Origin of the sequence: Actinophytocola sp. (assembly GCF_009379765.1) — a bacterium.
GTDB lineage: Bacteria > Actinomycetota > Actinomycetes > Mycobacteriales > Pseudonocardiaceae > Actinophytocola.
Genome location: NZ_WHTD01000025.1, coordinates 1 through 55520, shown reverse-complemented (window position 1 = coordinate 55520; position 55520 = coordinate 1). Strand labels below are relative to the sequence as shown.

The following is a 55520-nucleotide window of genomic DNA, read 5'->3' as shown; positions in this document are numbered from 1 at the left end:
GCGGGCGGGCTGGTCGCGCTGCTGCTCGGCATCGACAACGCGGGCGGTCAGGCCGCGGTGATCGGCGTGGTCGGCGCCATCATGATCATCTATGTGATCATCGGCGGCATGCGGGGCACCACCTGGGTGCAGATCATCAAGGCGACCCTGCTGATCATCGGCGCCGGTGTGATGACCGTGTGGGTGCTGGGCAAGTTCGGGTTCAACCTGTCCAGCGTGCTCGGCGGTGCGGTGGAGCGCGGCGGCGAGGCCGGTTCGAAGCTACTCGACCCGGGCGGCCGCTACGGCGCGGACGGGACGTCGAAGATCGACTTCGTGTCGCTGTCGCTCGCGCTGGTGCTGGGCACGGCGGGCCTGCCGCACGTGCTGATGCGCTTCTACACCGTGCCGAGCGCGCGTGAGGCGCGCCGCTCGGTGGTGTGGGCGATCTGGTTGATCGGCTTGTTCTACCTGTTCAGCCTGGTGCTCGGCTACGGCGCCGGCGCGCTGGTCGGTCCCGACGTCATCGCGGGTGCACCCGGCGGGGAGAACTCGGCGGCACCGCTGCTCGCCTTCGCGCTGGGCGGGACCGTGCTGCTCGGCCTCATCTCCGCGGTCGCGTTCGCGACGATTCTCGCGGTGGTGGCCGGGCTGACGATCACGGCGTCGGCGTCGTTCGCCCATGACGTCTACGCCAACGTGATCAAGAAGGGCACGGTGGACGACAAGGCCCAGGAGGTGCGGGTCGCCAGGATCACCGCGCTGGTCATCGGCGCGCTCGCGATCGTCGGCGGCATCGCCGCGAACGGGCAGAACATCGCGTTCCTGGTGGCGCTGGCGTTCGCGGTGGCCGCGTCGGCGAACCTGCCGACCATCCTGTACTCCCTGTTCTGGAAGCGGTTCAACACCTCCGGCGCGCTGTGGAGCATCTACGGCGGCCTCGCGGTGTGCGTGGTGCTGATCGTCTTCTCACCCGCGGTCTCCGGCGGGGCGAAGCCCATGTTCAGCGGGGTGGACTTCCACTGGTTCCCGCTGTCCAATCCGGGCATCGTGTCGATCCCCGTGTCGTTCCTGCTCGGCTACCTGGGGACGATCTTCTCCAAGGAGCGCAACGACGCGAAGTATGCGGAGATGGAGGTGCGCTCGCTGACCGGGGCGCACGCCGAGAAGGCGGTGACCCACTAGCGGCACCGTCTGAGCGTGGCCCCCGGTCCCGAACAGGGGATCGGGGGCCACGCTCGGCTACCGAGGGGCCAACGTGTTCTGCCGGGCGGCGATCCGCCACCGGCCGTCATCCTTGACCAGCACGTACAGCGCGACCATCGAGTGATCGAGGTCGATCGGCTCGTCCTCGGTGATCGCGGTGGCCCGCTTGTAGGCGAGCGCGACATCCGGTCGCAGGAACCTGATGTCGGTGACGTCGTAGCGGGCGTGCTGGTCGCGCAGGATCCCGGCGAGACCCTCGCGGTTCGCCCTTAGGAGGGCGTCCCGGCCGGTGATCCGCGTGCCCGTGGCCGTGACTACGGTGGCGTCCGTGGCGAAGTGCTTCGTCAGCAGGTCCGCGTCGTTGGTGTTGAAGGCGGTCTGCACATCGGCGACGATCCGCCGGATCGCCGCCTCGTCCTGTTCCGTGCTCACCTCATCAGCGTCATACCTCGAGCAATGTCGAGGTCAATGGCCAGGTCGGTGGCCGAACGAGAACCGCCGCACCAGGGGCAGCCACTCCCGGTACACGCCGAGCGAGTCGGGCATCCCGTCGATCGTGCGCAGCGTCGCGCACAACGTCTCGACGTCGTCGTCCTTCGCGTAGCGGTCGAGCAGCCCACGCCAGGACGCCACGCCCGTGCCCGCGGCGCCGATCCTCGCGAACAACCCGACCGCGGCCTCCGAGTCGCCGGCGTGCACGGCCAGCAAGGTCAACACCGCCCGCGCCCCGGCGCCCTCGACGAAGTCCTCGAGCTCGTGGCCGGCGAGGCGGGACCGCAGCAGCCGGTAGAGGTTGACCAGCCGCTTCGCCGCGCGCGGCGAGGGCACCAGCGGCGCGAGCCGGGTGAGGAACTCCAGCTCGCCGGCCGAGATGTCGAGCTGCCGGGGTCGCACCATGGGCGTCACCATCACCGGGCCGAGCTCCGTCGTGTCCGCCGTCGGGTCCACCGGCGGGCGGAGCACCCGCGGAGATCCCGGGCCGGCCGCCCCGGAGCCGGCGAGCGCGTGCACCAGGTCCCCGAACCCGTCGCCGTCCATGGCGGACAGCTGGAACGGGATCTGGAAGACCTTCTCGACGTAGTCCGCGGGCGTCATGACGTCGTCCGGCAACATCGCGGCATAGTGCTGCCGGACCGCCTGCAGGAGCCAGCGATCGTCCACGCCGACCACCACGACGAACACGGGAAGCGCCACCAGCAGGTGGATCGCCTCGAGCACCTTCACCACGACGTCCGGCGGGCACCGGTCCAGATCGTCGATGTAGAGCACGATCCGCTCGAGCCCGCCGTCGGACTCCCGCTCCTTGTCGAGGATCGCCGCGAACGTCTCGAGGTCCCGCCGCAGCGACGAGACCACGCCGAGGTGTTGGCGGTAGTCGGCGCCCCGGGACCGCGCGAACGCCGTCACGTCCTGCCCCGGCGCCAGCTCGGCGACCGCCCGCTCCAGCCGCGCGGTCTCCGCGTCCAGCTCGGCGAGCCGCTTCCCGGTGGCCGCCTGGTCGGTCTCCGCCGCCCGGTTGATGCGCTTCGCGGCCTCCCGCACCTTGGTGACCACCGGCGTCGCGGCCACCACCGCGGCCACCACCGCGGTGACCACCGGCCAGGCCGGGCTCTGCGCCACGAACGCCAGCACGCCGGCCAGGATCAGCCCGGCGCCGAGCGTCACCCACGCGAACGGGCTGCTCTTGAACAGCGTGCCGGCCCGCTTGGCCTCCGCCTTGACCCCGCTGACCTCCTCGGCGAACCGCCGCACGTCGCCGATCGTCGCGTCGGGAACGCCGAGCTCCTTGGCGACCCAGGCGTAGTCGTCACCGGTCAGGTCGACCGCGACCGGCTGCCGCTGATGCCGCGCGGCGACCATCATCCGCTCCAGCCGCACCGCGCTCAGCCGGGTGAGCAGCGACTGCTCGGTCCTGCGTAGCTCGCCCAGCCGGTCGGCGCGTCTTCGCAGGTCGTCCTCGGAGTCGCCGGTCGCGAGGTTGTCGAAGATGTGCGAAGCGAGGCTCGCCCACAGGTTGGCCTCGACGTAGTGCCAGGCGTTGAAGGTGATCTGCCGGACCGAGGAGCAGTAGGAGGAGACCCCAGGCCCGCGCTGCCGGACGGTGGTCTCCTCGGCGGCGGCCAGGTCGGCGAGCACCCGGATCCGCTCCCGCATCCGCCGCATGAAGAAGCTCTTGCCGGAGCCCCAGTCGCCGAACAGCCCGATCGAGAGCGGCGGCTTGATCAGCCGAGACGCGACCAGGTCGGCCAGCATGTCGACGTCGGCGGATATCCCGAGCCGGTCGGCCCCGGCGTCGGTGTCCGCGTGGTAGCCGGGCACGTGCCGCTGCGCGTCGAGGCGGATCACGTGGTACGGCAGGTTCACCAGGTCGACGAGGAGCTCCCGAACGGTGCCGGCGTCGCCGTAGCTGACCACCGTGTTCGGGAGTCGCTGGAACAGCTGGTCCAGTGGGCTCATCCGTTTCGCGCGGGTCAGCAGCTCCTGGGTCTCCTCAGGATCCAGCAGGAACACCGCGTCGTGGTCATGGCCGGCGAGGTCGTCGGTCGAGATGTCGGTCTCGCCGGTGAACAGCGCGCAGTCCGGGCGCGTTCGGCCCAGCGACTCGCGGACGGCGAGCTCGGCGTCGGCGGCCGTGTCGTGGACCACGACCACGAATCCGGGTGAGCCGAGCGCCTTGTCCATCGGCACCTGCTGATCGACACCGGGCCCCAGGGTGAGAGTCACGCGCACACCTTCTCGCAGAGTGCAACCGCACGGAAGACTTCGGCGTAGATGGGGTGGAGGTGGTCCGGGGTGCGAGGGCGCGACCAGGAGTTTGCCGAATTCTTTTCGGCGCGCTTCGACGGTGCGCGGCGGATCGCCTACGCCATGTGCGGTTCGTGGTCGGACGCGGAGGAGATCGCCCAGCAGTCCTTCGTCCGCATCTATGCCCGCTGGGCGAAGGTCCGCATCGACACCGTCGACGCGTACCTGCGTGCCGCCCGGCCAGCGGGCCGTGCTGGTGCTGCGGTTCGTCGCGGACCTCTCGGTCGAGCAGGTCGCCGAGACCCTGGGCTGCTCCGCGGGCACGGTCAAGAGCCAGACCGCGCGCGGCCTCGCCACCCTTCGCGCGGCCTACCACCGCGACGACCGCCCCAACGACGTGCCGAGCCGGAGGAACGCCTGATGTTCGACGACGACACCCGGACGCGCGACGCGCTACACGTGCTCATCGACGAGCCCGTGCCGCCGACCGTCACGACCGTCGAGCAGGTGATCCGCCAGGGCCGGCGCCGCGCGTTCGTGCAGCGCGCCGCCGCCGTCGCCGGGGTGGGCGCGGTGGTCGCCGCGATCGGCGTCGGCGCGATGCTGATCCGCCCACCGGCCGACGGTGCGGGGGTCGCCGCCACCCCGCCGCCCACCTCCTCGACCACGCCCCTGCTGCCCGGCTGGACCTGGGTGGACGTCCCCGCGCGGAACCTCGACGGCGACGGGAGGTACTGCGCGAGCTCCCCGAGCGACCACCCCGAACCCCAGCTCGACCTGCCGCCGCAAGCCGACGTCGAGGAGACCTTCTACAGCGCGATCGCCAGGCAGACCGGCGCCCCGTCGCAGGTCGTGTACGACTCCTGGGAGGCACACTCCCAGAAGACCAACGCGCCGAACGGCTTCGTCGAGGTGAACGTGCCCATGGACGGCGGTCCGGGCAGCGTCCAGCTCGAGGTCGGCCGGTTCGGCGGCGAACCGGAGCAGGCGGCGGACCTCGACGTCACCGCCTACGGCAACTGCGCGCCGCCGAGCCGCAGGTTGCTCGACAACGGCGCCGTGCTGCAGCTCTACCAGGCCAACGAGGACAGCCCCGAGCTGCCGATGCAGCACCTGCGGGTCTACCGGCCCAACGGCCGGCTCTACGTCGTCACCACCGCCGCGTACGGCGAGTCGGACAAGAAGCCGGCCGGTGAGCTGGGCGGCTATGTGGTCGAGGACGGCCGGGGCCGCCTGCCGCTCGACGCCGCACAGCTCGCCGAGGTCGCGAGGTCGCTGGCCGCGTTGGACGAGTGACGGGAGGGAGCGGGCTCACGGGCGTCTGACGGGGGTGCGTGGCAGCATCGTCGGTGTGATGCCATCCCAGGTGCCCACCGTTACCGTGCCCGAGCTGCCCGCCGAGCTGCCGCAGGACGTCACCCTCCTCGACGTGCGGGAGCAGGACGAGTGGGACGCCGGCCACGCACCGCGGGCCCGGCACATCCCCATGAGCGAGCTCGCCGGCCGGCTGGGAGAGCTGCCGGCCGACCACGAGGTCCTGGTCATCTGCCGCACCGGTGGGCGGTCCGGGCGGGTAACCGCCTACCTCAACGCCAACGGCTGGGACGCACGCAACGTCGACGGCGGCATGCAGTCCTGGCACGCCGCCGGCCGCGACCTCGCGTGCGACCAGGGGGAGCCGCAAGTCATATGACCAGGTGGGTGGCCTCGAGCCCGGGGAGCGTCAGAAGGCAGCCGCGACGCCGGCTGCCCTACCTCGGCCCGCCCGCCTACCGCGACACCCCGCGCTGGGGCTTCCCGGCGCTGGCCTGGCGCTGGCCCACCACCGTCCCCGGCACGCGCACCGGCGAGTTCGAACCCGTCACGGTCGAACGGGTCCGCGCGGTCGGTGGGCACTCCGCCGCCATGATGTGGACCCTCGCCGGCCTCACGCTCATGGCCGCCGCCGGTGAGATCTGGCGCTACGTCCTGCTACTCCAAAGTCGCGGCGGCGCCCTCTCCGACCGCCTCGTCGCCTCCTCCGACGCCGTCGTCACCATCGGCTCCGTCCTGGCGCTCGCGTTCGCCGTGCTGGCCGGCACCGTCACGCTCTGGTGGCTGCACCTCGCCCGGCACGTCGCCGCCGAGTCCGCCGAGCAGGACCTTCCCCGCCGTGACTGGCAGGTCTACGTCTACCTGCTCATCCCGGGCATCAACCTGGCCATGGCCGGCGTCGTCCTCGCCGAGCTCGAGCACCACGTCCTGCGCCGCCCCGCCGACCAGCGCCCCACGCCCGGCCGCGCGGTCACGATCTGGTGGGCCGCGTGGGTCGTCGGCGGTCTGCTCTTCGCCGCCACCGTCGTGTGGCGGCTGCGCGGCGGCGTCCAGGCACAGGCCGACGGCGTCATCCTCAGCGCTCTCACCGACCTGGCCGCCGCCACCGTCGCCGTCCTCACCGCGCTCATGGTTCGCCGCATATCGACCCTGCTGGCGCCGCTGGACCCGCGGAAGGTCCGCTACATGCGGGTCATCCGGGTCGACAACGCCCCGCCGCCCCGGCTCCGCCCGGTACGCCCGGCCACCTCCAGGCGCTAGTGGCTGGCGTTTGGAAACAAGCCTCGCGCCGACCAAACGCAACCTCAGGGGACCGTGACGAAACCCAGCCACCAACCACCAACGATCCGCACTCTCCGCCGGAACGCAACCAACACTTTTAATCCCGGGGAGGCGGACCAGTCACAAGCAGCGTGCGCAGCCCGCGGATCACGAACTCCCCGCGCCGTACGGGCTCCTCGGCCAGCCGCAGCCCCGGAAGCAGCCGGACCAGCGCCGACAACGCGGCCGCGACCTCCACCCGAGCCAGCGGCGCCCCCACGCAGTAGTGGATCCCCGCGCCGAACCCCAGGTGCGGGTTGGGGGAGCGGCCGACATCCAGCACGTCGGGCCGGTCGAACACCAGCGGGTCCCGAGCGGCGGCGCCGAGCAGCGCGGCGATCCGGTCGCCCGGCTCCAGCGAGTACCCCGCGATCGTGGTCGGCGCCGTGGCGGTCCGTTCGAACAGCTGCAGTGGCGCGTCGAACCGGATCAGCTCCTCCACCGCCGTCGGGAGCAGGTCGGGCGAGGCCACCAGCCGGTCCCACTCGGACCGGTGCCGCAGCAGGGCGAGCACCCCGTTGCCGATCACGTTCACCGTCGCCTCGTGGCCGGCCATCAGCAGCAGCACCGCGGTCCCGACCAGCTCGTCGTCGGTGAGCCGGTCCGAGCCGTCGCGCACCGACACCAGGTCGCTGACCAGGTCGTCACCCGGCGCGGTAGCCCGTGCGGCGGCCAGCGAGCGCAGATAGTCGACGAACGACGCCGCGGCGGACTCCGCCGCCTCGGTCGGTGCGGGCGCCAGGTCGTACTCGTACATCTTCACGATCGCGTTCGACCACGGCTGCAGCCGGTGCCGGTCCGCCGCGGGCACGCCGAGCAGCTCCGCGATCACCTCCACCGGCAGCGGCGCGGCCACGTGCGACAGGAGGTCCGCGGACCCGTCGGCGGCGATCGCCGCCGCCAGCGAGGACACCAGCGACGAGGCGACCGACTCCACCCACGGCGACAACCGGGTCGTGTGCCCACGCGCGAACGCGGTGGAGATCAGCCGCCGCAGCCTGGTGTGCCGCGGGGGCTCGCTCTCCAGCAGCGAGTTCCGGTGCAGCAGGTTGAACGCCGCGAACGACTCCACCGGCGTGCGGTCGGTCCACAGTCGACCGGCCGACCGGTCCCGCAGCACCGCCGAGCACGCCGCGTGCGACACCGCGACCGCGAGACCGAGCCCGTCGTGCCGGTGCACCTCACCATCGGCCCGCAACGAGTCGAACACCGGGTACGGATCGGCGAGGAACGCCGCATCCTGAGGATCGAACAGCACACGACGACGGTATCCGGTCTGTGCGATGATCCGCGCCGTGCAGCCCGCCGTCGTCGCGCACCGGGGAGCTTCCGCGCATCGGGCGGAGCACACGGTCGCCGCCTACGCACTCGCCCTCGAACAGGGCGCCGACGGACTTGAGTGCGATGTCCGCCTGACCCGCGACGGTCACCTCGTCTGCGTCCACGACCGCACCGTCGACCGCACCTCCACCGGCCGCGGCGTGGTCAGCACGCTCTCCCTCGCCCGAATGTCCGAACTGGACTACGGCCGGTACGACGCGGCGATGCCGGAGAGCGCCGACGACCTGGTGCGCCAGCGGGTGTGGACGCCCGACCCGAACCACCACGGCGTGCTGACCCTCGAGTCGCTGCTCGACCTCGTCGTCGACGCGCCCGGCACCACGCTCTTCGTCGAGACCAAGCATCCGGTCCGGTACGGCGGGCTCGTCGAGGCCAAGCTGGTCGCCCTGCTCAGCCGCTACGGCCTGGCCAACCCCAAGTCCAAAGAGGACTCGCCGGTCGTGGTGACGTCGTTCTCCGCGATGGCGATCCGCCGCGTCCGCCAGCACTCCGCCCGGCTGCCCACGGTCCTGCTGCTCAGGCAGCTGTCGGCGATCCGGTGGGACGGCACGCTGCCCCGCTCGGCCGACTACACCGGGCCGGGCGTGCACCTGCTGCGCGACGACCCCGACTACGTGGCCCGCGCGGCCGCGTTCGGCCACCCGACCTACACCTGGACCGTCGACGATCCGGCCGACATCGAGCTGTGCCGGCGGCTCGGCGTTCGCTACCTCGCGACGAACTCCCCGGCCACCACCCGGTCCCGGCTCAACCGGTAGCGTCGTCGCCATGGCCAAGCGATCCGCCGTGAAGCAGCGCACCACCGACGGCATCAACCCGCGCCAGCCGTGCCCGTGTGGTTCGGGCAAGCGGTACAAGGCATGTCACGGCAGCTCCGGCGGCCCCGTCGAGCTGCCCGTCGCCCGGCCGCTCGCGGGCCTCGCCGGTGAGTGCGAGCTCGTCGCGCTGCGCGAGTTCGTCCCGTCGGCCACCGTGCCGCTGACGCTCGCCAAGCCCGCGGAGCGCGAGGTCACGCTCGCCACCGTGCTGTCGATGGCGTCCGCCGCGCTGGTCCGCGCGGACGGCACCGCGCTGATCGGCCTGCAGGTGCAGACCCGCTCCAGTGACGTCAGCCGGGACATGGCCCGCGCGCTGCGCTGGGTGTTGGAGGCCGAGGACGGCGCCGCCCTGCCGGTCGTCGGCCCGGAGACCGACGAGTCGCCCGACCGCGAGCGCTTCCAGGACATGGTCGACGTCGAGCAGGTCCTGGAACCGACCGTGCACACCGACTTCTCGTGGTGGATGCCCGAGGGCGAGGAGCCGACCGGTGAGGTCGCGCTGTCCCTCGAGCGGGCCAACGCCGCGATCATGCCGACCGAGCGCATCGGTCCGGCCGCCTACTGGGTCGACGCCGGCGACCGCTGCCACCTTCGCTGGGTGCGGCCGGAGTCGGAGGAGCAGCTGATGCTGGCGCTGGCCCGGCTGTCCGCCCGCGGCGTGCTCGACCTCGGTGAGGGCTCCCGCTACGCCGGCTCGTTCCGCGCGCACGGTCTGCTCGTGCCGGTGTGGGACCTCGACAGCGAGAAGCACGCCCGCGAGTGGACCGAGCCCGCCGAGCAGCTCGGCGAGCGGCTCACCACCGCGCTCGCGTCGCTGGAGAACGAGCCGCTCACCAGCGAGGAGCGCCGCGCCCGCGACGGTCTCATCGGCCGCCAGATCACCATCCGCTGACGTGATCCTGCACATCACCACCCGCGAGGCCTGGCGCTCCGACGCGCCCTACCGCGCCGAGTCGCTGGACACCGAGGGCTTCATCCACTGCTCGGACCTCGGCACCGTGCACCTGCCGGCCAACCGGCTCTACGCGGGCCGCACCGACCTGGTGCTGCTGGTGGTCGACCCGGCCGGGCTCGACGTCCCGCTGCGCTGGGAGCCCGGCGCACCGCCCGACCCGAACGGCGCCTGGTTCCCGCACGTCTACGGCCCGATAACGGCGGCCGCCGTGGTCGCCGTGCACGACTTCCCCCCGTCGGCCGACGGCCGTTTCCAGCTGCCGGACGCCCTGGCCGGATAGGTCACGACCCACCACCCAGCCCGGTGGCGGGCAACCCGGATCGGCCCCCGCTTCTGGGAACGTGCGACGACGCCCCGGACCAAGCTGGTCCGGGGCGTCGTCGCACGGGTGGTCCTACAGCGTGCCGCCGGCCGCGCGCGGGGCGAGCGGGTCGTCGTCGCCGTCGTCGCCGACCGACTCCCGGGCGAGGTAGTTCTCCACGTCGAACAGGTTGCCGCCGGCTCGTCGAACCACGTTGAGCAACGTGGTCATCTGCGCCACCTCCTCGACCTGCTCCTTGAGGAACCACTGCATGAACTGCTCGCCCTTGTAGTCGTCCTCGTCGCGGGCGATCTTGGCCAGGTTGATGATCTCCTCGGTGACGTTCTTCTCCTGCTGGAGCGCCAGGGAGACGAGGTCGGCCGCCTCGGAGAAATCGTTCTTCACGTTGTCGACGCCTGGAATCGCGGGCGCGATGTCATTGTCGAGCAGGTACTGCACGATCATCATCGCGTGGTTTCGCTCTTCCAGCGCCTGCCGGTAGAAGTGCTTCGCGAGCTGCGGCAGGTCCTGGCCGTCGAACCAGACAGCCAGGGCTAGGTACTGCTGCGACGCGGTGAACTCGTGCCGCACCTGCTCCTGCAGCATGGAATGGAACTTCGAGAGGTTGCCTGTCTTCGACATGAATTCCATAATACGCACGGCGCCATTCCCGCGCCAATGTGGGCAGCCTTGCCTGACAATTTCCGATTGATTAGGCAAGCCTACCGAAACGCAATTCAGGTAAGGCATTCCTAATCGCGTCCTCGTACCGTACGCTCGTGATGTTGCTCTCCCACTCATGTTCGGACATGTTCGAACACCAAGGTGCGCGGGTACGTCGACTTCGACGAGGTCGACAACCTCGACGAGTACCGGCTGTGCTACGCCCAGACCAAGCTCGACCCCGGGCTGAAGGCCGCACACGCGGTGGCGCCGTGGCTCGCGGTGTTCGACGACCACGAGCTCGCGAACAACTGGTACGGCAACGGCTCTGGCTGGCCGGCGGCCCGCAAGCAGGCCTCGTTCCAGGCCTACTGGGAGAACATGCCGCTGCCGCGCTCGTTGAAGCCGACCGGGCCGGCGATCCCGCTGTACCGGCGGGTGCAGTGGGGGACGCTGGCACGCTTCCACATGATGGACACCCGGCAGTACCGCTGGCAGCAGGCGCCGAACAACAACTGCACCGAGATTCGCCGAACCGACCGCACGCTCACCGGCGCGGCGCAGGAGCAGTGGCTGCTGGACGGGCTCGCGGCCGGCGGGTCCACGTGGGACCTGCTGGGCCAGCAGGTGTTCTTCGCGAGCCGGGACGTCGACGGCGCGACGGGTACCTGTGACGTCGGCGAGGACGCGTGGGACGGCTACGAGGCCTCGCGGCGGCGGATCACCCAGGGCTGGATCGACCGGCAGGTGCGCAACCCGGTCGTGCTGACCGGCGACGTGCACCGGCACTGGGCCAACGACCTGCGGCTGAACTACTTCGACCACGCCTCGCCCCTGGTCGGGGCGGAGCTCGTGACGTCGTCGATCACGTCCGGCGGCAACCCGGGCAGCACCGACCCCGCGCCGCCCGAGGTGGCGAAGAACCCGCACGTGAACTACGTGGGAAACCAGCGCGGGTACGTCCGCGCGACGATCACCGGGACGGGGCTGACCGCGGAGTTCACGAAGGTGTCGTCGATAACCGAGCCGGACCCGGCCAAGGTCACCCTCGCAGTGACCCGCCGGTTCGTCGTGCAGGACGGCGTGCCAGGCCTGCAGGACGCGTAAACGGCGTTGCACGCGGGGTGCCGGCCGTCGACCATGGTGCGATGGCCGGCACCTTCGTTTTCCCGGACGACGTCCCGACACTCACCGACGCGGACGTCACGCTGCGGGCCCATGCACTGTCCGATGTGGACGCCGCCGTCGAGCAGTGCACCGACCCGCTCTCGATCGAGTGGACGACCGTGCCGGTGCCGTTCGCCCGCGAGGACGCGGTGCACTTCGTCACCGAGATCATGCCCGGCGGCTGGCGCTCCGGCAGGGAGCTCGGCTTCGCGGTCGAGGCCACCCACCCCTCGGGCGAGCGGCGGTTCTCCGGCTCGGTGAGCCTGCGCGTCCACGGCGACGGCGTCGCCGAGATCGCCTACGGGCTGCACCCCGCGGTACGTGGCCGGGGCGTCGCCCTGTCCGCGGTGAAGCTGTTGCTGGACTGGGGCTTCGAGGTCCAGGGCTTCGACGTCGTGCTCTGGTTCGCGCAGGTCGGCAACTGGGCGTCCCGCCGGGTGGCGTGGGCCAGCGGTTTCGCCTTCGACGGCACCGTGGCCAAGCTCCTGCTCCAGCGCGGCGTCCGGCACGACGCGTGGGGAGGCTCGCTGCGCGCGGAGGACACCCGCGAGCCGAAGTCGACGTGGAACGAGGTGCCGGTGCTGGAGTCGCCCCGGCTGCGCCTGCGCCCGCACCGCGAGTCCGACGCGACGCGCTTCGGCGAGACCGTGTTCGACCCGCGCAGCCGCCACTTCAACGGCCGCATGAAGGCGATCCGGGACATCGCCGACGGGTCGGCGCTGATCCTGCGCAACGTCGACGGCGTCGCGCGCGGCGACCGGTACAACTGGACCATCGCCCACCCGGAGTCGGACCTGATGATCGGCCACATCCAACTGTTCGACCTCGATGGCCTGGACGACACCGCGGCGAAGCTCGGCTACTCGGTCCACCCGGACTCCCGGGGCCGCGGCGTGCTCACCGAGGCCCTCCGGATGGTGGTCGAGTGGTCCTTCCGCCCGGTCGAGGACGGTGGCCTGGGCAAGCGTCGGCTGAGCCTGACCACCGCGGCGAGCAACAAGGCCTCCCGGCACGCGGTGGAGCAGGTCGGCTTCGTCCACGTCGCCACCGAACCGCTGGCCTTCACGACGGGCGAGGAGGGCTTCGAGGACACCGCGACCTACCACCGGCTGAACCCGAACTGGGCCCCGTGATCGGTTGTCAGCGCCATGTTAGGGACCTCCTCGATGCTGCTGTGGTCCCTGCGGACTCTTCGAGGAGACTCATGAAGAAGCAACTAGTGTCGCGTGACCCTGAAACCTTTACGCCGCCGCGGCCAACGCGGCCCCTGGCCGCGTTGGAGAAAAGCCCAAGTACAACCCGGTACGAGCGACTTTCCTCCGCCTTGCCAGAAGCCACGTGGATCCACAGCGGACGCAAAGGAACAGGATCACGCGACACTAGCGATCGCGGCGGCCTTCGCCGCGCTCGCGCTTCCGGCCCCGCCGCCGCGGCTCCTGAAGCCGCCCCGGCCCCTGCGACGGTGCTGACCCAGTGCGGCCTGCACTGGTCCCTGTATTCGGCCTGGTACAACCACTGCGGCTCGACGAACGTGCTGGTGAGGGTCGACAAGCCGGGCGACGACTACATCTACTGCCTGCCGCCCGGCGACACCTGGCTCGGTGCCGAGACAGAGGTCGAGAACGCCTACTACATCGGCGGCGCCGGCTGCTCCCCGGTGACGAAGCCATAGCGCCGCGGTGAGGACGGGGCCCAGGTGCCGGGGCCGACCGACGCCTGGGCCACCCCGCCCTTGCCGAACCCTTGTCCGCGAACCGCCTCGCGGTGGCAAACCCCCACCCTCTCCGGGGGCACCCCGATACGTCCATTCTATCGGTCGGGGGCGTCGGACCCGGCGGTGTCGATCTTGGTTGTGGATAACTCCTGGGTTGTGGACAACTCGCGTCAGGCCAGGTCAGGGGGGAAGCCGCCGGTGGCGATCGGGCCCCAGCGGGTGATCGTCACGCGGATCAGGCACTTGCCCTGGCGCCGCATCGCCTCGCGGTACTCGTCCCAGTCCGGGTGCTCGCCGGAGATCACCCGGAAGTACTCCACCAACGGCTCCACCGCGTCGGGCAGCTCGAGCACCTCCGCGGTGCCGTCTACCTGCACCCAGGCGTCGTCCCAGGTGTCGGACAGGACGCAGACCGACACGGCCGGGTTGCGGCGCGCGTTGACGGCCTTCGCGCGGGACGGGTAGGTCGAGATCACGATCCGGCCCGCGGTGTCCAGGCCGCACGTGACCGGGGAAAGCTGCGGGCCACCGTCCGCCCTGGTCGTGACCAGGATGGCGTGGTGGCGGGGACGGATGAAGTCGGACAGGGCGGCAACGTCGACCTTGTCCGCGGTAGCGATCCTTGGCACGTGCCTAACGGTAGCGTTTCCGCGTGTCGTTGAGAGCCTGGCTCGCGCCCGAGCGCCGGACGGACCCGGTCACGGACCCCGGCGAGCGTCGCATGATCGTCGTCGAGCTAGTCATCGTGTTCACGGTGACGCTCGGCCTCTCCGGGCTGCGCAGCCTCGTCTCCCTGCTCGACTCGCTGCTGCGCCCGGAGCCGCTCGCGGACCAGCAGGTCGCGCTCAACGTCCCGCAGGCCGACGTCCAGCTCCTCGACCTCGTCCGCCAGCTGCTGAGTGCCGCGCAGCTGTTCGCCTGGGGCGCGCTCGGCCTCTACCTGCTGTGGCGGGCCGGCATCCGGCTGCGGGCCATCGGTCTGGACAGAAGCCGGCCCGGCAAGGACCTGCTCGGCGGCGCCGGTCTCGCGGCCCTCATCGGCATCCCGGGCCTGGCGTTCTACTTCCTCGCCCGCGCGGTCGGCGCCAACCTCACCGTCCTGCCGTCCACATTGGACGACACGTGGTGGCGGCCGATCGTGCTGACGGTCGCCGCGGCGGCCAACGCCTGGGCCGAGGAGGTGCTGGTGGTCGGCTACCTGATCACCCGGCTGCGCCAGCTCGGCCGGCACGAGAACGCCTCGCTGGTGATCGCCGCCGTGCTCCGCGGCTCCTACCACCTCTACCAGGGCTTCGGCGGGTTCCTCGGCAACGTCGTCATGGGGCTGGTGTTCGGCCGGGTCTGGCAGCGCACCAACCGGCTCTGGCCGCTGGTCATCGCGCACACGCTGCTCGACGTCGTCGCGTTCGTCGGCTACGCGCTGCTTCGCGGCGCGGTGTCCTGGCTGCCCTAGTCACGGGACACCGGCAGGCACAATGGACCGCGATGGGCGACCTCGGCGAGTACCGCAAGAAGCGCGACCCGGCCCGCACCCCGGAGCCGGTGCCGGCCGACGACGCCCTGCCCACCGGCAACAACGACACCTTCGTCATCCAGGAGCACCACGCCAGCCGGCTGCACTGGGACGTGCGGCTCGAGCGCGACGGCGTGCTCGTGTCCTGGGCGGTGCCGAAGGGCCTGCCGGACGTGCCGGGCGACATCCGGCTCGCGGTGCACACCGAGGACCACCCGATGGAGTACGCCACGTTCTCCGGCGAGATCCCCAAGGGTGAGTACGGCGGCGGGCGGATGGTCATCTGGGACCGCGGCCGCTACGAGACGATCAAGTGGTCCGACCGCGAGGTCGCGGTCGTGTTCGCCGGCGAGCGCGCCAAGGGCCGGTACACGTTCTTCCGCAGCGGCAAGGACTCGAAGGACTGGATGGTCCGCCGCTCGGAGCCGCCGCGCGAGCCCGGCTTCACCCGGCTGCCCGAGCTGATCGAGCCGATGCTGGCCTCGCCGGGCACGCTGCCGCCGGCCGACCACGACGACGACTGGGCGTACGAGTTCAAGTGGGACGGCGTGCGCGCGCTCGCCCGGGTCGAGGGCGGCCGGCTGCGGCTGCACTCGCGCAAGGGCAACGACATCACGGTGACCTACCCGGAGCTGCGCCAGCTCGGCGAGGAGCTCGGCGCGACCCAGGTGTGGCTCGACGGCGAGATCGTCGCGATGGAGAACGGCCGGCCGAGCTTTCCCGCGCTGCAGCAGCGCATGCACGTCCAGAACGACCGGCAGGCCCGCAACCTCGCCAACGCCGTGCCGGTCACGTACCTGATCTTCGACGTCCTCCACCTCGACGGTAAGTCCTGTGTAGACCTCCCGTACCGCGAGCGGCGCGTGCTGCTGGAGGGCCTCGAGCTGCGCGGTCCGCACTGGAACACGTCGCCGAGCTACACCGCGGACGGGGCCGCGATGGTCGAGACCGCGAGCGAGCAGGAGCTCGAGGGCGTGATCGCCAAGCGGCTGACGTCGCGCTACTTCCCCGGCCGGCGCACCGCGGACTGGATCAAGATCAAGGAAGTGCTCACCATCGAGGTGCTGATCGGCGGCTGGCGTCCGGGTGAGGGCCGGCGGTCGGGCATGATCGGCTCGCTGATGCTCGGCGTGCCGACCGACGCGGGGCTGCGCTACGTCGGCCAGGTCGGCACGGGTTTCACCGACAAGGCACTCGAGGCGATGGGCGAGCGGCTGACGCCGTTGGAGCGCACCACCTCGCCGTTCGCCGACGAGCTGCCGGCGGACCGGGCGAAGGGCGCGCACTGGACGTCGCCGACGCTGGTCGGTGAGGTCGAGTTCCGGAACTGGACGCCGGACGGGCGGCTGCGGGCGCCGTCGTGGCGCGGGCTGCGCTCGGACAAGGACCCGGCGGACCTCGAGCCGGAGACGGTGCCGGTCGCCGAGCCCGGGGATCCCGGTGAGCCGTTCGCCGAGCCCGAGGCCGATGCGGAGCCGCAGCCGCAGAACGTGCTGGTCGAGGTCGGTGGCCGGCGGCTGCGACTGTCCAACCTGGACAAGGTGCTGTATCCCGATGCCGGCTTCACCAAGGGCCAGGTGATCAACTACTACAGCCGGGTGGCGCCGGTGCTGCTGCCACACCTCGCCGACCGGCCGGTGACGCTGCGCCGCTGGCCCGACGGGGTGACCGGGCAGCCGTTCTACGAGAAGAACGCGGCGCGGAGCGCGCCGGAGTGGATCCGGAAGGTCCGGGTGGAGACGCCCGGCAGCACCCGGGGCTACGAGACGCTCCACTTCGTGGTGCTCGACGACCTGCCGTCGCTGGTGTGGTCGGCGAACATGGCCGCGCTGGAGCTGCACCTTCCCCAGTGGACGGTCGACGACGCGGGCGAGCGCCGCACTCCGGACCTGCTGGTGTTCGACTTGGACCCGGGCCCGCCGGCCACCGTCGTGGAGTGCTGCCGGGTGGCGTTGCGGCTGCGGGAGGTCCTCGAGTCGCACGGCCTGCCGGCGTACGCGAAGACCAGCGGCTCCAAGGGGATGCAGCTGTACGCCCCGGTCACGACGACGGCCGCCGAGCGGACCTCGGAGTACGCGAAGGCGGTGGCCGAGGAGCTGGCGCGGGAGCAGCCGGGCCTCGTCGTCGCGCGGATGGCCAAGAACCTGCGGCCGCGCAAGGTGTTCATCGACTGGAGCCAGAACAACCGGTACAAGACGACGATCGCGCCGTACTCGCTGCGCGGGCGGCCCGCACCGACCGTGTCGACGCCGCTCACGTGGGACGAGGTCGCGCGCTGCCGCCACCCCAACGACCTGGTCTTCACCGCCGACGACGTGCTCGACCGCATCGAGGACCACGGCGACCTGCTGGCGCCGCTGCTCACCGAGGACCGCCCGGCCCTGCCGGAGGTCTAGAGCGCCAGCGGGGCCGAGCCGAACGCCACGTTGAAGCGGTCGCACCAGATGACGGCGCTGTTCAGGCCGGCCAGGTCCGCGTCGGCGGGGATGGCGTAGTTGTGGTTGCCTTCGGTCGCCTTGATCTCGCCCAGCGGGACGAGGCGGCCGTCGTCGTAGGCGTGCCAGTCGCCGCCCGCCGTCGCCTCGGAGATCCACACGTGGACGTCCGGGCCGTCGGAGGTGGCGAAACCTTCCAGGCGCAGGACGCGGGACCCGTCGGGCAGTTCGAGGACACGGGCCGTGCCGGCGGTGTCGTGCTCCTGGCTCACGAACTCGCCCTGGGCGAGCACCTGGGATTGCGCGGGCGGCGACGTGGTCGGTGCGCCGGTCGGCTCGTCGGCGGCGGCCACCGGGAGTGGCTCGTCCAGCCGGCTGCTCGTGAACGCACGCCACGGCTCGAACAGGGCCAGGCCCATGACGAGACCGGCCACCACGACACCGAGCAGCACCCACGTCAACGGCTTTCGGCGCAAAAGTCCCATCTGACCATCGTGGCGGGACTGGCCGCGACAACCTACTTACCGACTTATTACGCTCGGTGGGTGACCGCTCAACCAGCATCCGACCTGGCCGTGCACGACCTGCCGGTGCCGAAGGTCGACAGTGAGGTCGGGCCGCTGCGCGCGGTCCTGCTGCACCGGCCGGGCGCCGAGCTCAAGCGGCTGACCCCGCGCAACAACGACCAGCTGCTGTTCGACAGCATCCCGTGGGTCGACCGGGCCCAGGAGGAGCACGACGCGTTCGCCGAGACGCTCGTCTCGCGTGACGTCGAGGTGTTGCTGCTCGCCGACGCGCTGGTGACGGCGCTGTCCGACGAGCGGGCCCACGCCGCCGCCGCGGACACGGCCGTCGACCGGCGCCGGGTGGGCCACGAGCTCGCCGACGCGCTGAGCTCGCACCTGTCGACTTTGGACAACACGGTGCTCGCGGACGTGCTGATGGCCGGCATGACCTTCGAGGAGCTGCCGGCCGCGGAGGGCGCGTCGCTGGTGCGCAAGATGCACCACCCGCACGACTTCGTGGTCGATCCGCTGCCGAACCTGCTGTTCACCCGCGACTCGTCGGTGTGGATCGGCAACCGGGTGGCGATCGCGTCGCTGGCGCTGCCGGCGCGCAACCGGGAGACCGCGCTGCTGGACCTGATCTACGCCTACCACCCGCGGTTCCGTACCGCCGGCCGCGCGTACGGCGCGCACTCGGCACCGGTCGAGGGCGGTGACGTGCTGCTGCTCGCGCCCGGCGTGCTCGCGATCGGCGTCGGCGAGCGGACGACGCCCGCCGGGGCCGAGTCGCTGGCCCGCTCCGCGTTCGCCGACGGGCTCGCGCACACCGTGCTGGCGGTGCCGATCGCGCAGGACAGGGCGACCATGCACCTGGACACCGTGTGCACGATGGTCGACCAGGACGCCGTGGTGATGTACCCGGCGGTGCGCGACACGCTGGTCGCCTACCCGCTGCAGCCCGACGGGGACAACGGGGCCGGGAAGGGCGTGGTCGTCTCAGGGCCGGTGCCGTTCCTGGAGGCCGCGGCGTCGGCGATGGGGATCGACCGGCTGCGGGTGATCGACACAGGCCTGGACCCGGTCACCGCGGAACGCGAGCAGTGGGACGACGGGAACAACACGCTCGCCGTCGGGCCGGGCGTGGTCGTCGCGTACGAGCGGAACGTGGAGACCAACGAACGCCTGGAGGCGGCGGGCATCGAGGTGCTGCGGATCCGCGGCTCGGAGCTGGGCAGCGGCCGGGGCGGCCCGCGATGCATGTCGTGCCCGATCAGCAGGGCCAGCCTCTGAGCCGCGCCGGGGTCAGAGGCGCAGGCCCAGGTAGGTGACCGGGCCCGGGTTCGGGACGTCGATCTCGTGGAAGCCGAGCCGATCGTAGAAGGCGCGGGCGTTCGTGTTGGTCGTGACCATCCCCAGGTGCACGGCCGGCACGCCCGCGGCCCGCAGCGCGGTGAGCAGCCGCTCCATGAGGGCGCGACCGTGGCCCCGCCGCTGGTAGGCCGGCAGCAGGTCGATGTGCAGGTGCGCCGGGTAGTCGGCGATCAGCGGCAGGAGCATCATCCGCTCGGGGTCGTGCATCAGTGTGATCATGTGGTCCGACGGCGTCGTCACCTCGGCCGGCAGCGGAAAGCGCGACACCAGGTTCGGCAGCCACCGCGAGCGGTATGCGGCCACGAACGCCGCGGTGTCCGCCGCGCCCAGGACGTAGCCGACCGCCTGACCGCCGTCGTCCAGGACGAACGCCAGGGACGGCGCCAGCTCCAGGTACGGCCCGGCGAAGATGCTCGGCAGCAGCTCGACGTCCGGGTACACCGCCCGCGAGTCGCCGCCGTCCTGCGCGGTTCGCACGCAGATGTCGTACACCGCGGCGCGGTCGGTGGGCCGGTACGGGCGGATCACAAGGCGGTGAGGATAACCGGGCCGTCCTCGGTCACCGCGATCGTGTGCTCGATGTGCGCGGCCCGGCTGCCGTCGGCCGTGCGCAGGGCCCAGCCGTCCGGGTCCGTCACGTAGCGGTCCCGGCCGCCGGCCATGAACATCGGCTCGATGGCGATGGCCAGTCCGGGGCGCAGCGGCAGGCCCCGGCCGGGGCGGCCCTCGTTCGGCACCGACGGGTCCTCGTGCATGGCCCGGCCGACGCCGTGGCCGCCGAAGTCCTGCGGGATGCCGTAGCCGCCGCCGCGCCCGATCCGGCCGACCGCGTGCCCGATGTCGCCCAGCCGGGCACCGACGACTGCCGCCGCGATGCCGGCGTCCAGCGCCGCCTGGGTGTCCGCGATGAGCGTCAGGTCCTCCGGCCGGGCCGGGCCGACCACGAAGCTGGTCGCCGCGTCACCGTGGAAGCCGTCCACGCACGCGCCGAAGTCGATGCTCACCAGGTCGCCGTCGCGCAGCCGGTAGCCCGACGGGATGCCGTGCACGATCACGTCGTTGACCGACGCGCAGCTCACCGCCGGGAACGGTGTCGGCGCGAAATGCGGGCGGTAGTGCTGGAACGAGGACTTCGCACCGGCGTCGGCCAGCACGCCGGCCGCCACCTCGTCCAGGTCCCACAGCGACATCCCGACCGCCGCCTCCGCGCGCATCGCCGCGAGGGCGCGCGCGACCACCCGGCCCGCCTCGCGCATCACGGCCAGCTCGGCATCCGTCTTCAGCTCGACCACCTGAACCTCCAATAACTATCCCGGTATTCATATCATGGTATTAGTATCGTGGTCATGGTGCGACCCCCACTGAGCCAGGAAGACCGCGAGCGCGGCATCCGCCTCGGCGAGATCCTGCGAGCCGCCCGCGGCGGGCGCACCAGCGTCGAGGTCGCGGCCGAGGCCGGCGTCTCCGTCGAGACGCTGCGCAAGATCGAGCACGGCCGGGTGCCGACCCCGGCGTTCTTCACCGTCGTCGCGATCGCGCGCGCGGTGGGCCTGCCCGTCGAGTCCCTCTGCGGGGACGTCGAGCCGCTACCGGCCTGACTGCAGCGCCAGGAACGGGCAGCCGACCATCCGCCGCAGCTCCGCGGACAGCTCGTCCGGCGTGCTGATCGGCGCCTCGAACGCCAGCCGCACGTCGTGGTCCCCCTCGATCGTCTCGACCCGCAGCCGCAGGCCGAACCGGTCGAGCCCCAGGGGCCGCACGTGGCCGCCCTGGAGTTGGTCGGGCAGGAGTCGGCGCAGCGTGTGGATCACATCGGTGTGCGACAGCTCCAGGTGCCGCAGCCAGCCGGCCTCCTGGTGGCAGAACGGGTCCTCGCCGGCGCGGGCGAACTGCTCCGCGGTGATCGGGTGCGTCCCGTCGGCGTCCGCGACCACCATCGAGACCGGCTCCAGGCGCAGCATCGACGCGCCGTGGCCGAGGTCGAGCAGGCGCGGGTCCGGGCGCCGCTCGGTGAGCTCGACGGCGATCTTCCGCGCCTCGGACAGCCGGAGCGGGTACAGCCGGCCGGTGATCCACAGCAGCCCGCGCACGGGTTCCCGCAGCGGGACCGGCGCGAGGTCGACGACCTCCACCATGGTCGTGACCGGCGCGGACGCGAGCATCTCGTGGTCGTCGGGCAGCAGCACGGCCACCGAGGCGTCGTCGTGCACGTGGTGCAGCAGCGGCGCGACCCGGTCCGAATGGCGCTCGGCGGCGACCGGCGGCAGGGTGGGCAGCGGCGGCAGCAGGGTCGCCGGGCCACGCGCGGCGATGGTCCTGGCGCGCTCGCCCGGTCCGGGAGTCGGTGGTCGGTCGGTCACCTGGTTAGGTTAGCCTAAGTTCGGGGAAAAGCGATAGTCCGAGGTCGGTAGCCTGACCGGGTGACCGTGACCCAACTGCTGGCCCTCGGGGGCGTGATCCTGCTCGCCGCGATGTCGCCGGGGCCGGACTTCGTGATCGTCACCCGCTACGCCATGCTCTCCGGCCGCCGCGCCGGGATGGCCTGCGCACTGGGGATCAGCGCGGGTGTGTTCGTCTGGGCGACGGTCACCGCGCTCGGCATCGCGGGTCTGCTCGCCGCCTCGGCGGTCGCGTTCACCGTGGTCAAGCTCGCCGGCGCGGGCTACCTGGTGCTGCTGGGCATCCGCGCGCTGATCGCCGCCCGCCGCGGCGGCTACGACGCCCCGGAGATCACCGAGGGTCGCGTCGCCGGCGCGCTCGCCGCGTTTCGCCAGGGCCTGGTGACCAACCTGCTCAACCCGAAGGTGGCGGTGTTCTTCACCGCGCTGCTGCCGCAGTTCCTGCCGACGTCGGCGACCCCGCTGGACCACCTGCTGCTGGCCGGCGTCGCCGCGGCGGTGTCGCTGGTGTGGTTCGTCCTGCTGACCAACGTGGTGAGCGCGCTGCGCCGCTTCCTCACCGCCGACCGGGTCCGCCGCGCCATCGACGCGGTGATGGGCACGTTGCTGGTGAGCCTGGGCATCCGCATCGCGATCCAGTGACCCGAGGGATCGCTGCCAGTTGCCGGCCGGGCGCACGCGACACGCTCGACGAGGAAATTGTGACGCGCTTCACGTCTGGCTCGGTCGGGTGCTCGGGTCGCCCGCTCTTCTCCCGGCTGAGCAGCGGAAATGCCGCTCGTCGGCCTGAGGGCAGACTTCGGGGGACCACATATGTGACGCTCCGAGTGTGCGGCTATGACGAAGAAATCCGCGAATGGCGCCGCGACCTTCTAGTCCACTGTGGACGTACGCGGCCGCTGCCGCCGGGACGGGCCAAGATGTGGTTCCGCGACGCGCCGTCTTCCTGAGGTGTCGTGGAGGGGCGGCCTTCCAGGCACGGAAGGCCGCCCCGTGCAGTTGTCCCATTCGTCAACGGTTAGGAGTCACTGCATGGCCAGCGTAAGGGATCCTCGGGGGTTCCTCGCCTTTCTCGAAGGCGTGCTCGGTAGTCGCAAGATGTTCTGGCGGCTGATGTTGTTGCTCGCCCTCGTCCTGCTCGGTGTGGTGGCCGTACTCGGGCCGGCCTTGCGTCGTTCCTGAAGGCGGCACGGGAAGGTCCGGCGTGGAGCCGCACACCTCCACGCCGGGCCCCGGCGGTCAGCAGGTGAACAGGCAGAGCGAGTAGTTCGCCCGGTACGTCGTCGGTGCCGCCGGCGCCACGACGTTGTGGCTCTGCGCCCCGCCGTCCGACCAGCTCGAGTACCGGAACCGCAGGCCCAGCGTCAGCCGTTGCGGGCTCGGCGCGCTGACCGAGTTGTTCGACCCGACGATCACCGTCCGGGTGAACGGGGCCGGCTGCGTCACCGTGCCCACGGTCAGCTGGGCGCCGCTCGGGTTGGACTGGAACGTCAACACCACGGTCTTCGGGTTCAGCCGCACCGTCGTCGTGCCCGTGTTGCCGGCCGAGTCCGTCGCCGTGAGGGTCAGGTCCAGGAACGACGGGTACTCGTGGTCCGGCGCGACGAAGCTGCCCGATGCCACCCCGGGGTACGCCTGCAGGTTGTGCGCGTGGCAGCTCGTCGGGGTGGTGCAGTGCTGCAGCGTCAGCTGCCACGACAGCGCCGACGCCGGCAGCGGGCCGTCCTGCGCGTCGGCCGCCCGGCCCGCGAACGGGACGCTCTGCCCGACGCTCCACGACAGCGCCGCGGTCGGGTCGTCGATCGTGACGACCGGATCCTCGCTCGGCGGGTCACCGACCGAGATCTCCACCGAGTCCGTGTCGGACAGCCCGCCCGGGTCGGTCACCCGCAGCCACGCGGTCACCGCCTCCTGCGCGAGGTAGGTCCACTGTGGGTTCGCCGCGGTCGAGTCGTCGTACCCGCCGTCGCCGTCGAGGTCCCAGGCATAGCCGAGGGTCGTGCCGGCGTCCGGGTCCGACGAGCCCGAGCCGGTGAACTGCACGGTCAGCGGTGCCGCGCCGGAGGTCGGGTTCGCCGTCGCCACCGCGGTCGGCGGGTGGTTCGTCGCGGTCGGGTAGCTCACCCGGCGGAGCTGGCCCGCGCCGAGCGCCACGTAGAACAGGTCGCCGCCCGGGCCCGTCGTGAGGTACACCGGGATGTTCGCCCCGGTCACGAACGGCTCGATCCGCGTCGGGTCCGGCCGGCCGTCCGCGCCTTGGCGCATGGCCCAGATGCAGCCGCGCGAGCTGTCGGCGAAGAACAGCGCGCCGTCGTAGGCCGCGGGGTAGGTGCTGGCCGACTCGAACGCGATGCCGCTGACCGACGACCCGCCGGTCGGGCACCCGTCGCCCGGCGCGACGTTCGCGCCGTGGTTGTACGCGTGGTACGGCGCGGTCTGCCCGGCGCCGCTGTAGAGCGACTCGCACACGGTCAGGTTCGCGCCGTCGTAGCCGGACTGCCGCGCCGCGCCCTCGTAGCAGGGCCAGCCGAAGTTCTCGGCCACCGCGTCGGTCGCATCGGGGATCCGGTTGATCTCCTCCCACGTGTTCCAGCCGACGTCGCCCGCCCACAGCTCGGTGGTGCCCGGCCGGAAGCCGAACCGGAACTCGTTGCGCATGCCGTACGCGATCACCCGCCGCGCGTTCGCGTCCGTGCTCGACGCGAACGGGTTGCCCGGCATGCCGGCGCCGGTGTCCGGGTCGACCCGCAGGATCGTGCCGTCGAGGGTGACCGGCTCACCGGCCGGCCGGCGCACCGACTGCGACCGCAGCGCGCCACCCTTCGCGTCCGGCGGGGACAGGTTCACCCCGGCCGGGCTCGGCGGGTCCGCGCACGGGTTGCCGCGCTGGCCCCAGTCGGCGAAGTTGAAGCTCGCGCCGTCGCCGCCACCGACGTACAGGGCGCCGTCCGGGCCGAAGGTCACCGTGCCGACCGAGTGCGACGGGTACTGCTGGCACCAGTCGGTGAGCAGCACCTGCTCGGCGCCGGTCGCCACGCCGCCCGCGGTCAGCGTCAGCCTGGACAGCCGGCCGGTGATCACGCAGCCGTCCTCGGTCGCGCCGGGCGGGGTCGGGCAGGCGTCACCCCAGCGGGGCGCGGTGCCGCCGGGCGACGCGTCGTGGCTGTAGAGCACGTACAGGTAGGGCCGGGCGGGGAACTGCGGGTCGACGGTCATGCCCAGCAGGCCGCGGTCCCAGAAGTCGTGGACCGCCGTGCGCAGGTCGACGGTCACCGTCGCGGAGGTGTCGGCGAGCGAGTCGAACGTCTTGACGACGCCACTCTTCTCGCCGACGAACACCCGCCCGTCCGGCGCGAACGCCGCCACCGTCGGGTTGGTCAGCCCGCCGATCGCCACCGTGTCGGTGAACCCCGTGGGCACCGCGGCGGCCGCGGTGCCCGTCGTGGTCAGCGCGGTGACGGTGCCCGCTACAAGGCAGGCGGCGGCGAGCAGAGCTGTTCTCGGACGCGCGGAAGCAGGGCGGGTGCGCACGGGAGTCCCCCAATCCTGGCGGTTGCCTGCCAGGTGAGTCGGCCGCTACGGCCAACCCGTTTCACCCGGCTCAGCTACCCGGTCCGCGTCCGGACCAAGACCATGCGTAGGCAGGGTCTTCGCAGTCGCCCGCGGCCTCGCCGAGCTCCAGCGGGCGGAAGGTGTCGACCATGACCGCGGTCTCGTCGAAGTAGTCCACGCCGATCGACGCCTCGGCGGCGCCGGGCTGCGGGCCGTGGGTGAAGCCGGACGGGTGCAGCGACAGCGAGCCGAGCCCGATGCCGGAGCCCTTGCGCGCCTCGTAGTTGCCGCCGACGTAGAACATCAGCTCGTCGGAGTCCACGTTGGCGTGGTTGTACGGCACCGGGATCGACTCCGGGTGGTAGTCGACCTTGCGTGGGCAGAACGAGCAGACCACGAAGTTCGGCCCCTCGAACGTCTGGTGCACGGGCGGCGGCTGGTGCACCCGGCCGGTGATCGGCTCGAAGTCGCGGATGTTGAACACCCACGGGTACAGGCAGCCGTCCCAGCCGACGACGTCGAACGGGTGGTTGGCGTAGGTGAACCGGGTCAGCCCGGCGCGGTGCCGCACGAGCACGGGCACGTCGGTGCCGTCCACCTGCAATGGTGTCGCCGGCCCGCGCAGGTCCCGCTCGCAGTACGGGGCGTGCTCGAGGAACTGGCCCTTGGCCGACAGGTAGCGCTTCGGCGGCCCGACGTGACCGGTCGCTTCGAGGATGTAGAGCCGGGTCTCGCCGTGCGGCAGCACCCGGTAGGTCGTCGACGTCGGCAGGACCACGTAGTCGCCGTCGGCCACGTCCAGCGCGCCGTAGGTCGTCTCCACGGTCGCCGAGCCGGCCTGCACGTAGATCAGCTCGTCGCCGGCGGCGTTGCGGTAGAGCGGGCTCGGCGCGGTGGCGACGGCGAACGCGATCGCCACGTCGTTGTTGCCGAACAGGGTGCGCCGGCCGGTGACCGCGTCGACCTCGTGCTGGCTCTGCGACTTGAGGTCCTGGGTGCGGAAGTGTCGCGGCATCAGCGGGTGGTTCGGCGTCAGCGCGCCCCGGTGGTCGGCCACGACCTCGGCGTTCACGATCGCCGTCGGCAGGTGCCGGTGGTAGAGCAGGGCCGAGTCGGAGGAGAATCCCTCGACGCCCATCAGCTCCTCGGCGTACAGCCCGCCCTGCGGCGAACGGAACAGCGTGTGCCTCTTTCGGGGGATCTCCCCGACGCTGCGGTAGTAAGGCATTACCCCCTCCGGAGTGTCCGCATGTCGAACGTCTTTGTTCATTTGCCGGTACGCTACTAGCGTGTCAGCCGTGTCAAGCGCCGCACCCGTGCCCCCGCCAGGTCAACGCGATGTCCCGCCACTGCTTGCTCGCCTCGTCGACGACGCCGCCCTGTTCCCACCGGGCAACGCCGCCATGCCCGACGCGGTCCGCTTGCACCTGGACGGTAGAACCAACGATCGGGCCGATCTGGTCGGGCTGTTCCTGTGCCCGGCCTCCCGACTGCCCGAGCTGATCACCGACCTGATCAAGGTCAAGCCACCGAGACCGGTGGAGTTGTCCCTGGTCATCGACACCGGGTTGGGCGGAGTGCCCAAGGCGCTGTCGATCGTGGAGTCGCGGGCCGAGCTGCTCGCGCTGCGCATGGTCGAGATGCCCGCGCCGTCCGATGTGGACGAGGTGTGGCTGGAGCGCGTCTCGGAGTTCGTGCCGGAGGACGTGATCCGGGTGATCGAGCCGCGGCGCGGCGGTGCGGGCTGGCTGGACGGCATCCAGCGGGTGATCGAGCACGGCAGCTGGCCCAAGATCCGCTGCGGCGGGGTCTCCGAGCAGAACTTCCCGAGCATCGAGGAGGTCGCCGAGTTCCTGTCGGTGATCAACGCCGGGAACTCGTCGTTCAAGGCCACCGCCGGCCTGCACAACGCCGTCCGGCACACGGACCAGGAGACCGGGTTCACCCACCACGGGTTCCTCAACCTGCTGATCGCCACCGCCCGGCTCATCGCGGGCGGCAGGGCCGACGAGTCGGTGCACGAGGCACTCGCGTCGACCGACGGCAAGGCACTGGCCGCGGAGGCGCTGGCACTCGGCGAGCACGAGGCGCTGGCGGTGCGTGGCGTGTTCGCCTCCTACGGCTCCTGCTCGCTGACCGACCCGGTCACGGACCTCGAGGAACTCGGGCTCCTATGAGCTGGGTCCGCGATCCGGAGTTCGACCGGAAGAAGCCGTTCGGGCCGCAAACGCTTCCGTACGGCGTCGTGGACGGTGTGGCCGGCAGCGCGAACGGCGGCGTGGCCGGCGCCGGCGACGGGCCGCAGGTCGCGGTGCGCGTCGGCGACCACGCGCTGCCGCTGCGGTCGGTCGCCGGTGAGCTCGGCCGGCTCGCGGACCTGGTGACCGGCACCTCGCTCGACCCGCTGCTGGCCGCCACCCGCGCCGAGTGGAGCGCGCTGCGGGCGCGGCTGACCGACCTGGTGACCGGCTCCGGGAAGCCGGCCGGCGCGCGGTTGCTGCCGCTCGCCGACCTGCGCATGCTGCTGCCGTTCACGGTCGGCGACTACGTGGACTTCTACAGCTCGCGTCACCACGCGGAGAACGTCGGCCGGATCATGCGGCCCGACACCGAGCCGCTGCTGCCGAACTGGACCCATCTGCCGGTCGGCTACCACGGCCGGTCCGGCACGGTCGTCGTCTCCGGCACCGACGTCGTCCGCCCGCACGGCCAGCGCAAGGGCTCGCCGTTGCCGCGGTTCGGCCCGAGCGGCCGGCTGGACGTCGAGGCCGAGGTCGGCTTCGTGTGCGGCGGCCCGGTGGCGCGCAGGGTGGCGACGTCCAACGCGCCGGACCACATCTTCGGCGTCGTGCTCGTCAACGACTGGTCCGCGCGGGACATCCAGGGCTGGGAGTACCAGCCGCTCGGCCCGTTCCTCGGCAAGTCGTTCGCCACCTCGATCTCGGCGTGGGTCACCCCGCTGGACGCGCTCGCGGTGGCCCGGATCCCGCTGCCCGACCCCGGCCACCCGCGGCTGCCCTACCTCGTCGAGGACTCGCCGTGGGGGCTGGACCTGCGGCTGGCCGTGGAGTGGAACGGCACGGTCGTGTCCCGACCGCAGTTCTCCGACCTGTCCTACTCGTGTGCCCAGCAGCTCGCGCACATGACCGTCAACGGCGCGACCGTGCGGCCGGGTGACCTGTTCGCCTCCGGCACGGTGTCCGGTCCGGAGGTCGAGCAACGCGGCTCCTTCCTGGAGCTGTCCTGGGGCGGCCGGGAGAAGATCAAGCTGGCCGACGGATCGGTCCGGACCTTCCTCGAGGACGGCGACACCGTGGTGATCACCGCGACGGCGCCCGGCGAGGACGGCTCCGTCGTGGGGCTCGCCGAGGTGGCGGCACCGTCCTCCCGGCGGCCGGGGGCTGACATGGCCCGCCCGATCCGCCCGATCTCGGGATCGATGTCGCAGCCGGCACGCACGCCCGGCGCGGCGGCCGGTCGGGAGAGCTCGCTGACCCTGGACCGGGGCCTGGCGTTGCTGCAGGCGGTGGCCGACGCGGAGTCCGAGGCGCCGACGATCAGCGAGCTGGCCACGGTGATCGGCGCCAGCCGCGCGGCGATCTACCGGCTGCTCGTCCCGCTGCAGGAGCGCGGCCTGGTCCGCCGCGACGGCTCGAAGGTCCGCCTGGGTCTCGGCCTGCTGCGGCTGGCGGCGAAGGTCACCCCGCAGCTGCGGCTGGCCGCGCTTCCGGCGCTGCGCGAGCTCGCCGAGGGTGTCGGTGCGACCGCGCACCTGACGGTCGCGGACGGCGAGGAGGCCCAGGCGGTCGCGGTGATCGAGCCGTCCTGGACGACCTACCACGTGGCCTACCGGGTGGGGACGCGTCACTCGCTGGGCCGCGGCGCGGCGGGCAAGGCGATCGGTCTGCGGGACGAGACCCCCGGCTGGATCGCCACGGCCGGCGAGCTGCAGCAGGGCGCGTCCGGCATCGCGGCGCCGGTCCGCGGCGTGCCTGGCCTGCGCGCGAGCGTCGGTGTGATCACCTTCCACGAGCTGGACGGCGACGTGGTCGGCCCGCAGGTGCTGGCCGCCGCGACGGCCGTCGCCAACGCGCTGCGCTGACCGGAAGCTGTCAACGGCCGCCCGCCGCGGCGTGCGCCCGGCACACTTCCCCGGGAGACCGGACGGGGGAGTGGTCATGGTGGCGACGGGACTGCCGGCCGAGTTCGAGTTCCGGCCGCCGGCCGGCTGGGAGCCTGCCGGTCTACCACGCGGGCGGGTGGGGAACAGACGGTGGTGCGCGCGGCGCTCACCTGCACGGTCGCGCGGTTCGCCGAGGTGATCCCGGAGCCGTCGAGTCCACTGTGGAGCACGGTCAAGGCGGTGTACGACCCGTGGCCGCAGGACCTGGAGGAAGTGGCCCGCCAGCTCGGTGACGGCTGGCGCGGGCGGCAACGCGCTCCGCTGGCCGAGGTGGGCAACCAGTGCGTGGCGACCTGCGCGTGACCACCGACGAGAGAACACCCGCGCGTCGATGCTCTAGCGGGGGCGCCGCGCCAGCGTGCGCCGGAGCGCTCGCTGCGCCCGGTCGACCCGCCGCGCCTCGTACGCGATGGGGAGGTAACGCAGCCGCTCGGGCAGCACGGTCATCACCAGGCCGACCACCCGGCCGAGTGCCCGCAGCCGCCGCTCGTCGCGCTCGGTCCAGGTCAGGTCCAGGATCTCGCGGGCCTTCGGCGGCAGCGTGCCGATCGTGACGAAGTGCTGCACCCGGCCCGGCAGGTACGCCGCCGCCCGCCACAGCGGCCACAGCACCGGCGGCAGCGCGGGTGGTGGCGGGATCCGCCGGGTGGCCGCCAGGAACTCGTAGGTCGTCGGGTGCGCGACCAGGGTGTGCTCGAGGATGTCGTCGAACTTGGCCAGGTAGTCGGCGTAGGTCGGCGGGATCTCCTTCTCCGCCACGTGCAGGTTGCGCATCAGCTGCTGGATCTCGGCGTAGAACTGCTCGGCCTCGTCGCGCCGCAGTGGCCGCCGGGAGAAGTAGCGCGCCGCGACCGTGTACGCGTACGGCGCGGTCAGGATGATCCACGCCCACGGACCGGACGCCAGCGCCTTGTGCGTCACGCCGGCGGCGTCCGTGGCGCGCAGCGGGGCGTGCAGCGCGCGCAGCCGGTCGGCCTCCACGAGCGCCTCCGGACCGCCGTAGACCCAGGTCAGCACCGACGCGATGCTGCGCTCGGCCCGGCCGATCGCGTCGGTGCGGAACACCGAGTGCTCGCCGACCACCGCGCCCACCGACGGGTGCATCACCTGCAGTGCGAACGCGGCCCCGGTGGTCAGCGAGAACGTGACCAGGCCGGTGTCCTCCCACAGCCGGGTGCCCGGCTCGATCGGCTGCCGCATCGCCCACCTCCCCGGACAAAGTGGTGGCGGCTATCACCAGATTCCGAACTGAGGACAGTGTCCACCAGATAAGGTGAGCGGGTCAACGGAGAGGACGAGCGCGTGGCGCAGCGCACCTACGGCGGCGCGACCGGCGAGGAGCGCCGGGCCCGGCGGCGGGCCGCGCTGACCGACGCCGCGCTCGAGCTGTTCGCCGAGGGTGGCTGGGAGCGGGTCACCGTGCGCGCGGTGTGCGGCCGGGCCCGGCTCAACGACCGCTACTTCCACGAGAGCTTCGCCGACCGCGACACGCTGCTGCTCGCCGCCCGCGACGGCATCGCCGAGGAAGGGCTGCGGGTCCTGCTGGGCGCCATCGCGACCACGGCACCGGACCCCGGCTCGCGGATCCGGGCGGTGGTCGAGTCGGTGATCGACTTCTTCGTCGCCGACCCGCGCCGCGGCAACCTCGTGTTCGCCTCGCACGAGGCGCTGCGCGGCCGCCGGCAGGACATGCTGCGGATGCTCGCGCGCATCGTCGCCGACCAGGCCGCCGAGCTGCTCGGCGCGCACGCGGCACCGGAACCCGATCGGGAACTGGGGGCGTTCACGCTGGTCAGCGGCACGATGGAGGTCTTCTCGAGCTGGCTGCGCGGCGAGGTCGACGTGACCCGCGAGCACCTCGCCGACTTCCTCGTCGCGATGATCCACACCACCGGCGACCTGGCCACGGCCCTGCGTCGGGAGCGTCGCTAGACGATCACCGACCCGGCCGCGAACAGCGCGAACCCGGCGAACACGAACCCCGCGACCCGCTGCACCAGTCGCGGCCGGATCCGGCCGCGGATCTTCGCGCCGACCAGGACCGCGATCCCGGCCACGGCGGTCAGCGCCAACCACGAGCCGAGCCCGACCCACACCGGCGCGCCGAACCGCGCGGACAGCGCCGCGGTGGCGAACTGCGATGCGTCGCCCCACTCGGCCGCGAACAGCACGCCGAACGACGTCAGCGCGGCACGCAGGAACGGCACCGCGGCCGGTCCGGACGCGGCGTCGTCGTCCTCCTCATCGGTGCCCCCGGCGAACCCCTCGCGCAGCAGGAGCACCGCACCGAGTCCGAAGAGGACGGCCACGACCGTGGCCACCACCCCGTCCGGCAACAAGGTGAGCACGCCGCCGAACGCCGCCGCGAGCACGCACTGGATCGCGAACGCCGCGGACACGCCGGCGAACACCGGCAGGCCGCGGTAGCGCGTGGTCAGGATCAGCGTGGCGATCATCGTCTTGTCCGGTAGCTCGACGACGAACACCAGACCGAACGCGGTCACCAGGGCCAGCATCGTGGAGCCCACAGAGGTCCTCTCCGTCCGACCCGGACGGAGGCAGCACGACTCCGACCGGGCAAATGTCATCCCGGCCGGAGGTCTCGTTCGCCCGCGGCACGCGGGTGAGGCACCGGACTCGCGAGCGAGTCAGTATGTCGATGTTCTCGCCGGGTGAGCCGAGGCTCACCGCGGGAACTACTCCCCTCAGGCGCTGACCATCCTACCGGCTCCTCGGCCGGGGCCGGCGGTTGCGCGGGTCACAGGACCAAGGTCCCGTTCGTCCGGGACCCGCGGACCTGCCGCCGCCGCGCCCCGACCGGCAATGTGGACGCCGTGGACGTCCTGGATCTCGCGCGGTGGCAGTTCGGCATCACGACCGTCTACCACTTCCTGATGGTGCCGCTGACGATCGGCCTGTCGTTGCTGGTCGCGGGCATGCAGACGGTCTGGGTGCGCACGGGGAACCCGCGTTACCTCGCGATGACCAAGTTCTGGGGCAAGCTGCTGCTGATCAACTTCGCGATGGGCGTGGTCACCGGGATCGTGCAGGAGTTCCAGTTCGGCATGGCCTGGAGCGAGTACTCCCGGTTCGTCGGGGACGTGTTCGGTGCGCCGCTCGCGATGGAGGGGCTCGTCGCCTTCTTCGTGGAGTCCACGTTCCTGGGGCTGTGGATCTTCGGTTGGGATCGGTTGTCCAAGCGCGTGCATCTGGCGTGCGGGTGGGCGTTCTCGCTGGCCACCATGGTGTCCGCGTACTTCATCCTGGCGGCGAACTCGTGGATGCAGCACCCGGTCGGGGTCGACCTGGTGGACGGGCGGCCGCGGCTGACGTCGATCTGGGCGGTGCTCGGCAACTCGACCGTGCTGGCCGCGTTCCCGCACGCGATCGCCGGGGCGTTCGCGGTGGCCGGCGCGTTCCCGCACGCGATCGCCGCATGGCACCTGTGGAAGTCCACCTCGGACGAAGGGGTGTGGCGCTCGTCGCTGCGGCTCGGGGCGGTGGTCGGTGTGCTGGCGTTCGGCGCGTTGCTGGTGAGCGGTGACATGCAGTCGAAGCTCATGTTCCAGCAGCAGCCGATGAAGATGGCGTCGGCGGAGGCGTTGTGCCACACCGAGCAGCCGGCCGGGTTCTCGATCTTCGCGGTGGGCGACGTGTCCACTCCGGACTGCGAGAACGTCAAGTCGGTCACCGTGCCGGCGTTGCTGTCGTTCCTGGCGAACAGCGACTTCGACTCGGAGGTCCGCGGCGTCGACGACCTCGTCGCGGAGTACCGGGCGCGGTACGGCGAGCTCTACCCGGTGGACGCGCGGCTGGGGGAGCTGTCCGGGAAGCCGATCGACTACGTGCCGAACCTGCCGGTGACCTACTGGGGCTTCCGGCTGATGATCGGCTTCGGCGCGGTCGGCGCCCTGGTCGGGGTGGCCGTGTGGTGGCTGACCCGTCGGGGCCGGGTGCCACGGTCGCGCTGGTTCCCGCGGCTCGCGCTCGCCGGTGTCGCGACTCCGTTCCTGGCCAACAGCTTCGGTTGGATCTTCACCGAGATGGGCCGCCAGCCGTTCGTGGTCGCGCCGAACCCGTCCGGTGTGGACGGTGTGTGGATGTACACCGCGCAGGCCGTGTCCGGGCTGACGGTCGGCGAGGTGCTGTTCTCGCTCATCGCGTTGACGCTGGTCTACGGCGTGCTGGCGGTGGTCGAGCTCGTACTGGTTCGCCGGTACGTGCGCGGCGGGATCGCCGCCGTCATGCCCGCCCAGCCTGACCGCCGCGACGACGACGTCCTGTCGTTCGCCTACTAGTCGGGAGTGTGCCGTGGATCTGGCGACCGTCTGGTTCCTGATCATCGCCTTGCTGTGGCTCGGCTACCTGTTCCTGGAGGGCTTCGACTTCGGCGTCGGGATGCTGCTGCGGGTGCTCGGCCGGGACGAGGCGTCGCGCCGGGTGCTCGTGAACACGATCGGCCCGGTGTGGGACGGCAACGAGGTGTGGCTGATCGTCGCGGCCGGGGCGACGTTCGCGGCGTTCCCGGGGTGGTACGCGGGCCTGTTCAGCGCCGCGTACCTGCCACTGCTGCTGGTGCTGCTGGCGCTGATCGGCCGTGGCGTGGCGTTCGAGTACCGCGGCAAGGTCGACTCGGCGCGCTGGCGAGCCACGTGGGACACGGTGATCACCGCCGGCTCGGCGGTGGCGGCGCTGGGTGTCGGCCTGGTGCTGTCCTGGAACGTGCTGGGCCTGCCGTTGGACGGGGCGGGGAACCGGGTCGGCTCCCCGTTCGCCGCGCTGCGCTGGGAGACCCTGCTGGGTGCGTTGGGCGTGGCCGGCTTCGCCCTGGTCCACGGCGCGGTGTTCCTCACGTTGAAGACCGAGGGCCCCGTTCGGGAGCGAGCCCGCCGGTTGGCCTTGGCCGTCGCGCCGCTGGCTCTGGCACCCCTGGTGGCGCTGCTGCTGGTGGTCCAGCTCCGCGAGGGTTCGGGGTGGACCTGGGTTGCGCTGGCGGTGGTGCCGGCCGCGGGCGCCGGTGCGTGGCTCCGCCTCGCGGCGGCGCGCGAGGGCCAGGCCTTCGCGCTACTGGGGGTGGCCCTGGCGGCGGCGGTGACGGCCCTGTTCGGCGCCCTCTACCCAAACGTGCTGCCCTCGACCCTCGACCCGGCCTGGTCACTGTCCATAGCGGACACTGCGTCGAGCCCCTACACCCTGCGGGTGATGACCTGGGTGGCGGCGTTCGGCACGCCGGCGGTGCTGGTGTACCAAGGCTGGACCTACTGGGTCTTCCGCAAGCGGATAGGAACCCACCACATCCCGAAGGCCCACACCCCATGAAACTCGCTCGCGCGCGCGTGCAGAACTCGAGAAACGCAAGCCCCCGCCCACTCCGGGGGCACCCCTCAGCGCCAGTCTATTCGAGTTTCGCCTGGGCAGGGGGGCTGTGTCGGACCTGTGGACAACGTCGGGTCGCGAGTGGAGTGATCGGTCGGGCGAGCGCATGACCACCAAGCAATCCGGCCCGCTCGGCGCGCTGCGGCTGTCCCGGGTCGCGCGGCGGGCGCTCGTCGGGTGTGCGGTGCTCGCCGCCGTCAGCGCGGTGGCGCTCGTCGTGCAGGCGTGGGCGGTCGCCTCCGTGTTGGCGGATGTCGTGCGGGGGGCGGGGGCACCCATCGGCGAGCGGCTGGGGGTGCTCGCCGGTGCGGTGCTCGCCCGCGCGATCCTCGGCTGGGCCACCCAGGTCGTCGCCGCGCGGGCGGCGGCCGGGGCCAAGGCGGAGCTGCGTGCCGTCCTCCTCGACCGGGCGCTCGGGGCCGGGCCGGAGTGGATCGTGGAAGCCGGGCCGGCCGAGCTCACCGCGCTCGCCACCCGCGGGCTCGACGCCCTCGACGGCTACTTCACCAGCTACCTCCCCGCACTCGTGAACGCCGCCGTCCTCCCGGTCGGCATCGGCGGCGTCGTGCTGCTCGCCGACTGGCCGTCCGCCGTCGTGATCGCGGTGACGCTCCCGCTCGTCCCGGTGTTCGCGATCCTGATCGGCCTGCGCACCCGCGACCGCGTCACCCAGGCCGCCGACGCCACCGGGCGGCTGTCCGCCCACCTGCTCGAGCTCGCGCGGGCCCTGCCGATCCTCACCGCGTTCCGCCGCGCCGCCGGCCAGGCCGAGGCGGTCCGCCGGGCCTCGGACGCGCACCGGGCGGCCACGATGGGCACGCTCCGCATCGCGTTCGCCTCCGCGCTGGCGCTCGAGCTCATCGCGACGCTGTCGGTGGCCCTGGTCGCCGTGACGATCGGCCTGCGTCTGGTGTCCGGCGACCTCGGCCTCGCGGTGGGCCTGTTCGTCCTGATCCTCGCGCCGGAGTGCTACCTCCCGCTGCGGGCCGCCGGCGCCGCCCACCACGCCAGCGAGGACGGTCTCGAAGCCGCCCGCCGGGTCGCCGACCTCCCGACCACGCCGGCCACCACCGGCGTCCCGCCCCCACCGGGCGACCTGGTCGTGACCGACCTGACGGTCCGCCGCCGCAACGAAAACGCCCCCGACGGCCTGTCGCTCACCGCGCGCCCCGGCGAGATCACCCGCCTCGACTCGCCGAGCGGCACCGGGAAGTCGACGCTGTTCGCCGTCCTGCTGGGCTTCACGAGACCGACCGGGGGAAGGGTCCAGGTCGGCGGGGCGGACCTCGCCGACCTGGACCCGGAGGCCTGGCGCCACCACCTCGCCTGGGTCCCGCAGACCCCGACCTTCACCGGTGCCACGGTGGCCGAGGAGATCGGTTCGGCGGACCGGGACATCGCGGCGAAGGTGGCCGTCGAGCACCTGCTCGACCGGCCGGTCACCGAGCTGTCCACGGGGGAGCGGCAGCGGGTCGCCGTCGCGCGCGCCCTGCGCCGGCTCCGCGACGGCGCCATGTTCCTGCTCCTCGACGAGCCCACCGCCCACCTCGACCCGGCCACCGCCGGCCTCGTCATGACCGCCGTCGAGGAGGCCGCCGGGAACGGCGCCGCGGTGATCCTCGCCAGCCACCGAGCCACACCGTCCACTCAGGACATCCCCGCGGCCGAGGCACCCGCGAGCCGGCCGGCCGCGACCGCGGCCCGGGCGCGGGCGCGGGTCGCGACGCTGCTCGACCGCCGGCTGCTGGCCGGTGCCGCGCTGGGCGCCTGCGCCCTCCTGGCCGGCGTCGCGCTCACCGTGACCTCGGCCTGGCTCATCGCCAAGGCCGCGCAGCAGCCGCCGATCCTCACGCTCTCCGTCGCGGTCGTGGGGGTCCGCGCGTTCGGGCTGGGTCGGGCGGTGCTGCGCTACCTCGAGCGGCTCGTCACCCACGACGCCGCCTTCCGTGCGGCCGGCGGCCACCGGGTCGCGCTCTGGCGCGGGCTCGCCCGCAACGGCCCGGCCCACACCGCCGACTTCCCCGCGCTGGTCCACGACATCGACACCGTCCGCGACCTCACCCCGCGCGTGCTCACCCCGCCGCTCGTCGCGGCACTCGTATGCGTGGCGGCCGTGCTCGTCCAGCTGGTGATCCTTCCGGCCGCGGCGTTCACGCTCGTCATCGCGGTCGCGGCGGCCGGACTGGGTGCGCCGGCCGTCGCGCTCGCGCTCGACCGCCGGGCCGGCAGCAGGCTCGCCACCGGCCGGCGCCGGATCGCCACCCGGACGCTCACCCTGCTCGATGCCGCCGCCGAGCTGATCGCGTTCGGCGCGCACCACCGCCACCGCGCCGCCATCGCCGCCACGGACGCCGAGCTGACCAGGTCCGCCAAGCGGGAGGCCTTCGGCGCGGGTGCGGCCACGCTGATCAGCACGCTCGGAACCGGGGCGGCAGCGGTCGCCGGCACGGCCCTCGCCGCCACCGCGGTCGCCGGCGGCACGCTCGACCCGCTTCTCGCCCCGGTCTGCGCCCTCCTGCCGCTGGCCCTCGCCGAGGTGCTCGCCCTCGTCCCGCCGGCCGCCCAGCACCACCGGGCCCTCCGCGCCGCCCTCGCCCGCACCCGGCCCGAGGAACCCGTCACCCGAAGCCACGAGTACGCCGACCACATCGAGCTGCTCGGCGTCGACGCCCGCTGGCCGGGCGCGGCCGGGCCGGCGCTGACGGACGTCACCCTCGACGTCCGGCCCGGCACGCACGTCGCGGTCGTCGGGCCGTCCGGCGCCGGCAAGTCGACGCTCCTGGCCCTGCTGCTCGGCTTCTTGGACGCCGACCGCGGTACCGCGAAGATCCCGCGCGACGTCGCGTGGTGCCCTCAGGAACCGCTGCTCGCCGGCACGACGGTCCGCGAGAACCTCCGCCTCGCCGACCCCGACGCGACCGACGCGCAGCTCGCCGACGCGCTCCGCCTGGCCGGCATCGGCCACTGGGCCCACCGCCTCGACACGAGGCGCGCCGCGACCGCGTCCGGCGGCGAGGCCCAACGACTGGCGCTGGCCCGCGCGCTGCTCGCCGCCCCGCACGCCGACCTCGTGCTGCTGGACGAGCCCACCGCGCACCTGGACATCCCCACCGCACGGCGCGTGCTCGAGATGATCAGCGCCCTACCCACGACGGTGATCCACGTGACGCACCGCGAGGAGGAGACGGCCTACGCCGACCTGATCGTCGAGGTCAGCCACGGTCGGGTGAACTCGGTGCGAACGGCCCACTCGCACGGCCCCCAGGGGTCCCCCGATTTCGACGCTACGGGAGGGGACCGACAGTTCTCGGCCGCGGCGTCGGGTGGGCGGACCGCGCTAGCGTGAGCTCGACGATGGAGCCCGACCTGGCCGCCCGCGCGCTCGGCGCGGCCACCGAGATCGCCACGGCGGCGCTGTCCGGGGACGACCCGGAGGCGGTGCTGCGGCTCGTCGTGCGCCGGGCCGCCGATCTCGCCGAGGCCGACCTCGGGCTCGTCATGGCCCGCGCCGAGGACGGCTCGCTCACCGTCGAGGCCGCGCACGGCGCTCCCGTCCTGCCCAACACCACCGACCCCGTCGGGCTCGTGCTCTCCGCCCGCTCCGCCGCCGCCCGGGTCGCGCGGAGCGGCGTCGCGGTCGTCGTCGACGACGTGTGGGCCGACCCGCGGACCGCGCCCTTCGTCCTCCGCGAGCTGCGTGCCTACGGCCCCTTCGCGGCCGCCCCCTTCGGCACCGCGCAACGCCGGCTCGGCGCGCTCACCGTCTACCGGCAGCGCGGCGCGAAACCCTTCCAGGCCACCACTGTCGACCTGCTCACCGCGTTCGCCGCGCAGGCCGGGCTCGTGCTCCTTCTCTCCGAGGGCGCCACCGCCCGCGCCAAGATCGGTCTCTACCAGGAGCGGGAGCGCATCGCCCGCGACCTGCACGACGTCATCGTCCAGCGGCTCTACGCCGCCGGCATGCGGCTCGACCTCGTCGCGCGCCGCCCGTCCCGCAAGCTCGCCCGGCAGGACGCGAGCAGGCTCGCCGAGGCCATCGACCAGCTCGACGCCTCGATCGCCGACGTCCGCGCGGTCGTCCGCGCGCTGCGCAACCCGGACCCGACCGACACCGCGACCGACCTCGCCGAGTCCGTCCGCGGCGAGGTCGGGATCGCCGGTGAGCTGCTCGGCTTCGAGCCGACCCTGACGATCGAGGGCGACCTGCACGACATCCCGGCCGACCTCGCCGACCACACCAGGGCCGCGCTGCGCGAGACGCTGTCCAACGTGGTCAGACATTCCGGCGCGCACCACGTCTCCGTCCACATCGGACGCGGGAAGGAGCTGGCGCTCACCGTCGCCGACGACGGCTGCGGCATCCCGCAGGGCGTCACCCACCGCGGCCTCAAGCACCTCGAGGAGCGCGCCGCCCAAGCAGGCGGCCGTTGCGAGATCGACTCCTCCTCGCGCCGCGGCACCACCGTCACCTGGACGGTGCCCCTGGGGTAGGGCTAGTCCCAAGGCCGTGTAGTTAGGCCGGTGGTGGTGGGTGTCAAGGTGACGCGCCGGCGAGGATGTTGATGTTGAGGGTGGCTTTGTAGCTGGTCCGGTCGATGTTGGGGCCTCGTGCCTGGTATTTGGAGATGGCGCGTTTGACGATGCGGGGGCATACCCGCAGGCGTCGGGCGGGTATGAGGTTGGCGAGGACGTGCCGGCCGATCGTGCCGACCAGATCTATGACCGTGTCGGTGATGACGCCTGCTGCCTGGATGAGTTGGTCGCGGGCGGCCTGCCAGGCGATGCTGAAACTGGCCCGGTCGGGGTCGGTGTCGGTTCGGGTGCTGGTCGCGTCGGCGATGGCGGTGCGCAGCAGTTGGTAGACCACCAGCAGCGCGTAGATCTCTTGGAGGACACCGGTCGGGGTGCGGGCGCGGAGGACTCGCCCGCCCAGGATGCTGGATTTCAGTTCCAGGTAGGCGGTTTCGATTTCCCAGCGTTCGTGGTAGAGCCTGATCAGTTCGGCCGCCGGGTAGCGGTGGTGATCGAGCAGGGTGGTGGCCAGCCGGTAGACCCCGGTGTGGCGTCCGGCGGTGGTGGAGATGGTGATCTCGCACTCGACGATGCGCACCCGCAGTGCGCCCAGTGTGGAGAGGTAGGAGCCGTCGGGGTAGCGGGCCAGGATCGGGATTTTGCGGTCGTTTTTCAGGCGGACCAGCACGTGGGCTCCGGTGGCCGCGATGTCGGCAAGGAGGTCTTTCGCGCCGAAGTTGCGGTCGGCCAACAGGATCATCCCCGCCCGCAGGCTGCGGAGCAGTTGTGGGGTGTAGGTGGTCTCGCCTGTGGTGGTGGGGCCGAAGACCGCGTCGATGAGGGTGCGGGTGCCGCACGCGACCAGGGCCACGAGCCGGACCTGGGGGTAGCCGGTGCCGCCGTGGTGACCGGCGTGTTTGGTGAAGCGGGTCCCGATCGTGGGGGTGTCGGGCACGGTCAGGGTGGTGCCATCGATGGCGCAGACCAGCAGACCACGCCACCAGGTGCCGCGACCGCCGATGGTGGCGGCCGGGCCCCGCAGCAGATCGAACAACCACCGCAGCGGTGCTGTCCCCACTCGTCGGCGGGCTTGGGCCAACGCGCCGGGGGTCGGCGTGGCGGTGGGGATGCCGGCCAGCGCGGCGGTGAGTTTGCGCCACACACCGGGATATCCCACGTCCGGGAACAGGCCGGCGGCCAGCAGCAGATAGACCACGACCCGGGAGGGCAGGTCCCGCAGCCGGGACTGGGTCGCCCGGGTCGCGAGCAGGGCCTGATCGACCATCTCAAACGGCACGAGCTGGGTGAGTTCGCCGAGGTGGCCGGGCGCGTACCGGCCCCCTGCCACGGTAATAGCGCGGGTGATGACAGACTGCGAGTCCAACGGAGTCCCTATGTTTCAGCGATCTTGGTCGACGCTGTTCTAGCAGGGACTCCGTTCCCAATTTCAGCGGGCTTGACAACCACACCCAAGCCCTAACTACACGGCCTTGGGGCTAGTCCGCCTCCCCGGAATCAAAAGTGTTGGTTGCGTCCCGGCGGACGGTGCGGACCTCGGGTGGTTGGTGGCTGGGTGCCGTCACGGTCCCCTGGGCTTGCGACGTCGTCGAGCTGATCGACGTGCGGAAGACTTACGGCGGCAAGCGCACCAGCGTGACCGCGCTGGACGGCGTGACCATCGGGTTCGCGCGAGCCAGCTTCACCGCGGTGATGGGGCCGTCCGGCTCCGGCAAGAGCACGTTCCTGCACTGCGCGGCCGGCCTCGACCGCCCGACCGGCGGCTCGGTCCTGCTGGAGGACCAGGACCTGAGCGAGCTCTCCGAGGTCGAGCTGACCAAGCTGCGCCGCGAGCGGATCGGGTTCGTGTTCCAGGCGTTCAACCTGCTCCCCGCGCTGACCGTGCAGGACAACGTCACCCTGCCGCTGCGGCTGTCCGGCCGCCGCGCGAAGCCCGAGCTGGTGCGGCGCGTCATCGACCAGGTCGGCCTGGGGGACCGCCGCAAGCACCTGCCCGGCCAGCTGTCCGGCGGCCAGCAGCAGCGCGTCGCGATCGCCCGCGCGCTGGTCACCCGCCCCGCGGTGATCTTCGCCGACGAGCCGACCGGCGCGCTGGACACCCGCACCGCCCGCGACGTGCTGGGCTTGCTGCGCAACGCCGTGGACCGGGCCGGGCAGACGGTCGTGATGGTCACCCACGACCCGGTCGCCGCGTCCTACGCCGACCGCGTGGTGTTCCTGGCCGACGGCAAGCTGGTGGGCGAGCTGGTGAACCCGACCGCCGAGGGCGTCGCGGAGCGGATGACCCATCTCGGCGCATGGGCCGAGCGCGAGCCGACGGGAGCCCGGTGATGGTGCGGGTCGCCCTGCGCACGCTGCGCTACCGCAAGGGCGCCTTCATCGCCACGTTCCTCGCGATGACCTTCGGCGCCGTGATCACGATGGCCTGCGGCGGTCTGATGGAGACCGGCATCCGCACCGAGGTCCCCGCCCAGCGGCTGGCCGCCGCGCCGCTGGTCGTCACCGGCAGCCAGTCCTCCACGCTGCCCAAGCAGAACCCCGACGACCCCGAGGAGGACACCGAGACCGGCACGCTGGCCGAGCGGGTCCGGCTGGACCCCGCCCTGGTGTCGAAGGTCGAGGCCGTGCCCGGGGTCGAGACCGCGGTCGGCGACATGTCGTTCCCCGCGACGTTGGTCCGGGACGGCCATGCCGGCGCGACGACCGGCGGTCACGGCTGGTCCTCGGCCGCGCTGACCCCGTACTCGCTGCGCGCCGGTCACGAGCCCGGCCCTGGCGAGGTCGTGCTCGACGCCACCGGTGGCCACCAGGTCGGCGACCGGGTGGAGATCGTCGCCGACGCGCGAACCGCGACCTACACCGTCGCGGGCCTCACCAGCTCGGCCGACGTGTTCTTCGCCGACGCGGACGTCGACCGCCTCGCCGGGCACGCCGGCAAGGTCGACGCGATCGGCGTGCTCACCTCACCCGGTGCCGATCTCGGCCAGGTCACCCAGGACGTCGGCGAGGCGCTGAAGGGCGCGCCCGTGGTCCTGCTGACCGGCAGCGACCGCGGCGTCGCCGAGCACTTCGAGGCGGACAAGTCGAGCGAGAACCTGATCGTGCTGTCGGCGGTGTTCGGCGGCCTGGCGATCAGCGTGGCGCTGTTCGTGGTGGCCACGACGCTCGGCCTGTCGATCCAGCAGCGCCAGCGCGAGCTCGCCCTGCTGCGCGCCATCGGCACCACGCCCGGCCAGCTGCGCCGGATGGTGGTCGGGGAGTCGCTGTACATGGCGGTGTTCGCCACGACCCTCGGCAGCCTGCTCGGCGTGCCGTTCGGCCGGTGGCTGTTCGACCGGCTGGCCGGCAACGGCATCGTGCCCGAGGCGATGGAGTTCCGGGTCGGCTGGATCCCGATGGTCGTCGCGGTCGGTTCGTCGCTGCTGATCTCGCTCTGCGCCGCGTTCGTCGCGGGCCGGCGCGCTGCCCGCACCCGGCCGACCGAGGCGCTGATGGAGGCCGCGATCCAGCGGCGGTGGCTGTCCGCGATCCGGCTGATCCTCGCGGTGCTCTGCTTCGGCGGCGGGATCGCGCTGTTCATCGTGACGATCGCGGTGATGACCGGGCCGATCGCGGCGAGCACGGCCGGTCCGTCGGTGCTGCTGTGGGCGATCGGGCTCGCGCTGATCGCCCCGGGCGTCACCCGGGTCATGCTGGCGGTGCTGCGCTGGCCGGTGCGCGCGGTGACCGGTACGGCCGGCTACCTCGCGACGCTCAACGCCCGCACCCGCACCGTGCGGATGGCCGCGGTCGTCACCCCGATCATGCTCGCCACGGGCATCGCGACGGCGAACATCTACCTGCAGACCACGCAGGTGGCGGTCGCCAACGAGGCCTACGCGGAGAACCTGCGGGCCGACCTGGTGCTGAGCTCATCGACCGGTGGCCTGCCCGGTGACCTCGTCGCCGAGGTGCGCGAGGTGCCGGGTGTCGCGGCGGCCTCGGAGTTCGCGAGCACGACCGGGTACGTGGCGGCACCCTACGACGACTCGCAGAGCGAGGACGGCTGGATGATCCAGGGCGTCAGCGCCGAGGGTGCCGCGCAGACGACCGCGGTGAAGCCGACCTCCGGGAGGCTCGCCGACCTGACCGGCGACACGGTGGCGTTGCCCGCCGAGAACGCCGCGTCGATCGGCCGGGGCATCGGCGACACGATCACCATGCGGATGGGCGACAGCGACGAGGTGGACGTGCGGATCGTCGGTCTGTACCCGGGTCGCGTGGGCTTCCAGACCATGCTGATGCCGGCCGACCTGGTCGCCGCGCACACGACGTCGGGGCTGCCGGCCCAGATCATGGTCCGGGCCGAGCCGGGGGAGTCCCTGGACGCCCTGTCGGTGTCGCTCTCGAAGCTGGTCGCCGACCAGCCGGGGGTGGCGGTGGCCGACCGGGACGTGCTGACCGCCGCGTACGCCGAGGAGCAGGAGATCGGCGCGTGGATCAACTACCTGATGGCCGGGATGATCGTGGCGTACACGGCGATCTCGGTGGTGAACAGCCAGGTGATGGCCACCTCGGCGCGGCGGCGGGAGTTCGGCCTGCAGCGGCTGACGGGTTCGACCCGCGGCCAGGTGCTCCGGATGATGTTCGTCGAGGCCGGCATGGTGTCGGCGATCGGGATCGTGCTCGGGACCATCGTGTCGACCACGACACTGGTGCCGTTCACCCTGGTGACGGACGGCTCGCTGCTCCCGACCGGCCCGATCTGGATCTACCTGGGCGTGATCGGCACGGCGACCGTGCTGACCATGCTGTCCACGATGGTGACCACCTGGGTCACGTTGCGCCCCCGCCCGGCGGAGGCGACTGTCGCACCGGCGTGAGCCAGGCCAGGAAGGGGCGCCGCGGTTCCCACTCGCGGCGCCCCTTCCGCACGTCAGCTCCGCGGCCGGCGGGCGATCCAGGCGACCGCCTGGGTGCGGCGTTCCATGCCGAGCTTGGCCAGCACCGAGGTCACGTAGTTCTTCACGGTCTTCTCGGCCAGGAACAGCCGCTCGGCGATCTGCCGGTTGGTGAGTCCCTCGCCCATCAGCTCCAGCACGTGCCGCTCCCGGTCGGTGAGAGCGGCCAGCTCGTCGGTCTCCGCCGAGCGGCGCATGCGCTCCAGCACCCGGGCCGTGGTGACCGGGTCGAGCAGCGAGCGGCCGGCGGCCACCTCGCGCACCGCGGCCACCAGGTCCTGGCCCCGCACCTGCTTGAGCAGGTACCCGGACGCGCCCGCCATGATGGCCTCGACCAGGGCCTGCTCGTCGTCGAACGCGGTGAGCACCAGGCACTTCGGGGCCGGGTCGCGTGAGCGCAGCGTCCGGCACAGCGACACCCCGTCCCCGTCCGGGAGGCGGATGTCGACGACCACGACATCCGGCGAGGTCGCGCCGATCCGGGTGAGCGCCTCGTCGACGCCACCCGCCTCGGCGACCACCTCGATGCCCGGCTCGCCGTCCAGCAGGTCCCGCAGCCCGCGCCGCACCACCTCGTGGTCGTCGACGAGCGCCACCCGCACCGGCATGCGTCAAGACTATTGCGTGGTGTCCCCCAGGAGTTGACGCAGCTTGCCGACCACGCCGTGGTTGCCGTCCAGCTCGACCGCGCTGTTGCCGACCCGCCGCCACAGCCAGCGCAGCACCGCGTCCTCGGATCCCCGAACGATCGCCTCCACGTCGGCCTCGCCGCGCTCGACGGTGACCACGCCGGGCCCCAGCTGCACCAGCCAGCTCGCCGACGGTGTGTCGATCCGCACGGTGCTGCCGTCGCAGCTGTCCAGGTGCTCGCCGAGGGCCTCCGGGTACTCGGTGGAGGCGTACGCGAGGAAGCAGACCAGCACCTCGTCGATGCCGTCCGCGGCCAGGTCGGCCGGGATCGCCGTGGGCGTGAGCCCCGCCGCGAGCTCCGCGTCGACCCGGTGGATGACCGTCTCCTGCGCCATCCGCCGGGCCCACCACCCGACCGTCTGCACCGGCGCGTACCAGGTGAGCGCGTGCTCGTCGGGCTTGCGCGTGCTGAGCTCCCAGGTGAGCTCGCGGTAGGCACGGTCGAGCGCCGCCAACGGGTCGTCGCCCAGGTCCGGCGGCCACGGCTGCGGCCAGTCGCCGAGCCGCATGGTCTCGGTCTTGTGCAGGTACACCTCGGCGACGTGCCCGGCGAGGTCGGCCGTCGTCCAGCCCGGGCAGCTCGGCACCTTCTCACCCAGGGCGCCGGGCGCGACCTCACGCAGCCGCCGGTAGTCCGCCTCCAGGCATTCGAGGAATCTCGACTCGTCCACGCCCGCAACCTAACCACGGGGCACCGACAGTTCCGGGATGATCGCCGGGTGCTTCTCACCGACCAGCACCACCTTGTGGTGCGCAAACGGTTTCGGCCGATCGTCGACCAGTACGACGTGCTCGCCCAGCCCTCCGGCGACCCGGTCGCGTTCGCCCAGAAGAGCCGCGTCTCACCCGAGGTGACGGTGTACCGGGACGACGGGCGGCGCGACGCACAGTTCTCGGTCAGGGCGAGGTCGGAGTACGCCCCCATCAGCGGCTTGGCGGTCACCGACCGCGACGGGGCGGCGATCGGGCTGGTCCGCGCCGAGCAGCCGTGGGGCCGGCGCGTCTGGTACGTCGAGCGGGCCGGGCACGCGCCCGTGCGGGGTCGGGAGCGCAGCGGCGTCGGCGCGTTCTTCGGGGCGTTGTTCGGCTGGGTGCCCGCGCGGTTCGACTTCACCGCGGCCGGCGAGCCGGTGTTCACCGTGCGCCGCCGCTTCGGCCCGCGCAGGCGGTTCGCGGTGCGGATCGTCGACGACGGGCTCGACCGCAGGCTCGCGGTCGCCCTCGCCGTGGCGCTGGACGTGTTCTAGAGCTTGCGGAGGCGGACCCGGTTGGTGCGGTGGTCGGCGTCCTTGCGCAGCACCAGGGTCGCCCGCGGGCGGGTGGGCAGGATGTTGTGCACCAGGTTGGGCTCGTTGATCTCCCGCCACAGGCGGGTCGCCTCGGCGCGGGCCTCCCCGTCGGTCAGCGAGGCGTAGTGGTGGAAATGCGAGTCGGGGTCGGCGAACGCCGTGTCGCGCAGGGCCAGGAAGCGCTCGACGTACCACCGGGCGATGTCCTCGGTGTGCGCGTCGACGTAGATCGAGAAGTCGAACAGGTCCGCGACCGTGAGACCCTGGCCGGGCAGCAGCACGTTCAGCCCCTCGACGACGAGGATGTCGGGCTTGCGCACCACCTGCGTCCGGCCCGGCACGATGTCGTAGGCCAGGTGCGAGTACACCGGCGCCCGGACCTCGGGAGCGCCGGACTTCACGTCCGACACGAACCGCAGCAGGCCGCGGCGGTCGTAGCTCTCCGGGAAGCCCTTGCGGTGCATGATTTCCCGCCGGACCAGCTCCGCCTTCGGGTGCAGGAAGCCGTCCGTGGTGACGAGGTCCACGTGTGGGTGATCGGGCCAGCGGGCGAGCAGGGTCTGCAGCAGCCGTGCGGTGGTCGACTTGCCGACCGCGACGCTGCCCGCGATGCCGATCACGAACGGCACCTTCGTGGTCTCGCCGGGGTCCTCGCCGAGGAAGGACGTGGTGGCCTCGTACAGCTGCTGTCGGGCCGCCACCTGCAGGCTGATCAGGCGGGACAGCGGCAGGTAGACGTCGACGACCTCCTCCAGGTCGACCGGGTCGCCGAGGCCGCGCAGCGCCACCAGCTCGTCCAGAGTGAGCGTGAGCGGGGTGGCCCGGCGCAGCTCGCGCCACTGTTCCCGGCGCAGCTCGACATAGGGGCTCAGGTCGCGACCGGCCCGGACCGGCCGCACGTGTGTCGCCCGCATTCGTCAAACGTAAGGCGTCGTGGCAGTTTGGGCACTGTGACTCAGTACACGCTGCGCCGCCTGGAACCCGGGCGATCGGGACACCGTGGTCCCGCTGCTCGTACGCGAGTGGGGTGCGGTGGAGGTGATCGCGCTGTCGCTCGGCGCGGTGACCGAGGCGCGGAGGACCAAGCCGGAAATTCCCGCGTCGGGCGACTACGACATCCCGATCAGGGACGAGATAGAACTCGAGATGGAAATATCGCAATAAATGCATGGGTGGCGTCTCGAAAAGGGAGCCCGCCGCGGCTCCCTTTTCGAGGATCAGCAGTTCACTAATTCAGGACTCTGGTTGAGCAGCTGTGACCGCGGGCTGACGAACTCGGCGTACTCGTTGTAGGCCGAGGGGTCGAACAGGGCGAGCCGGTGGCAGTTCTGGAAGGCCAGCCGAACGTTGAGGTGCCGCTCGACCGCCGCACGCATGGCATCGCTTCCCACCAGGCGCAACAGCTGTCCGCGGGCAGCCTCGTCCGGCGGTTCCTTCTGGTTGTCGGCGAAGGTGCCACCCCCGTTGGCGAGCCGCTCGGCGACGTCGGTGACCACGGACCACGCATAGGGCAGCGAGTCACGTATGCACGCGATGAAATCGTCGTCGGACACCGGGCCGCGCTGCGCCTTCTCCAGCAGCGAGGGGGAAACCGTTAACGACATTCGACCTCCTAGCTCGAAAATCCGGTCGCTACTCAGCTAACCCGGAGACCGGCATTTTGGCGACCACCCAACGTGTGAATCTCGCCGAGTAACTCCGTCACCTTTAGTCGCCGCGCCGGCCACCCCTGAGCGAGCCGGCAGGAGGCCGACTACGACCGCGGCCTGCTGCAGATCCGGGTCCGCGACGTCGCCGAGGCCGAGGCCGAACCGCGCAAGATCACGGTTCGCGCCGAGCGCCCGGCCGTCGGGGCCGCGACGACCGAGTAACCGAAGAACCTATGGCCGTGCGGGGTCGAACACCTCGTCCCACGCGGCCATCACCTGTCTGGCGCACGTGTGCGGCGCCACGCCGCCGATGCCGGTGCCCAGGCCGGGGAGCGCGATCGTGCGCACCACCTCGCGCACCAGCCGGCCGTCCTCCAGGCGCCCGTCGCGCCACAGCCGGAACACCGCGCGCGCCGCGAGGTAGGGATGCACGGTGTCCGGCGGCAGCACCTGTCCCGGCTCCCGCATCGTCGGCGCGCTGATCAGCCACGTCGGCGACATCGCGTCGGTCGGCACGATCAGCGCCTGGCCGACCGGCAGCTCCCCGCCGTGGTAGGCGAGCACGGCACTGCGCACATGCTGTTCCACGGACGGAAACGTCCGCGCGTACACCGCGTCTATCCCGCCACGCATCCAGCCGTACGAGTTCGCCGGGCTGACCACGGCCTGCGCGTCCACGTCCAGCACCGAGCCCCGGTGCACCCACACGTCACGACGCTCCGCAACGGCGTCCGCCCACGCCCGCGCGAGCGGCTCCTCCACCGCGCAGAGCACCAACGCCAATCGTCCGGTCGCGAGTTCCGAGCTCTCTGCCTCCGAATCGGCGGTCACGCCTCCAGCATGGCACTTTCGTGGCACTGCGGGTAACCGCAAACAGGTGACAGGTAGCCCGGGTCGGCGACCCCGAACGGGCACCTCGGGTTCGCCCGGCGCGACCCGGGGGAGCGCGATTCTCGTGGCGTACCAACGACTTGGCCCGCCGAACCCGCTGCTCACGGGTGCGGCAGGCGGTATCGGCGCGAGCGGCTCGGGGCCGCGGGAGTTCGCGTGGCGTTCACCTATGGTGCGCACTCCGAACAAGCCGAACGGCTGGTCTCATTGGCCCGATCGGCGTGACGGCGGCGGGTGCTCGCATCGGGCCTGCGTAGGGTGACCCCGTGCCGAGCATCGCCTATTTCGGACCACAAGGGACGTTCACCGAGCAGGCCGCGCTCGCCTACGCGCGGCCGGCGGACTCGCTGGTACCCGTCGCGACCGTGCCGCTCGCCCTCGCCGCGGTCCGCGCGGGTGAGGCCGACCTCGCCTGCGTCCCCGTCGAGAACTCCATCGAGGGCGCCGTCTCGGCCACCATGGACGCGCTCGCGGTCGACGCCCCGCTGGTCGCGGTGGCCGAGGTGGTCCTGCCGGTGCGGTTCGCCGTCCTCGTCCGGCCCGGTCTCCAGGCCGGTGACGTCAGGACCGTCGCCAGCCACCCGCACGCACTCGCCCAGGTCCAGGGCTGGCTCGGCGACCACCTGCCGCTCGCGACCCAGGCCGCGGCCAACTCGACGGCGGCCGCCGCGGTCGGCGTGCTCGACGGCGAGTGGGATGCCGCGGTCACCGCGCCGGTGGCCGCCACCCACTACGCGCTCGACACCCTCGCCACCGGTGTCGCCGATGCCGACGGCGCGATGACCCGCTTCCTGGTCCTGTGCCGTCCCGGCCACCTGCCCGCCCCCACCGGCTCGGACCGCACGTCGATCGTCGCGGTGGCCGCCGCCGAGCGCACCGGCGTGCTCGCCGAGATGCTCACCGAGCTCGCCCTGCGCGGCATCAACCTGAGCCGCATCGAGTCCCGCCCGCAGAAGGACCGGCTCGGCCAGTACCGCTTCTACCTCGACCTCGACGGCCACGTCGCCGAGCAGCGGGTCGGCGACGCGCTCGCCGCGCTGCACCGGCGCTGCCTGCAGCTGCGCTTCCTCGGCTCCTACCCGAAGGCGGAGCCGGGCCCGCCCGCGGACACCGCGTCGGCAGGCCACACGGACGCCGACTACGCCGCGGCCGCCGAGTGGCTCACCGCGGTCCTGGGCGGCACCACCGGCTAGAGATCGGCGCAGAGCTCCTTCGCCTTCGCCACCGCGGCCTCGAACTCCTCGCCGGACTCGAACCGCTCCACCAGCAGCGCGCGGGCCTCCTGCAGCGCCTCGTCCAGCGGCCGGTACCGGTCGTCCTGGCCGGCGGCCAGCGCGGCGAGCTCGACCGCGGCACCGAACCGGCGGAGCGGCGTCTCGTCCTCGGTCTCCAGCAGGTCCGCCGACCCGTTGCGGTCGAGGATCGCGCAGGCCGCGGCGGCGTCGGCGGGCGCGCCGGCGTCGGCCTCCCCGCCGCCGACCAGCGTCCAGGTCAGGCCGACCGCGCCGGCCCCGACCACCAGGCCGACCACCAGCCCGACGACCAGCGCACCCCGCCGCCGGACCGGCGGCGGGTAGGCCGGCGGTGGTGGGTAGGGGTAGGGGCCGGGTCCGGGTGCGCTCATGGTTCTCCTTGGGCAGAGTTCGCCGTTCTCCTGGGGATCCTCGCCTACCGGGCGACGAGCCGCGGGTCAGTCGGTCCGAATTGTCGGTGCCCCGCACTACAGTCGCCATCGCCCAACACACCCACCTGCCGCAGGAGTCGTCATGCCACCGTCCGCGTCCGATGTCGCGGTGCGCGCGGAGGCCCTGGTGAAGACCTTCGGGTCCACCCGCGCGCTCGACGGAATCGATTTCGAGATCCCCACCGGCACCGTGCTCGGCCTGCTCGGCCCGAACGGGGCCGGCAAGACCACCGCGGTGCGGATCCTCACCACCTTGCTGCGCCCCGACTCCGGTCGCGCGTGGGTCGCCGGGCACGACGTGCTCGCCGAGCCCGACGCGGTGCGCCGCGCCATCGGTCTGTCCGGCCAGTACGCCGCCGTCGACGAGAACCTCACCGGCTTCGAGAACCTGTACATGGTCGGCCGGCTCTACGGCAAGAACAAGCCCGACGCCCGGGCCCGCTCGCGCGAGCTCATCAGCCGCTTCCAGCTCGACGACGCCGCCGACCGGCCCGCCAAGACCTACTCCGGCGGCATGCGGCGCCGGCTCGACCTCGCCGGCGCGCTCGTCGCCGAGCCGGCCGTGGTGCTGCTCGACGAGCCCACCACCGGGCTCGACCCGCGCGGGCGGCTCGACACCTGGGAGGTCATCGGCGAGCTGGTCGCCGACGGCGCCACCGTGCTGCTCACCACGCAGTACCTGGAGGAGGCCGACCAGCTGGCCGACACCATCCTCGTCATCGACCACGGCAAGGTCATCGCCAGCGGCACCGCCGACGTTCTCAAGGCCGAGGTCGGCGGCGAGCGGCTGGAGATCGTGGTCGCCGAGACGGCCGAGCTCGAGGCCGCGTCCCGGGTGCTCGCCGAGGTCGGCTCCGGCGAGCCGAGCGTCGAGCCGCACCACAGGCGGGCGCAGGTGCTGGTCGATGCCGGCACCAAGTCGCTCATCGAGGCACTGCGCCGGCTCGACGCCAAGGGCGTGGTGGTGCTCGACGTGAGCCTGCACCGGCCCACGCTCGACGATGTGTTCCTGTCGCTCACCGGCCACTCGGCCGAGGACGAGCCGGTTACCCAGGGGGACTCGAAATGACCGTGCTGACCCAGGGCATCCGCGACGGCGGGATCATCGCCTGGCGCAACCTGCTCAATGTCCGGCGTAACGTCGACTGGCTCTTCGCCGCCGTCATCCAGCCGATCATGTTCGTGCTGCTGTTCGCCTACGTGTTCGGCGGCGCGCTCGGCGGCGGGCAGTACCGCGAGTTCCTCATCGCCGGCATCTTCGTGCAGACCACGTCGTTCAACTCGGCGTTCACGGTCATCGGGCTGTGCAACGACCTGCAGAAGGGCATCATCGACCGGTTCCGCTCGCTGCCGATGTCGCGGCTCGCGGTGCTGCTCGGGCGCACCACGTCCGACCTCGTGGTCAGCGCGATGGCGCTGCTGATCATGTCGTTGTGCGGGCTGCTGGTCGGCTGGCGGATCCGCGGCAGCTTCCTCGACGCGGTCGTCGCCTACCTGCTGTTGCTGCTGTTCGGGTTCGCGATGTCGTGGATCGGCGCGCTCATCGGCCTGTCCTCGCCGAGCGTCGAGGTGGCACAGAGCGCCGGGCTCATGTGGCTCTTCCCGCTCTCGTTCATCTCGTCGGCGTTCGTCGGCGCGGGCACGATGCCGGGGCCGCTCAAGGCGATCGCGGAATGGAACCCGTTCACCGCGGTCATCCAGTCGGTGCGCGACCTGTTCGGCAACGAGGCCCCGCCCGGGATGGCCCCGCCGCCGGGTTGGCCCGCGGACAATGCGCTGCTCTACGCGGTCGTCTCGTCGGTCGGCATCCTGGCGGTCTTCATCCCGCTGTCGGTGGCCAAGTACCGCCGGGTGGCCAGCAAGTAGCTAGGCCACCACGGCGGGTCGGGGCGGCGTCGGCAGCCGGTCCAGCTCGATGCCGAAGTGTGTGCGGTACGCCGCCCGCACGGTGTCGTCGCCGTCCAGCGTGGTCTCGGTCCGCTCGCCGGCCACCGTGGTGATCAGGCGGTTGCCGGACAGCGTCACCCGGCCGTCCTCCGTCGGCAGCGAGCAGGTCAGGCTCCGGGTGAAGTGCGAGTCCGGCGAGGTCTGCTGCCACCAGCAGGTCGGCGCGAAGTCGGAGAGCGACCGGGCGCGGGGCTCCACGCGATACTGCGGCGTCCCGTCCATCAGCACGTCGACGTCCCCGTTCGGCGCGTCCACCACGAGGAACTCGCCACTCGGGTCGGCCTGCGGCTCCGGCCAGTCCAGCCGCAGCGGGTAGCTCGAGTGGGCGCCGAAACCGACATCGACCAGGTGGCGGTCGGCCAGGTCCACCCGCGGCACCAGGTGGTCGAACGGGTGGGTGAGCGTGCCCACCGGCGTGTGGACCCGCGCGGACAGCAGCGTGACCGGGAAGCCCAGGGCTTGCAGCAGCTCGCCGAAGAGCCCGTTCAGCTCGTAACAGAACCCGCCGCGCCGCCGGTCGATGATCTTGTCCACGAGCGTGTCGTGGTCGAGCGTGACCGGCTCGCCGAGGTGGATCGAGAGGTTCTCGAAGGGCACCGCGCGCAGGTGTCGCAGATGAAGATTACGCAGCAGGTCGACGGTCGGCTCCCCGGGTGCCGGCGCGTCGATCCTGTCGAGGTACCGCTGCACGGTCTGGTCGTCCATGACACCACCTTGCCTGCTCGACCTAGGTGTAGGTCAAGCAGGAATCCTTCCCGCATCCGGGCAGTTTCGCCGGAAGTCTTGACGAATCTCTGATGCTCGGCGCTAATTAGAAGCATCAGCGGCGGACTCCGTTGGTGAAGGTTTCGTAACGGTCGAGGAACTGACGCGAGGTGTCTGGAATGACCTGATGACCCGTCGGCGCTGCCGGGTCGCCTGCCGGCCCTCTGCCGTCCTCGGCTGTGGCAGCACGGAGAAGGGGTCAGGAGGTGCGGGCATCATGGGCACGTTGCTTGTCTTGTCGGTCGGCATTGTCGTACTGGTTTTCGTCACGAGGTTCCTGGTCGGCAGAAACCGCGTTCGCGAGCTCGACCGCGATTTCTCCCTCGAGCTCTCCTGCCGGCCTGAGCGGGCGCTGGACGTCGCCACCGGTGCCGCGCGGGGCGTGATGTGGCAGGTCGAGTTCACCGAGAACGGCCTCTACACGCGGCACCTCTTCGCGCGCAACGTCATCCACGTGGTGATCTCCAGCCACCCAGGCCGCCCCGACCACTGCACCGCGAAGGTGTGGACCCGGGTCCGGCTGACCGACGACGGGGTCTTCTTCCTGCGTGCGCGGTCCTACCTGGACACCAAGCGCAAGCGGGACAAGATCGTCCGCCTGCTGTCCTCCTACGGCGCAACAACAGGAGGTCGCGACGCGACCATCGGGTGAGGGGGAGCCATGCAGATCATCGACACGGGCGCGTTGGGGACCAGGTCGGCCGTGCTGCGGCTGAAGAGACGCGACAGCCGGCTGAACTTCCTGGTGTTCCCGATGCTCCACGTCGCCAGCCCGGTCTTCTACGCCGAGGTGCGCAGGCGGCTCGGCGAGTGCGCCGTGGTGGTGGCCGAGGGTGTCTCGGGCCCGACGATCATCGGCTCGGCGCTCATGCTGACCTACCGGGTCATCCCGCAGAACCGCGCGTCCGGGCTGGTCGAGCAGGACATCGACTACCGGGCGCTCGGCGTCGAGGTGATCAACCCGGACGTCACGGGTGCGGAGTTCGACCGCACCTGGCGGTCGCTGTCGCTGAAGTGCCGGCTGCTGATGTGGGTCATGCTGCCGGTCATCGTGGTGCTGCAGCTCCTGGGTGGGCGCAAGCGGTTGCTCGCGCCGGACGTCGCGATCAACGACGACGACGAACTGCCGGACTCGGACATCGACGAGGAGTTCGAGCGGCTGTTCGGCGGCGAGCGCGACGACCGGCTGCTCGCCGCCCTGGTCGAACTGCACCGCACCCGCTCGGACGAGCGGATCGACGTCGCCGTCGTGTACGGCGCCGCGCACGTGCCGCGGCTCGTGCACCGCCTCGCCGACACGCTCGACTACCGGCCCCGGACCGCGCACTGGATCACCGCCATCGACTGGTGACTGTTTGTTGTTCGCCGGTCGCGGGTAGTTCTGGTGGGCAAGCAACCCAGAGGCGGGTCACACGTCCACTCTGTAGTAAGCGTCCAGTGGTGTCGGGGCCAGGTCTGGAGGCGAAACACCATGCTGCGAACCAGGATGAGCCGAGCCGCGTTGCTCGCCGGTGGCATCGCGATCGCGTTGTCGACCGTCGGGTGCCAGAACACGAACGCCGGTTCGGACAACCCGGACGTACCGTCCATCACCGAGGCGGCCGGCGCGCCGCCGGCCACCCAACCACCGGCGACGACGCCGCCGAGCTCCGCGCCGCAGGCTCAGCCGCCCGTCAACGACACGGCCAAGCCGCCGGGTGAGAAGCCCGCGCCGGCGGCCAACCCCAACGAGTGCAAGGTCGCCGACCTCGAGCTCAGCCTGGCCGGTGGCGACGCCGCGGCCGGCACGACCTACCGCCAGCTGCGGTTCACCAACTCCGGTGGCCGCACCTGCACGGTCCAGGGCTTCCCCGGGGTGTCCTACGTGACCGGCGACGACGGCCACCAGGTCGGTCCCGCCGCCTATCGCGAGGGCGCCAAGGGCCCGGCGATCACACTGAAGCCCGGTCAGATGGCCTACGCGCCGCTCGGGTTCGTCCAGGTCCGCAACTACGACCCGGCCGTCTGCAAGCCGACCGCGGTCCGCGGCCTGCGGGTTTACCCGCCGCACGAGTACAACTCGATGTACCTGCCGGCGCCGGGCACCGGCTGTGCCGGCAAACCGCCGGGCAACCAGCTGACCGTGCGGACGATCCAGCGCTAGCCGGGTATTCCGCACATGGGGGTTGATCAACTCGAGTTGGTTGTCGGGTGCGGTACTTGATCATCTTAGGGTGGTGGGGTCGACGCCGAGTAGATCCAGGAGCCGGGCCTGAAGTGGTGAGGGTTGGGGGATGC

55 protein-coding genes and 2 pseudogenes (1 of these 57 running past the window's edge) are annotated in these 55520 nt (G+C 72.0%); 36 read left to right on the top strand and 21 right to left on the bottom strand.

Going from position 1 to position 55520, the window contains the following annotated elements; translation table 11 throughout:
* Positions 1-1164: the 3' portion of a cation acetate symporter gene (locus GEV28_RS10630; RefSeq protein WP_291411159.1), read on the top strand. Its footprint begins 444 nt before the window's first position; only the last 1164 of its 1608 coding nucleotides appear in the window; its start codon lies beyond the left edge, outside the window; its stop codon occupies positions 1162-1164.
* Between the two features lie 57 nt (positions 1165-1221).
* Here GEV28_RS10630 and GEV28_RS10625 read toward each other — a convergent pair whose 3' ends face one another.
* Together GEV28_RS10625 and GEV28_RS10620 are read right to left on the bottom strand one after the other, a co-directional pair.
* Positions 1222-1617 carry an SgcJ/EcaC family oxidoreductase gene (locus GEV28_RS10625; RefSeq protein ID WP_291411157.1) on the bottom strand — a complete coding sequence of 132 codons (396 nt, stop codon included), beginning with the start codon at positions 1615-1617 and terminating at the stop codon, positions 1222-1224.
* 33 nt (positions 1618-1650) lie between these two features.
* Entirely contained in the window at positions 1651-3909 is a 2259-nt protein-coding gene (locus GEV28_RS10620) for a P-loop NTPase fold protein (RefSeq protein WP_291411155.1), read from the bottom strand.
* Between the two features lie 48 nt (positions 3910-3957).
* Between GEV28_RS10620 and GEV28_RS10615 the strand changes: the two are divergent.
* From GEV28_RS10615 to GEV28_RS10600, 4 genes and pseudogenes are all read left to right on the top strand, one after another.
* Positions 3958-4351, top strand: a pseudogene (locus GEV28_RS10615) (sigma factor-like helix-turn-helix DNA-binding protein).
* Positions 4351-5226, top strand: coding sequence for a hypothetical protein (locus GEV28_RS10610; protein ID WP_291411154.1), 876 nt, complete (start codon positions 4351-4353; stop codon positions 5224-5226). The pseudogene GEV28_RS10615 and the gene GEV28_RS10610 overlap by 1 nt, the downstream one beginning before the upstream one ends.
* A 58-nt stretch (positions 5227-5284) precedes the next feature.
* The gene (locus GEV28_RS10605) at positions 5285-5623 is read left to right on the top strand and encodes a rhodanese-like domain-containing protein (protein WP_291411151.1); all 339 of its coding nucleotides are present in this window, start codon (positions 5285-5287) and stop codon (positions 5621-5623) included.
* Positions 5620-6504: a DUF4328 domain-containing protein gene (locus tag GEV28_RS10600; protein WP_291411149.1), complete on the top strand. Its 885-nt coding sequence runs from the start codon at positions 5620-5622 to the stop codon at positions 6502-6504. Before GEV28_RS10605 ends, GEV28_RS10600 begins: the two co-directional genes overlap by 4 nt.
* Positions 6505-6622: 118 nt before the next feature.
* Here the strand turns inward: GEV28_RS10600 and GEV28_RS10595 are convergent, their stop codons facing one another.
* Positions 6623-7819: a cytochrome P450 gene (locus tag GEV28_RS10595; RefSeq protein ID WP_291411191.1), complete on the bottom strand. Its 1197-nt coding sequence runs from the start codon at positions 7817-7819 to the stop codon at positions 6623-6625.
* A 28-nt stretch (positions 7820-7847) separates the two neighbouring features.
* Here GEV28_RS10595 and GEV28_RS10590 point away from each other — a divergent pair, with 28 nt between their 5' ends.
* From GEV28_RS10590 to GEV28_RS10580, 3 genes are read left to right on the top strand one after another with little or no spacing between them, the layout of a single operon-like run.
* A complete protein-coding gene (locus GEV28_RS10590) occupies positions 7848-8663 on the top strand; it encodes a glycerophosphodiester phosphodiesterase family protein (RefSeq protein ID WP_291411147.1) in 816 nt (271 codons plus the stop codon).
* Between the two features lie 10 nt (positions 8664-8673).
* A complete protein-coding gene (locus GEV28_RS10585) occupies positions 8674-9615 on the top strand; it encodes a DUF5926 family protein (RefSeq protein WP_291411145.1) in 942 nt (313 codons plus the stop codon).
* Position 9616: 1 nt separating this feature from the next.
* Positions 9617-9958 (top strand): DUF952 domain-containing protein, encoded by a 342-nt coding sequence (locus tag GEV28_RS10580; RefSeq protein ID WP_291411143.1) that lies wholly within the window; start codon positions 9617-9619, stop codon positions 9956-9958.
* A 114-nt stretch (positions 9959-10072) separates the two neighbouring features.
* Here GEV28_RS10580 and GEV28_RS10575 read toward each other — a convergent pair whose 3' ends face one another.
* Positions 10073-10621 (bottom strand): ferritin, encoded by a 549-nt coding sequence (locus tag GEV28_RS10575; RefSeq protein ID WP_291411141.1) that lies wholly within the window; start codon positions 10619-10621, stop codon positions 10073-10075.
* A gap of 183 nt (positions 10622-10804) precedes the next feature.
* Here GEV28_RS10575 and GEV28_RS10570 point away from each other — a divergent pair, with 183 nt between their 5' ends.
* The 3 genes from GEV28_RS10570 to GEV28_RS10560 all read left to right on the top strand — a co-directional run bounded on the left by GEV28_RS10570 (position 10805) and on the right by GEV28_RS10560 (position 13481).
* Entirely contained in the window at positions 10805-11749 is a 945-nt protein-coding gene (locus GEV28_RS10570) for an alkaline phosphatase (RefSeq protein ID WP_291411139.1), read from the top strand.
* Positions 11750-11790: 41 nt separating this feature from the next.
* Complete coding sequence (locus GEV28_RS10565; protein WP_291411137.1) at positions 11791-12942, top strand: GNAT family N-acetyltransferase; 1152 nt, start codon at positions 11791-11793, stop codon at positions 12940-12942.
* A gap of 329 nt (positions 12943-13271) precedes the next feature.
* A complete protein-coding gene (locus tag GEV28_RS10560; protein ID WP_291411134.1) occupies positions 13272-13481 on the top strand; it encodes a DUF6355 family natural product biosynthesis protein in 210 nt (69 codons plus the stop codon).
* Positions 13482-13693: 212 nt separating this feature from the next.
* Here the strand turns inward: GEV28_RS10560 and GEV28_RS10555 are convergent, their stop codons facing one another.
* Complete coding sequence (locus GEV28_RS10555) at positions 13694-14152, bottom strand: PPOX class F420-dependent oxidoreductase (protein WP_291411132.1); 459 nt, start codon at positions 14150-14152, stop codon at positions 13694-13696.
* A gap of 92 nt (positions 14153-14244) precedes the next feature.
* Here GEV28_RS10555 and GEV28_RS10550 point away from each other — a divergent pair, with 92 nt between their 5' ends.
* Both GEV28_RS10550 and ligD read left to right on the top strand, forming a co-directional pair.
* The gene (locus GEV28_RS10550) at positions 14245-14976 is read left to right on the top strand and encodes a CPBP family intramembrane glutamic endopeptidase (protein ID WP_291411190.1); all 732 of its coding nucleotides are present in this window, start codon (positions 14245-14247) and stop codon (positions 14974-14976) included.
* Positions 14977-15008: 32 nt separating this feature from the next.
* Complete coding sequence (ligD, locus tag GEV28_RS10545) at positions 15009-17432, top strand: DNA ligase D (protein ID WP_291411130.1); 2424 nt, start codon at positions 15009-15011, stop codon at positions 17430-17432.
* Here ligD and GEV28_RS10540 read toward each other — a convergent pair.
* On the bottom strand, positions 17429-17956 hold the full coding sequence (locus GEV28_RS10540) for a DM13 domain-containing protein (RefSeq protein WP_291411127.1): 528 nt from the start codon (positions 17954-17956) through the stop codon (positions 17429-17431). The genes ligD and GEV28_RS10540 overlap by 4 nt on opposite strands.
* A gap of 60 nt (positions 17957-18016) precedes the next feature.
* Between GEV28_RS10540 and GEV28_RS10535 the strand changes: the two genes are divergently transcribed.
* On the top strand, positions 18017-19267 hold the full coding sequence (locus tag GEV28_RS10535) for an arginine deiminase (RefSeq protein ID WP_291411125.1): 1251 nt from the start codon (positions 18017-18019) through the stop codon (positions 19265-19267).
* 12 nt (positions 19268-19279) lie between these two features.
* Here GEV28_RS10535 and GEV28_RS10530 read toward each other — a convergent pair whose 3' ends face one another.
* Complete coding sequence (locus GEV28_RS10530; RefSeq protein ID WP_291411123.1) at positions 19280-19876, bottom strand: GNAT family N-acetyltransferase; 597 nt, start codon at positions 19874-19876, stop codon at positions 19280-19282.
* A complete protein-coding gene (gene map / locus GEV28_RS10525; RefSeq protein WP_291411121.1) occupies positions 19873-20640 on the bottom strand; it encodes a type I methionyl aminopeptidase in 768 nt (255 codons plus the stop codon). The genes GEV28_RS10530 and map overlap by 4 nt, the downstream gene beginning before the upstream one ends.
* Before the next feature lie 54 nt (positions 20641-20694).
* Between map and GEV28_RS10520 the strand changes: the two genes are divergently transcribed.
* Positions 20695-20946 carry a helix-turn-helix transcriptional regulator gene (locus GEV28_RS10520; RefSeq protein WP_291411120.1) on the top strand — a complete coding sequence of 84 codons (252 nt, stop codon included), beginning with the start codon at positions 20695-20697 and terminating at the stop codon, positions 20944-20946.
* Here the strand turns inward: GEV28_RS10520 and GEV28_RS10515 are convergent.
* Positions 20935-21708: a DUF2470 domain-containing protein gene (locus GEV28_RS10515; protein WP_291411118.1), complete on the bottom strand. Its 774-nt coding sequence runs from the start codon at positions 21706-21708 to the stop codon at positions 20935-20937. The two genes, GEV28_RS10520 and GEV28_RS10515, sit on opposite strands and share 12 nt — an antisense overlap.
* Positions 21709-21768: 60 nt before the next feature.
* Here GEV28_RS10515 and GEV28_RS10510 point away from each other — a divergent pair, with 60 nt between their 5' ends.
* Positions 21769-22389, top strand: coding sequence for a LysE family translocator (locus GEV28_RS10510; protein ID WP_291411116.1), 621 nt, complete (start codon positions 21769-21771; stop codon positions 22387-22389).
* Positions 22390-22779: 390 nt separating this feature from the next.
* Positions 22780-22929: a hypothetical protein gene (locus GEV28_RS10505; protein ID WP_291411114.1), complete on the top strand. Its 150-nt coding sequence runs from the start codon at positions 22780-22782 to the stop codon at positions 22927-22929.
* A 57-nt stretch (positions 22930-22986) separates the two neighbouring features.
* Here GEV28_RS10505 and GEV28_RS10500 read toward each other — a convergent pair whose 3' ends face one another.
* Together GEV28_RS10500 and GEV28_RS10495 are read right to left on the bottom strand one after the other, a co-directional pair.
* Entirely contained in the window at positions 22987-25278 is a 2292-nt protein-coding gene (locus GEV28_RS10500) for a PQQ-dependent sugar dehydrogenase (protein ID WP_367115080.1), read from the bottom strand.
* Between the two features lie 70 nt (positions 25279-25348).
* A complete protein-coding gene (locus tag GEV28_RS10495; protein WP_291411112.1) occupies positions 25349-26527 on the bottom strand; it encodes a homogentisate 1,2-dioxygenase in 1179 nt (392 codons plus the stop codon).
* Between the two features lie 70 nt (positions 26528-26597).
* Between GEV28_RS10495 and GEV28_RS10490 the strand changes: the two genes are divergently transcribed.
* The 4 genes and pseudogenes from GEV28_RS10490 (at position 26598) to GEV28_RS10475 (ending at position 29785) form a co-directional block, all read left to right on the top strand.
* Positions 26598-27476 carry a hypothetical protein gene (locus GEV28_RS10490; RefSeq protein WP_291411186.1) on the top strand — a complete coding sequence of 293 codons (879 nt, stop codon included), beginning with the start codon at positions 26598-26600 and terminating at the stop codon, positions 27474-27476.
* Positions 27473-28672 (top strand): annotated as a pseudogene (locus GEV28_RS10485) (fumarylacetoacetate hydrolase family protein); the annotation flags it as partial. The gene GEV28_RS10490 and the pseudogene GEV28_RS10485, both read left to right, overlap by 4 nt.
* Before the next feature lie 66 nt (positions 28673-28738).
* Positions 28739-29401, top strand: a complete 663-nt coding sequence (locus GEV28_RS10480) for a helix-turn-helix domain-containing protein (RefSeq protein WP_291411184.1) — start codon at positions 28739-28741, stop codon at positions 29399-29401.
* A 171-nt stretch (positions 29402-29572) separates the two neighbouring features.
* On the top strand, positions 29573-29785 hold the full coding sequence (locus GEV28_RS10475; protein ID WP_291411110.1) for a hypothetical protein: 213 nt from the start codon (positions 29573-29575) through the stop codon (positions 29783-29785).
* A gap of 33 nt (positions 29786-29818) precedes the next feature.
* Here GEV28_RS10475 and GEV28_RS10470 read toward each other — a convergent pair whose 3' ends face one another.
* Positions 29819-30682 carry an oxygenase MpaB family protein gene (locus GEV28_RS10470; RefSeq protein ID WP_291411109.1) on the bottom strand — a complete coding sequence of 288 codons (864 nt, stop codon included), beginning with the start codon at positions 30680-30682 and terminating at the stop codon, positions 29819-29821.
* A 102-nt stretch (positions 30683-30784) separates the two neighbouring features.
* Here GEV28_RS10470 and GEV28_RS10465 point away from each other — a divergent pair, with 102 nt between their 5' ends.
* The gene (locus GEV28_RS10465) at positions 30785-31414 is read left to right on the top strand and encodes a TetR/AcrR family transcriptional regulator (RefSeq protein ID WP_291411107.1); all 630 of its coding nucleotides are present in this window, start codon (positions 30785-30787) and stop codon (positions 31412-31414) included.
* On the opposite strand, the gene GEV28_RS10460 is transcribed toward GEV28_RS10465, so the two are convergent.
* Positions 31411-31998, bottom strand: a complete 588-nt coding sequence (locus GEV28_RS10460; protein ID WP_291411182.1) for a TMEM165/GDT1 family protein — start codon at positions 31996-31998, stop codon at positions 31411-31413. The two genes, GEV28_RS10465 and GEV28_RS10460, sit on opposite strands and share 4 nt — an antisense overlap.
* 318 nt (positions 31999-32316) lie before the next feature.
* On the opposite strand from GEV28_RS10460, the gene GEV28_RS10455 reads away from it, so the two are divergent.
* The 4 genes from GEV28_RS10455 to GEV28_RS10440 all read left to right on the top strand — a co-directional run bounded on the left by GEV28_RS10455 (position 32317) and on the right by GEV28_RS10440 (position 39349).
* Positions 32317-33780, top strand: a complete 1464-nt coding sequence (locus GEV28_RS10455) for a cytochrome ubiquinol oxidase subunit I (RefSeq protein WP_291411105.1) — start codon at positions 32317-32319, stop codon at positions 33778-33780.
* 13 nt (positions 33781-33793) lie between these two features.
* Positions 33794-34801 (top strand): cytochrome d ubiquinol oxidase subunit II, encoded by a 1008-nt coding sequence (gene cydB / locus GEV28_RS10450; RefSeq protein ID WP_291411103.1) that lies wholly within the window; start codon positions 33794-33796, stop codon positions 34799-34801.
* A 163-nt stretch (positions 34802-34964) separates the two neighbouring features.
* On the top strand, positions 34965-38204 hold the full coding sequence (gene cydD, locus GEV28_RS10445; RefSeq protein ID WP_291411101.1) for a thiol reductant ABC exporter subunit CydD: 3240 nt from the start codon (positions 34965-34967) through the stop codon (positions 38202-38204).
* Positions 38205-38212: 8 nt separating this feature from the next.
* Positions 38213-39349 carry a GAF domain-containing protein gene (locus tag GEV28_RS10440; protein WP_291411180.1) on the top strand — a complete coding sequence of 379 codons (1137 nt, stop codon included), beginning with the start codon at positions 38213-38215 and terminating at the stop codon, positions 39347-39349.
* Between the two features lie 43 nt (positions 39350-39392).
* Here the strand turns inward: GEV28_RS10440 and GEV28_RS10435 are convergent, their stop codons facing one another.
* The gene (locus tag GEV28_RS10435; RefSeq protein WP_291411099.1) at positions 39393-40754 is read right to left on the bottom strand and encodes an IS4 family transposase; all 1362 of its coding nucleotides are present in this window, start codon (positions 40752-40754) and stop codon (positions 39393-39395) included.
* Positions 40755-40990: 236 nt separating this feature from the next.
* Here GEV28_RS10435 and GEV28_RS10430 point away from each other — a divergent pair, with 236 nt between their 5' ends.
* On the top strand, positions 40991-41719 hold the full coding sequence (locus GEV28_RS10430) for an ABC transporter ATP-binding protein (RefSeq protein WP_291411097.1): 729 nt from the start codon (positions 40991-40993) through the stop codon (positions 41717-41719).
* The gene (locus GEV28_RS10425; protein ID WP_291411095.1) at positions 41719-44250 is read left to right on the top strand and encodes an FtsX-like permease family protein; all 2532 of its coding nucleotides are present in this window, start codon (positions 41719-41721) and stop codon (positions 44248-44250) included. Before GEV28_RS10430 ends, GEV28_RS10425 begins: the two co-directional genes overlap by 1 nt.
* 53 nt (positions 44251-44303) lie before the next feature.
* Here GEV28_RS10425 and GEV28_RS10420 read toward each other — a convergent pair whose 3' ends face one another.
* Complete coding sequence (locus tag GEV28_RS10420) at positions 44304-44936, bottom strand: response regulator transcription factor (RefSeq protein WP_291411093.1); 633 nt, start codon at positions 44934-44936, stop codon at positions 44304-44306.
* A 9-nt stretch (positions 44937-44945) separates the two neighbouring features.
* Positions 44946-45689: a maleylpyruvate isomerase family mycothiol-dependent enzyme gene (locus tag GEV28_RS10415; RefSeq protein WP_291411091.1), complete on the bottom strand. Its 744-nt coding sequence runs from the start codon at positions 45687-45689 to the stop codon at positions 44946-44948.
* Between the two features lie 48 nt (positions 45690-45737).
* Here GEV28_RS10415 and GEV28_RS10410 point away from each other — a divergent pair, with 48 nt between their 5' ends.
* Positions 45738-46265, top strand: a complete 528-nt coding sequence (locus tag GEV28_RS10410; RefSeq protein ID WP_291411089.1) for a hypothetical protein — start codon at positions 45738-45740, stop codon at positions 46263-46265.
* On the opposite strand, the gene coaA is transcribed toward GEV28_RS10410, so the two are convergent.
* Positions 46262-47221: a type I pantothenate kinase gene (gene coaA / locus GEV28_RS10405; RefSeq protein WP_291411087.1), complete on the bottom strand. Its 960-nt coding sequence runs from the start codon at positions 47219-47221 to the stop codon at positions 46262-46264. The two genes, GEV28_RS10410 and coaA, sit on opposite strands and share 4 nt — an antisense overlap.
* 85 nt (positions 47222-47306) lie before the next feature.
* Here coaA and GEV28_RS10400 point away from each other — a divergent pair, with 85 nt between their 5' ends.
* On the top strand, positions 47307-47471 hold the full coding sequence (locus tag GEV28_RS10400; protein ID WP_291411085.1) for a hypothetical protein: 165 nt from the start codon (positions 47307-47309) through the stop codon (positions 47469-47471).
* A gap of 53 nt (positions 47472-47524) precedes the next feature.
* Here the strand turns inward: GEV28_RS10400 and GEV28_RS10395 are convergent, their stop codons facing one another.
* Both GEV28_RS10395 and GEV28_RS10390 read right to left on the bottom strand, forming a co-directional pair.
* A complete protein-coding gene (locus GEV28_RS10395; RefSeq protein ID WP_291411083.1) occupies positions 47525-47911 on the bottom strand; it encodes an SCO5389 family protein in 387 nt (128 codons plus the stop codon).
* A gap of 276 nt (positions 47912-48187) precedes the next feature.
* Positions 48188-48787 (bottom strand): macro domain-containing protein, encoded by a 600-nt coding sequence (locus GEV28_RS10390; protein ID WP_291411081.1) that lies wholly within the window; start codon positions 48785-48787, stop codon positions 48188-48190.
* A gap of 326 nt (positions 48788-49113) precedes the next feature.
* Here GEV28_RS10390 and pheA point away from each other — a divergent pair, with 326 nt between their 5' ends.
* Positions 49114-50040, top strand: coding sequence for a prephenate dehydratase (pheA, locus tag GEV28_RS10385; protein ID WP_291411079.1), 927 nt, complete (start codon positions 49114-49116; stop codon positions 50038-50040).
* On the opposite strand, the gene GEV28_RS10380 is transcribed toward pheA, so the two are convergent.
* Positions 50037-50471, bottom strand: coding sequence for a hypothetical protein (locus GEV28_RS10380; protein WP_291411078.1), 435 nt, complete (start codon positions 50469-50471; stop codon positions 50037-50039). The two genes, pheA and GEV28_RS10380, sit on opposite strands and share 4 nt — an antisense overlap.
* A gap of 142 nt (positions 50472-50613) precedes the next feature.
* Between GEV28_RS10380 and GEV28_RS10375 the strand changes: the two genes are divergently transcribed.
* Both GEV28_RS10375 and GEV28_RS10370 read left to right on the top strand, forming a co-directional pair.
* Positions 50614-51600: an ATP-binding cassette domain-containing protein gene (locus GEV28_RS10375; protein WP_291411076.1), complete on the top strand. Its 987-nt coding sequence runs from the start codon at positions 50614-50616 to the stop codon at positions 51598-51600.
* Positions 51597-52397: an ABC transporter permease gene (locus GEV28_RS10370; protein ID WP_291411074.1), complete on the top strand. Its 801-nt coding sequence runs from the start codon at positions 51597-51599 to the stop codon at positions 52395-52397. Before GEV28_RS10375 ends, GEV28_RS10370 begins: the two co-directional genes overlap by 4 nt.
* On the opposite strand, the gene GEV28_RS10365 is transcribed toward GEV28_RS10370, so the two are convergent.
* A complete protein-coding gene (locus GEV28_RS10365; RefSeq protein ID WP_291411072.1) occupies positions 52398-53183 on the bottom strand; it encodes an arylamine N-acetyltransferase in 786 nt (261 codons plus the stop codon).
* Positions 53184-53460: 277 nt separating this feature from the next.
* Between GEV28_RS10365 and GEV28_RS10360 the strand changes: the two genes are divergently transcribed.
* The 3 genes from GEV28_RS10360 (at position 53461) to GEV28_RS10350 (ending at position 55386) form a co-directional block, all read left to right on the top strand.
* The gene (locus GEV28_RS10360) at positions 53461-53895 is read left to right on the top strand and encodes a hypothetical protein (RefSeq protein WP_291411070.1); all 435 of its coding nucleotides are present in this window, start codon (positions 53461-53463) and stop codon (positions 53893-53895) included.
* A gap of 9 nt (positions 53896-53904) precedes the next feature.
* Positions 53905-54594 carry a hypothetical protein gene (locus GEV28_RS10355; protein ID WP_291411068.1) on the top strand — a complete coding sequence of 230 codons (690 nt, stop codon included), beginning with the start codon at positions 53905-53907 and terminating at the stop codon, positions 54592-54594.
* A gap of 120 nt (positions 54595-54714) precedes the next feature.
* The gene (locus tag GEV28_RS10350) at positions 54715-55386 is read left to right on the top strand and encodes a DUF4232 domain-containing protein (protein ID WP_291411066.1); all 672 of its coding nucleotides are present in this window, start codon (positions 54715-54717) and stop codon (positions 55384-55386) included.
* The last annotated feature ends 134 nt before the right edge of the window (positions 55387-55520 follow it).

Bases quoted from the DNA above. Each gene is read 5' to 3' on its own strand.
- GEV28_RS10425 (WP_291411095.1), top strand. From the start codon at position 41,719: ATGGTGCGGGTCGCCCTGCGCACGCTGCGCTACCGCAAGGGCGCCTTC.
- GEV28_RS10600 (WP_291411149.1), top strand. From the start codon at position 5,620: ATGACCAGGTGGGTGGCCTCGAGCCCGGGGAGCGTCAGAAGGCAGCCG.
- GEV28_RS10585 (WP_291411145.1), top strand. From the start codon at position 8,674: ATGGCCAAGCGATCCGCCGTGAAGCAGCGCACCACCGACGGCATCAAC.
- coaA (WP_291411087.1), bottom strand. From the start codon at position 47,221: ATGCGGGCGACACACGTGCGGCCGGTCCGGGCCGGTCGCGACCTGAGC.
- GEV28_RS10605 (WP_291411151.1), top strand. From the start codon at position 5,285: ATGCCATCCCAGGTGCCCACCGTTACCGTGCCCGAGCTGCCCGCCGAG.
- GEV28_RS10355 (WP_291411068.1), top strand. From the start codon at position 53,905: ATGCAGATCATCGACACGGGCGCGTTGGGGACCAGGTCGGCCGTGCTG.
- GEV28_RS10540 (WP_291411127.1), bottom strand. From the start codon at position 17,956: ATGGGACTTTTGCGCCGAAAGCCGTTGACGTGGGTGCTGCTCGGTGTC.
- GEV28_RS10460 (WP_291411182.1), bottom strand. From the start codon at position 31,998: ATGCTGGCCCTGGTGACCGCGTTCGGTCTGGTGTTCGTCGTCGAGCTA.
- GEV28_RS10365 (WP_291411072.1), bottom strand. From the start codon at position 53,183: ATGGACGACCAGACCGTGCAGCGGTACCTCGACAGGATCGACGCGCCG.
- GEV28_RS10420 (WP_291411093.1), bottom strand. From the start codon at position 44,936: ATGCCGGTGCGGGTGGCGCTCGTCGACGACCACGAGGTGGTGCGGCGC.
- GEV28_RS10505 (WP_291411114.1), top strand. From the start codon at position 22,780: ATGGCCAGCGTAAGGGATCCTCGGGGGTTCCTCGCCTTTCTCGAAGGC.
- GEV28_RS10610 (WP_291411154.1), top strand. From the start codon at position 4,351: ATGTTCGACGACGACACCCGGACGCGCGACGCGCTACACGTGCTCATC.
- GEV28_RS10565 (WP_291411137.1), top strand. From the start codon at position 11,791: ATGGCCGGCACCTTCGTTTTCCCGGACGACGTCCCGACACTCACCGAC.
- GEV28_RS10360 (WP_291411070.1), top strand. From the start codon at position 53,461: ATGGGCACGTTGCTTGTCTTGTCGGTCGGCATTGTCGTACTGGTTTTC.
- ligD (WP_291411130.1), top strand. From the start codon at position 15,009: ATGGGCGACCTCGGCGAGTACCGCAAGAAGCGCGACCCGGCCCGCACC.
- GEV28_RS10480 (WP_291411184.1), top strand. From the start codon at position 28,739: ATGTCGCAGCCGGCACGCACGCCCGGCGCGGCGGCCGGTCGGGAGAGC.
- GEV28_RS10520 (WP_291411120.1), top strand. From the start codon at position 20,695: ATGGTGCGACCCCCACTGAGCCAGGAAGACCGCGAGCGCGGCATCCGC.
- GEV28_RS10470 (WP_291411109.1), bottom strand. From the start codon at position 30,682: ATGCGGCAGCCGATCGAGCCGGGCACCCGGCTGTGGGAGGACACCGGC.
- GEV28_RS10495 (WP_291411112.1), bottom strand. From the start codon at position 26,527: ATGCCTTACTACCGCAGCGTCGGGGAGATCCCCCGAAAGAGGCACACG.
- GEV28_RS10375 (WP_291411076.1), top strand. From the start codon at position 50,614: ATGCCACCGTCCGCGTCCGATGTCGCGGTGCGCGCGGAGGCCCTGGTG.
- GEV28_RS10380 (WP_291411078.1), bottom strand. From the start codon at position 50,471: ATGAGCGCACCCGGACCCGGCCCCTACCCCTACCCACCACCGCCGGCC.
- GEV28_RS10550 (WP_291411190.1), top strand. From the start codon at position 14,245: ATGATCGTCGTCGAGCTAGTCATCGTGTTCACGGTGACGCTCGGCCTC.
- cydD (WP_291411101.1), top strand. From the start codon at position 34,965: ATGACCACCAAGCAATCCGGCCCGCTCGGCGCGCTGCGGCTGTCCCGG.
- GEV28_RS10590 (WP_291411147.1), top strand. From the start codon at position 7,848: ATGATCCGCGCCGTGCAGCCCGCCGTCGTCGCGCACCGGGGAGCTTCC.
- GEV28_RS10370 (WP_291411074.1), top strand. From the start codon at position 51,597: ATGACCGTGCTGACCCAGGGCATCCGCGACGGCGGGATCATCGCCTGG.
- GEV28_RS10350 (WP_291411066.1), top strand. From the start codon at position 54,715: ATGCTGCGAACCAGGATGAGCCGAGCCGCGTTGCTCGCCGGTGGCATC.
- GEV28_RS10395 (WP_291411083.1), bottom strand. From the start codon at position 47,911: ATGTCGTTAACGGTTTCCCCCTCGCTGCTGGAGAAGGCGCAGCGCGGC.
- GEV28_RS10440 (WP_291411180.1), top strand. From the start codon at position 38,213: ATGGAGCCCGACCTGGCCGCCCGCGCGCTCGGCGCGGCCACCGAGATC.
- GEV28_RS10575 (WP_291411141.1), bottom strand. From the start codon at position 10,621: ATGTCGAAGACAGGCAACCTCTCGAAGTTCCATTCCATGCTGCAGGAG.